The sequence below is a fragment of the Paraburkholderia sp. SECH2 genome (assembly GCF_030464795.1).
GTDB lineage: Bacteria > Pseudomonadota > Gammaproteobacteria > Burkholderiales > Burkholderiaceae > Paraburkholderia > Paraburkholderia aspalathi.
Genome location: NZ_JALPRH010000021.1, coordinates 54,581 through 108,954, shown reverse-complemented (window position 1 = coordinate 108,954; position 54,374 = coordinate 54,581). Strand labels below are relative to the sequence as shown.

Genomic DNA, 54,374 nt, shown 5'->3' with positions numbered 1-54,374 from the left:
GTCGGTTTCCATGGCGGCAGCCGCCGTGCGGCTCGCACAGCGGATTTTCGACAAGATTTCAAACCAGCGCGTGCTGTTCATCGGCGCGGGCGAAATGATCGAGTTGTGCGCTACGCACTTCGCGGCGCAGCAACCACGCGAGCTCGTCGTAGCCAATCGCACGGCCGAGCGCGGCAGCCGCCTCGCTGAGCGCTTCAACGGCCGGGCCATTCCGCTCTCGGAACTGCCCACCCGCATGCATGAGTTCGACATCATCGTGTCGTGCACCGCGTCCACCCTGCCGATCATCGGTCTGGGCGCCGTCGAGCGGGCCGTGAAAGCACGCCGTCACCGGCCGATTTTCATGGTCGATCTGGCCGTGCCGCGCGATATCGAACCCGAAGTCGGCAAGCTTGAAGACGTTTTCCTGTACACCGTCGACGATCTCGGCGCGATCGTGCGCGAAGGCAATGCGTCGCGGCAAGCCGCGGTCGCGCAGGCCGAAGCGATCATCGAAACGCGTGTGCAGAACTTCATGCAGTGGCTCGACGCACGCAGCATCGTGCCGGTGATCCGCCACATGCATACACAGGCCGACGTGCTGCGTCGCGCCGAAGTCGAACGCGCGCAGAAAATGCTCGCACGCGGCGAGGACCCGGCAGCGGTGCTCGAAGCGTTGTCGCAATCGCTCACCAACAAACTGATCCACGGCCCCACGCACGCGCTCAATCGCGCGAGCAGCGAGAACCGTGACACGCTTATCGAATTGATGAGCGGTTTCTACAAACACTCCGGTTCTACGGAGCGTTAGCGGCGCAGCCACCGCCGCACCGTCCGCGCCACACTGAGTGGCCCGCGACATGCTTCTGACCAGGGCATCTGCCCACTCCCCTAGTCGTCGTCTTTGCCGGAGTCCGCTCCGATACCCGTCCGATGAAAACGAGCATGCAACGCAAGCTCGACCAGCTCACTACCCGGCTGGCCGAACTGAACGACCTGTTGAGCCGCGAGGACATCACCTCGAATCTCGACCAATACCGCAAGCTCACGCGTGAACACGCCGAGCTCGGGCCGGTTGTGGAGCATTACGCGCTGTGGCGCCTGGCGATGAACGACGCGGCGACCGCGCAAGAACTGCTGGCGGACGCGTCGATGCGCGACTTTGCGGAAGAAGAAATTCGCGCGGCGCGCGAGCGGATGGAAAAACTCGGCGCGGAATTGCAGAAAATGCTGTTGCCGAAAGACCCGAACGACGACCGCAATATCTTCCTCGAAATCCGGGCCGGTACCGGCGGCGACGAATCCGCGCTGTTCGCGGGCGATTTGCTGCGCATGTACCTGCGCTTTGCCGAGCGTAATCGCTGGCAAGTGGAGATGATGTCGGCGAGCGAATCGGACCTCGGCGGCTATAAGGAAGTGATCGTGCGTATCGCCGGCGAAGCGGCCTATTCCAAGCTCAAGTTCGAGTCGGGCGGCCACCGCGTGCAACGCGTGCCGGCCACCGAAACGCAGGGCCGCATCCACACTTCGGCGTGCACGGTCGCGGTGATGCCGGAAGCGGACGAAATCGGCGAAGTCGAAATCAATCCGGCCGATCTGCGCATCGACACGTTCCGCGCGTCCGGCGCGGGCGGTCAGCACATCAACAAGACAGACTCGGCCGTGCGGGTGACGCACTTGCCAACGGGCATCGTCGTCGAATGTCAGGACGACCGGTCGCAGCACAAGAACAAGGATCGCGCACTGAAGGTGTTGGCCGCGCGCATCAAGGACAAGCAGTCGCATGAGCAGCAGCAGAAGGAAGCTGCAACCCGCAAGAGCCTGATCGGTTCAGGCGATCGCTCGGAGCGGATTCGCACCTACAACTTCCCGCAAGGGCGTCTGACGGATCACCGGATCAATCTGACGCTGTACCGCCTCGACGCGATCATGGACGGCGATCTCGACGAACTGATCGCGGCGCTCGTTAGCGAGCATCAGGCCGAGTTGCTGGCGTCGCTGGGCGACGCGGACTAAGCGCGAATGGATCCGGTCACGCCCGCCGCGCTGTTGCGCGCCTCGCCGCTGCCGTCACTCGAAGCGCGGATTCTGCTCACGCACGTGCTCGGCTGGCGGCATACGCAATTGATTACGCGCAGCGATGAGGCGCTCGACGGCCCGGTAATCGAACGATATCGAGCTCTGGAAGCGCGGCGTGTCGCGGGTGAGCCGGTAGCGCAACTGGTCGGCGCGCGTGAATTTTTCGGGCTTGATTTCGAGGTGACACCGGACGTGCTGATCCCACGTCCCGAAACCGAATTGCTGGTCGAAACTGCGTTGGCGGCGATGGAAAACATCTCGCGGCCGCGCGTACTCGATCTGGGCACCGGCACTGGCGCAATCGCCGTGGCCATTGCGTCGATGCGGCCCGACGCGCAAGTCTGGGCGCTGGACCGTTCCGCCGAAGCACTGGCGGTGGCCACACGTAACGCCACGCGTCTGCTGGATGCCAAACGCCCCGGCGGCGCCGTGGGCCTGCAGCAAAGCGACTGGTACAACTCGCTCGACTCAGCATTGCGCTTTGACGTGATCGTCAGCAATCCACCGTATATCGCGAACGGCGATCCGCATCTGTCGGAAGGCGATCTGCGCTTCGAACCGCGCAGCGCGCTCACCGATGAAGCCGACGGCCTCAGCGCGATCCGCAAGATTGTCGCGGGCGCGCCCACACGCTTGGCCGCCAACGGCGTATTGTGGATCGAACACGGGTACGATCAGGCGGAAGCCGTGCGCGCTCTGCTGACGGCGCAAGGTTTTATGCAAGTGCGCTCGGAGCAGGATCTCGCCGGCATCGAGCGAATCAGCGGCGGACGCTGGCCCGGCTAACGTCGACGGATGGCCCTAATCGCCGAGGTGGCAAAGCGGTCCTCGGCCGGTCTTACCGAAATCCGCTATCATTTCAGCCTATTCCCTACACATAACGGAACCGCAAGGTCAGTCATGGATACGCAACAACGCATCAAGCAAATCGTCGACGAAAACAACGTCGTGCTCTTCATGAAGGGCACCGCCCAGTTCCCGATGTGCGGCTTTTCCGGCCGCGCCATCCAGATCCTGAAGGCATGCGGCGTCGGCGAAATCAAGACCGTCAACGTGCTCGAAGACGACGAAGTCCGCCAGGGCATCAAGCAGTTCTCGAACTGGCCGACCATTCCGCAGCTCTACGTGAAGGGCGAATTCGTCGGCGGCTCGGACATCATGATGGAAATGTACGAATCGGGCGAACTGCAGCAACTGTTCGCCGCGGCCTAAGCAGCCGCTGTCCGAACCTTCGTTGTCCTCCGATAAGGCGCCGCGAGCCATGGAAACACGTGCTGCGGCGCCACGCCGGCTAATCGTCGCGATTACCGGCGCGACCGGTGCCATCTACGGCATCCGGTTGCTCGAGACGTTGCGCAGGCTGGGCGGCGTCGAGAGCCATCTGCTGATTTCGAGCGCTGGGTGGCTCAACATCCAGCACGAACTCCAGTTAAGCAAAGAAGACGTGCATCCGCTCGCAGATGTCGTCCATTCGGTGCGCGACGTCGGCGCGAGTATCGCGTCCGGCTCGTTTGCGACCGATGGCATGGTGGTCGCGCCGTGCTCCATGAAGACGCTGGCAAGCGTCGCACACGGTTTATCCGACAACCTGATCACCCGCGCCGCCGATGTCACGCTCAAAGAACGCCGCCGGCTCGTGCTGCTCGTGCGGGAAACGCCGTTAAACCTCGCGCATCTGCGCAATATGACGGCCGTCACGGAAATGGGCGGCGTGATCTTTCCGCCCTTGCCCGCTTTCTATAACCAACCGACGACGATCGACGAAATGGTCGATCACACGGTGGCGCGCGTGTTGGACCTATTCGCGTTGGGACCGGCCATGTCGCCGGCGTGGCAAGGTTTGCGCAGCACGCAGGAATAATTCGAAGGACGCGGCGCACCGCCACCTCGCTTGGCGCGGAGGCAAGCACCATGCATTGCCACGGCCTAATGAGCGCCGCGCCACAATCGCACAAACGCCATTAACAACACCGGCGACACAATCAATTCCGTTTTCGCCCGTTTATAAAACGCGGGTACGGACCTATATTGATAGCAACCCTACTTCCGCGCCGCGTTCCCGCGGCGGCGTTGCTGCCATGAATCGCTTACCGTCGCTCTACCTCTCCCACGGCGCACCTACCCTGCCGATCGACCCTTCCCTGCCGTCCGCCGAATTCGGCGCGCTGTCGGCGCAATTGCCGCGCCCTGAGAGCGTGCTGATGCTGTCGGCCCATTGGGGCACGGCGCAACCGGTGGTGAGCACGTCCACGGCGCCTGAGACCATCCACGATTTCTACGGCTTCCCGCGTCAGTTGTATGAAATTCAGTACCCGGCTCCCGGCGCGCCCGATGTGGCGCGCCGTGCCGCAGTGCTGCTCGGCGAACACGGCATCCTCACCGACGCCCAGCCGCACGGGCTCGATCACGGCGCGTGGATACCGATGCTGCTGATGTTCCCGGAAGCCGACATACCGGTCGCGCAACTGTCGATCCAGCCGCACATGGATGCCGCCCATCACTTCCGGGTAGGTCGGGCGCTGCGCTCGCTGAAAGATGACGGCGTAATGGTGATCGGCTCGGGCCAGATCACGCACAACCTGCGCGCTGCGGATTTTTCCGCGTGCCCGGGCGATGCCGATCCGCGTGTGGCCGAATTCACCGACTGGTTCGAGGCAAAGCTTGCCGCGCACGACATCGACGCGTTGCTCGACTACCGCCGCCAAGCGCCGCACGCGGTACTGATGCATCCAACCGACGAGCACTTGCTGCCCGTCTTCGCGGCACTAGGTGCGGCGGACGACGATTATTCGCTGGCGATTCAGTCGCTCGGAACCTATCAGCGCTCGCTCGCCATGACGAATTACGTGTTCGGCACCGCCTGATTCGACGTCAGCGCAACGCCAAACCAAGGCCAAAGCGCCGCCAACAAAAAAGCCCGCCTGAGCAACTCAGGCGGGCTTTTTCGTACTGTGCCGGATCATGACAATCCGGCGATCCGGCGATCCGGCGATCCGGCGAAAGGACTCAGCGCAGCAACTTAGTGTGCGCCCATGCCCTCAAGCACTTCGTCGTGCGTCTGACGTTCTTCGAGGTATTCCGAACGGTAGCCGCTATGCACGCCCCAGTAGTAGAACACCAGCGAGAACACAGCCACCACCAGCATGTCCCAACCGTACGGCAGGAGGCCGTGGCCGCCAAATTCCTTGCTACCAATCAACGACAGAATTGCCATCACCGGCAGGTAGGCCACGAGCCACCATGCAGCTTTCAGGTCACGCCCCCAGCCGCCAAAACCCGACTTCGCCTGGAAGTAGAAGTAGACCGGCAGCGCAACGACCATCAGCAGAATGATTTCGCCGGTCAGCGGCCACTTCGCCCAGTACAGGATCAGCGACGCGCAAACGAAAGCGAACGGCGCGATGAATTTCATGCCCGGAATGTGCAGCGGGCGCTCCAGATCCGTTGCCGCGCGTCGCAGCGCCATCAGGCTGATCGGGCCAGTCAGGTACGAGATCACGGTCGCAACCGAGATCACCGCCGCCAACGAGCTCCAGCCGCGGAAGAAGAACAGGAAAATGAACGACACCAGCAGGTTGAACCACATCGCCTGACGCGGCACGCCGTAGAACGGGTGCACGTTGCCGAACATTTTCGGCATCGTGTTGTTGCGCTCCATCGCGTAGATCATGCGGGTGGTGGTCGCCATGTAAGTCGTGCCGGTACCGCTCGGGCTGACGAACGCGTCGACGTACAGCAGGATAGCCAGCCAGTTCAGGTTCAGCGCGATGGCCAGTTCGGCAAACGGCGAAGCGAAGTTGAAGTGGCTCCAGCCCTTCATCACATCGGCCGGGTTCACCGCGCCGATGTACGCAACCTGCAGCAGCACGTAGATCACCAGCGCCAGCAGGATCGAGCCGATCACCGCGAATGGCACGCTCCGCGCCGGATTGCGCGCTTCACCCGCGAGGTTGATCGGGCTCTGGAAGCCGTTGAAGGCGAACACGATGCCGCTCGTCGACACTGCGGTCAGCACAGCCGACCAGCCGTGCGGCGCAAAGGTGCTCACTTCGCCGAAGTTTTCCTTGTGGAAGCCCGACAGCATCAGACCAGCGATCGTCGCGCCCGGAATCAGGAACTTGAAGACCGTGATCGCCGAATTGGCGCGCGCGAAGAGCTTCACACCCCAGTAATTCAGCAGGAAGTAAATGATCACGAGGACCGCGGACAGCAATAGCCCATTAGTCGTTAATGACCCATCCACGAATAGCGCATGCGCCCATGGATACGGCCAGGTACTCATATATTGAATGGATGCTTCAGCCTCGATTGGAATCACCGAGACAATGGCGATCCAGTTGGCCCATGCACTGATAAACCCAACCAATGCGCCGTGCGAATAGCGGGCGTAACGCACCATGCCGCCGGACTCCGGGAACATCGCGCCGAGTTCTGCGTAGGTCAAGGCAATCGCGAGAATCACCACCGCGCCGATGACCCATGCACAAATGGCAGCCGGCCCGGCAATTTTTGCAGCCTTCCACGCGCCGAACAACCAGCCCGACCCGATGATCGAACCCAAGCCGGTCAGCAGTAGCGCGACCGGTCCGATGTTCCGTTGTATAGAACTTTTCACATCTTCTCCTGTGTCGACCAGAGTTAGCGCTTTAGCTGTCGGCCGGAGTTAGCGCTTTAACGCTTACTCTGGCCGCATGCAAAGCACTGGCGCCGGTCCCATGCAGATTGCGTCAGAACCATGTCGGCACCGCGTCACATCGCTTATGGCGTTGCGGACGGGGTGACGCGCATGCGTGCGCGGCGATCCCCAAACAGGTGCAACCGACGCGCGGCGCGTAGTTTAACGGTTGCACCCCGCCGTTGCAGCGAAACTAAGGGTTGTCCCTAGCAAAATTCTCAGATGAATAGCAAGCTTTGTAAGCAATTTCTACGCCAATCCATCAAAAACTTGTAAAATTGGGACAAGAGTGTTGACCTTCGCCCGAAATCGCCGTATAACGTTCGGGCAGGATTTCAAGCGGCGAGTGAATTGGTCTTTCGTAGTTCGCCCATCAACGGTACTCCGGTTGGTCCCATTACCCCCTTCCTTGATTTTCATGCGCACCCATTGGGCTTCGGCCTTATTTACCATCTTTAGGAACAAGTAATATGGAAACCGGTACCGTCAAGTGGTTCAATGACGCAAAGGGCTTTGGCTTCATCACGCCGGACGGCGGCGGCGAAGATCTGTTCGCGCATTTCTCGGAAATCCGCACGGAAGGCTTCAAGACGCTGCAAGAAAACCAAAAGGTTACGTTTGAAGTGAAGACGGGCCCGAAGGGCAAGCAAGCCGCTAACATCAAGCCGGTGTAAGCAAGCACGCTTCCTTCTGGACGCAAAAAAACCCCGCCTTGGCGGGGTTTTTTTATATTCGTCGTAACTACTCATAACTACATTCGGTGATTATCTTCGTAGTATGAGTTTGATCAATTCGGTTATCCGAACAAACGCCGTGCGTGAATACCGAGACCTGTCGCGACGCTGGCGAGACGGTCGCCGAATACCGCTTTGGCATCCGGAAATGCCGCGGCCAATGCGCCCGATAGAAACGCCAATCCGGTCGAGCCACCCGTGAAGTAAATCGCGTTGACGTCGCGCGGAGCCACACCGGCCGCCTGCACCGTATCGCGTGCCGCCTGCACGATGCGCTGCGTCTCGTCCTGACCGGCCTTGATGAGCTGCGCTTCGTCAAATGCGAGGCGCAGGTCGTCTTCTACCTCGTCGAGGTCGATCACGGTCTCGCCACCCGCCGCCACGCCGATCTTCGCTTCTTCCGCGTGAGCCGCCAACGCGTGCCCCAGGCGGCGGTCCACAACGCGCATCAGGCGGTCGTGATGTTTGGTCTGGAGGAACAGATGCCGCATGAGCGCGAGTTCGCTGACACGCTTCGGGGCGTAGACCGTGTTGATCAGGTGCCAGGTGGCCAGATCGAAATAGATGCGGTTCGGAATCTCACGGCCTTCGGGATCGAGCGTCTGATAGCCGAGTTCGCGCAGGATCGTCACCAGTTCGACACGTCGGTCGAAATCCGTGCCCGCAACGTGCACGCCGTGGTGGGCCAGCACGTCGTCTTTGCGCTCCACGCGCTTTACCCGCTCCGGCCCCACCCGCACCAGCGAAAAGTCCGACGTACCGCCGCCGATGTCGGCCACCAGCACAAGCCCTTCTTCCGTCAGATGCGATTCGTAGTCGAACGCAGCCGCGATCGGCTCATACTGAAAGTGAATCTCCCGCAAACCGACTGAACGCGCCGCGGCTTCGAGTTGCTGCTGCGCCATCTGGTCGGCGCGCGGATCGTCGTCGACGAAGAACACCGGGCGGCCCAGCACAGCGCGGCTGATCGGGCCGCCGACGCTCTTCTCGGCTGAGCGCTTCAGATGGTCGACGAAAATCGCGATGATGTCCGTGTACTTGATCGCCGAACCGTCGCCGAGATCGGTCGAATTCTCGGCGAGCGGCGAGCCGAGAATACTTTTCATCGAACGCATCAAACGGCCGTCGAAACCGTCGATGTAGGCCGCCAACGCCGCACGCCCGAATTCGCGGGTGTCTTCGTCGGTGTTGAAAAAGACAGAGGTCGGCAGCGTCGTATAGGCGCCCTCGACCGGCGCAAGCCTAAGCGCAGCGCCGTCTGGGACGGCCACGGCCGAATTGGAAGTACCGAAGTCAATCGCGCAATAGTTCATGGCAGGAATCGCCGCTCACGGCTGGCGCGGACAGAAAGGGGAGCGGCTTTGTATCACGAAAGCCCAATCAGCATCAACTGACGCTTTCCGGGATGCCCGCAATACCGACCAAGGTCCGCTCGACGGAACAAAAATTGCTGAATTCGACAGGATACGCCGCCAATTTTCGGTAAACAGGAGACTTGTAGCAATGAGCGCGCCGCCCACCGCCGCTGTCCACGAGAAAAACGCCGCCGTCATTGAAACCGATCTGCCCTCGCGGCTCGACCGCTTGCCGTGGGGACGCTTTCACTCGCTGATCGTCGTCGCGCTGGGCGTGACGTGGCTGCTCGACGGTCTCGAAGTGACGCTAGCAGGCGCTGTCGCGAGTGCGTTGAAGTCTAGCCCATCGTTGCGCTTTACCAACGCCGACGTGGGCCTCGCCGGCAGCGCCTACATTGCCGGCGCCGTGCTCGGCGCGCTCGGCTTCGGCTGGCTGACCGACCGGCTCGGCCGTCGCAGGCTGTTTTTCATCACGCTCGCGTTGTATCTGGCCGCTACCGCGGCGACTGCTTTTTCGTGGAATCTCGCCAGTTTTCTGCTGTTTCGCTTTCTCACCGGCGCAGGCATCGGCGGTGAATATACGGCGATCAATTCGACAATCCAGGAATTCACGCCCGCGCGGGTGCGCGGCTGGACCGATCTCGGCATCAACGGCACCTTCTGGGTGGGCGCGGGGCTCGGCGCGGCGGGATCGCTGGTCCTGCTCGATCCGAATCTGCTGCCGGGCGACTGGGGCTGGCGCGCCTGTTTCTTCATCGGCGCGGTGCTGGCGCTGGGGATTCTGCCGATGCGCATCTGGGTGCCTGAAAGTCCGCGCTGGCTGCTGACGCACGGCGGCGAACGTGACGCGCGTTCGATCGTCGACGGCATCGAAACGCGCTTTCGCAGCGAAGGCCATGCACTCGCCGATGAGGACCTCACGCGGCTAAGACTGCGGGCACGCGCACATACGCCGCTGCGCGAGGTGTTTCACACGCTATTCAACGCGCACCGACGGCGCGCCCTGGTCGGCTTATCGTTGATGACCGCGCAGGCGTTCTTCTACAACGCGATCTTTTTCACCTATGCGCTGGTGCTGACCGAGTTCTATCAAGTGCCGGGCGACCATATAGGCTGGTATCTGTTGCCGTTCGCGCTCGGCAACTTTCTTGGACCGCTGGTGCTCGGCCGGCTCTTCGACGTCATCGGGCGACGCAAGATGATCGCCACGACTTACGCGCTGTCCGGCATCCTGCTGACGCTGAGCGGCTATCTGTTCGAGCAGCACATGCTCACCGTCGTGACGCAGACGATCGCGTGGATGGTCGTTTTCTTCTTCGCTTCAGCGGCGGCGAGTTCGGCGTATCTGACCGTCAGTGAATCATTTCCGCTGGAAATCCGCGCCTTGGCGATCGCGGTGTTCTACGCATTCGGCACGGCGCTGGGCGGCATCATCGGGCCGGCGTTTTTCGGTCGGCTGATCGATACGCATCAGCGCAGCGAAGTGTTTGTGGGCTATCTGGTCGGCTCGGGGTTGATGCTCGCCGCCGCGGTGATTGCCGCGATATGGGGCGTGGATGCAGAGCGCAAGTCGCTCGAGAATGTCGCCACGCCGCTTTCGAGCGTCGCGGACGGCGAGGAATGAGCCACGCGCCTTAAAGCCTCACGAACAATGCAAAATAAAAAACGCGCGGTCAGCGCCGCGCGTTTTTGTCGCCACCAAAGCCGCAAGGGACTCAGAACGCCTTCTTCCACCCGCCGCCATAAGCGATTTCAGCAAGCGGCAAACGCTGACGCACCGACTTCTCACGCTCACGCAGCACCGGATCGAGTTTATCGACATCACCGTAGTGGCCGAGCGAAATGATCGCGATCACGTCGACGTCGGTCGGCAGCTTGAACGCCGTGCGGAACGCGTTTGGATCGAAGCCGCTCATCTGATGCGCGGCGAGGCCGAGCGCATGCGCCTGCAGCACCAGCGCCATTGCCGCGGCACCCGCATCGTACGGCGCACAGCGGTTCACTTCGCCCTTGTTGGTGAGCGTGTGCGTGGTCACAGCGATCAGCACCGGCGCCGGCGCATTCCAGCCCTGGTTGAACGGCACCAGCGTAGCGAAAGCCTGCTTGAACGAGACTTCATCGACGCTACGGTCGAATACGAGGAAACGCCACGGTTGCGCGTTATACGAAGACGGCGCCCAGCGTGCCGCTTCGAGCACCGAATGCAGATCCTCGCGGCTCACCGGCTCGCTCGAATAGGCGCGCGGGCTCCAGCGACCTGCAATCAGCTCGTGAATGGCAACTGCGGTAGGGGCGGGTTTGTTGGTCATGCGCTTCTCTCGGTCGAAATTCATGAACGACGGGCGGCTGCCCGGGGCTTCATAGCATAACCGGGCTGAGCCACTCGCGCTCCAACAAGTACACACTTAGTTTTCAGCTCAGCTGCAATGGCAAACGGCCTCGTATGAGGCCGTTTGCTCAAGTGCGCCTTGTTCACCACGCGCTGGGCCGCAGCTTTACGCCGCTTGCGGCTCCGGCACCTTGGCCGGCCGGTTGATCCGCAGCACGATCACGGCAGCAATCAGGCACAGTCCGCCGGAAATCATCGACGCCACAGTGTACGTACCGAGGCTCGCGCGCAGCATGCCCGCGCCGAGCGCCGCGAAGGCCGCACCGAGCTGATGGCCGGCGACCACCCAGCCGAACACGACCGGCGCCGCTTCCTTGCCGTAGACATCGGTCGCGAGACGCACGGTAGGCGGTACGGTGGCGATCCAGTCGAGTCCGTAGAACACCGCGAACAACGGCAAGCCGAAGAAATCGATGCCGAAGGCGTGCGGCAGATACATCAGCGACAAACCACGCAGACCGTAATACCAGAACAGCAGCACGCGGCTATTGAAGCGATCCGACAGCCAGCCCGACAGCGTCGTACCGAACAGATCGAAGATACCCATGGCGGCGAGCAGGGAGGCGCCCTGCACTTCGCTCATGCCGTAGTCGCCGCACATTGCGATCAGGTGCGTGCCGACGTAACCGTTGGTGCTCGCGCCACAAATGAAAAAGCTGAAGAACAGCAGCCAGAAATCACGCGTCTTGCTTGCCATCGCGAGCGTGCCGAAGGCGATGGCCAATGGATTCTGCTTGGTCACGGAATTGGAAATCGGCGAGTCGGCCGGTTCGCCGAACGGGCGCAACTTCATATCCGCGGGCCGCTCCGGCAACAGGAACGCAACCAGCGGCAAGACAACCGCCGCCGCGCCCGCGACGACCCACACCACCTGGCGCCAGCCGTAATGCTCGGCGATGGCCGCGAGCATCGGCAGGAACACGAGTTGGCCAGTCGCTGAACTGGCCGTGAGAATCCCCATCACGAGACCGCGATGGGTAGTGAACCAGCGCGTCACCACCGTCGCAGACAATGACAGCGCCGCCACCCCGGTCGAGCCGCCGACCATCACGCCCCAGATCAGAACCATCTGCCACGGATGCGTCATCAGCGACGACAACGCCACCCCCGCCGCCATCGTCCCGAGCGCGATCAGCAAAGTAGGACGCACGCCAAAGCGCTGCATCGCCGCGGCCGCGAACGGCCCCATCAGGCCGTAGAGCGCGATGTTCACGGAGATGGCGAGCGAAATCGTCGCACGGCTCCAGCCGAATTGATGCTCCAGCGGCATCATCATCACGCTCGGCGTGGCGCGCGTGCCGGCCGCCGCCAGCAGCACCAGAAACACCACTGCCACGGTCAACCAGCCGTAGTGGAAACGTCCGCCAATCAGTCTCGCTGCCCAGTTCATTAATTCTCCAATCGACGCCTGCCCCGCAGGCCGCGCCGCTCGCATTGTTACGACTTCGGTAAAGGACTTGTGACAGATCTGTCACAATGGTGTTGCGATGTTAGTTACTGGTCGGTAACATGTCAAGGCATCAATTCAATTCAGGTGGTACCCATGTCCGATAGTGAAACCCTCAAGCCAACCGCCGCACGGCGAGCACGCGGCACGCAGACAGCCGGCCCGGAGGCGCAGCAGCATCTGCTGCGCGCCGCAGACGAACTGTTCTATCGCGAGGGTGTGCGGACGGTCGGCGTCGACGCGGTGGTCGAGCGAGCGGGTGTGAACAAGATGAGCTTGTACCGCCAGTTCTCGTCGAAGGACGAATTGGTGATGGCGTATCTGGAGCGCAAGGACGAGCAGTTTTTCGGCTACGTCGAGAAAAGCTTTGCCAAGCATCCAGGCGAACCGGCCAGGCAGCTTCAGCAGTATTTCGACGACCTGGCGGTGCGCGCATCGGTCGACGATTACCGCGGCTGTCCTTTCGTGAATGTGGCCGTGGAGTTTTCCGACACAACGCATCCGGCGCGACAATTCGTGTTTCACAACAAGGAACGGTTGATGGCGCGGCTTCTGGAACTGACAACCGCGGCAGGCGCCGACGATCCGGTGGCGTTGGCCAACGGTCTCGGTTTGATGATCGAAGGCGTGTACGCGGCCAGCCAGACCTACGGACCGGGCTGCGGACCGATTCTTGCCGCACCGAAGGTAGCGGCGCAGTTGATCGCCGCGGCATGTAGCGGGACGCAAGCGGGTTGAGGTTTGGGCTGTCCTGTTGAGGCCGGGTGCGGATCGGTGCCGTTGCGCACCGTTAGAATGGCACTTTCCTCTTTCGCTGCTTGCCATGTCGTCGCCCGCCGAATCTCATGATGCCGTTATCGCCGCCACCCGTCATTGGCTGACGGAGGCCGTGATCGGGCTCAATTTGTGCCCCTTTGCCAAAGCCGTACATGTGAAAGGGCAGATTCGCTACGCCGTGAGCGACGCCGTGGATATGGAAGGGGTGTTAGCCGATCTCGAAACCGAGACTCAGGCGCTCGTCGCGGCGAATCCTGACACTGTGGATACCACGCTTCTGGTTATACCGGCCGCGCTCAGCGATTTTCTCGACTATAACGATTGCCTGTTTTTTGCCGAGAGAATGATTAAACAACTTCGGCTGGAAGGCATTATTCAGATTGCCAGTTTTCACCCGCATTATCAGTTTGAAGACAGCGGACCCGACGATATCGAGAACTATACGAATCGCGCGCCCTACCCGATTTTGCATCTGCTTCGTGAAGAGAGTATTGAACGGGCAGTTCAGGCTTTTCCCGATGCGGAAGCTATTTATGAACGGAATCAGGAAACGCTTCGGCGAATTGGTCTTAAAGGCTGGAATGAATTGATGAAAAAATAATGCGCGCGGTGGCTATCAAAAAGCCACCGCCGCAGGACGGATCAGGCCGAGACAAAGAACCGTTCTTTCAGCTCCTCGATCCCGAGCGTCTCCATCACTTCATTCAGCCGCTCGGTTGGCCGCCGTCTCGGCAGGTCCTTGAACTGGGCAATAATCAGTTCATTCTTCATGGAATGCTCCCATCCGACCAGCTCGGTCACACTCACCTGATATCCATGCGCTTCGAGCTGCAGGCAGCGCAGCACATTGGTAATCTGGCTGCCAAATTCCCGGGTGTGCAACGGATGCCGCCAGATCTCGGTCAATGCATTCCCGAGCGATTTACCCTTGTTCTGCCGTAAAACCCCCGCCACCTCGGCCTGGCAACACGGCACCACCACGATGTACTTCGCACGCTTTTCCAGCGCAAACCGAAGCGCGTCGTCAGTCGCCGTATTGCACGCATGCAACGCCGTCACGATATCGATCTGCGCCGGCAATCGGTCTGACGTAATCGACTCCGCCACCGACAAATTCAGAAACGACATCCCCGTGAAGCCCAGCCGCCCGGCCAACTCCTCGGATTTCGTCACGAGATCCTCGCGCGTTTCGATGCCGTAAATGTGCGATGCCCCACCAGCGGCGTCCTGAAACTCCTTGAAGAAAAGGTCATACAGGATAAAACCTAGGTATGACTTGCCCGCGCCATGGTCGACGAGCGTCACCGCGCCCTGCTGCTCCTTGAGGTCTTTCAGCAGCGGCTCGATGAACTGGAACAGGTGGTAGACCTGCTTCAGCTTGCGGCGGCTGTCCTGGTTCATCTTGCCGTCGCGCGTGAGGATATGAAGCTCCTTCAACAACTCGACGGACTGGTTCGGACGGATTTCGTGGGTTTTGCTGGACATCGTGGGAGACCGCCATCGATTGCAACGCGAACGTGCGACAGATGACGGAAAAAAGGAAAAGTTGCTGCCAGTTTACCCAAAGCGCAGGCCGCTCACCTAAGGAGCCGCGTCGACCATGCGAGAAATGCCATAAACCTGGAACACTTCCTGCTCAAAACGCAATATGCGGGACGTATTCCGACGTGGCTTGAAACATCTTGCGGGCCGGCTCATCCGATGGCGTAAGCCGTGCCGCGCATAACAACAGGCTGCCGGCCGTGGCTTCGATCACGCGAACCGAATGCATGTGGGGAGGACGGTCCCGGAACACGGGCCGAACGTTACGTAACCAGCAGCGCGCCGCGATCTCAAACGGACGCGCGCCTGGAAAATAGAAGAGGCAGCGATGGACACGGTACCCAACGGAAACGTCGAACAGAAGTTTCAGGAAATGCTGGCGAAGCTCACCGCCGCCCCTGCGTGGTCGGAAAAGCAGCAGCTCGAACTGGAAATGGCACGCGACATCTCCACCGAAATGCTGCGGCTGGCCGAAGTCATGCGCGATGGCAGCGTCGACATGGAGACGTGCCTGACGATGCTGAAGTACGCGAAGGTGCTCGACTTCGTGATGACGACACTCGCTTCGCGTCGCGACATCAAACCGCAAACGCTGCGGGTCATTTTCAAGCTGGCCGGATTGAAGGTGGATGAGGCATATCCTGGCTAGGACGCTAGGACAACGCCGCGACCAGCACGAACGGCGCGCCGCCGTTCGTGCTGGTTAGCCGGCCTTCATCTTCAAGGAAAAGGACAACGAATCACCCGCGCGGCGCCTCAACCGGCGGCGTGCCGTCATGAAAGAGCGTCTTGAGCTGCGAACGCAGTTCCGGCGAGTCCGTGTGTTTGTGCACCGTGACGGCATGCTGCACGGCCGCGTCGAGCAATTCGCTCTCGCTGTCAGCGGACAGGGCAACGGTACACTTCGTTTCGCTCGGGAACTCGCGGCAGTCGATGTATTTGCGAGTCATGGCAATCTCCTAAATCAAACGTCGGAACATCCAGACAAACAGCGGGCGCGCAGACCACGTCGCCAGCCTCGACGCGGCTGCATTGGCCGTGTCGGGCGAAATGAGAGCGGTGGGGTAGTGTGACGCGGGGAAGAAGCGGACTGCGTCCGGTGGAAGGTGTTTGAAAAGTATAGTTCGCGTGAGTGAATAGCAAAGACGCGAACGCGAGCGCAGGGGCTTGCGACACGCCCGAACCCAGCTTTTTTCGGCCGCTGGCTCGCGCTGGCCCGTCAGCTCGTTGGACGATCGCCTCGCGCAGTTTGCCCTGCGTTGCCGGCGGTGTGAAAATAGCGCCCTTCGCGCCACCCGATCGTCAGATCAGGCCAACGCGCCGCCCCCGCTCATCCGCAGGACCGCATGTCATCCTCCTTCGATTCCGCCCGCGTCGCCGTGATCGGTGGCGGCCCCGCCGGTTTGATGGCCGCCGAGGCGCTCGCCCAGCACGGCGTGCAAGTCGACGTCTACGACGCGATGCCATCCGTTGGCCGCAAATTCCTGATGGCCGGCAAAGGCGGCATGAACATCACGCATTCGGAACCGATCGAGCCATTTCTTGGCCGCTATGGCGCGCGCCGCGAACAGATCGCGCCGCTACTCGGCCTGTTCGGTCCCGACGCCTTGCGGGCCTGGCTGCACGGACTTGGCGTCGAAACCTTCGTCGGCAGTTCGGGGCGCGTTTTTCCGACCGATATGAAAGCGGCGCCGATGCTGCGGGCGTGGTTGCATCGGTTGAGAGAAGCTGGCGTGCGCTTTCACATGCGCCACAAGTGGATCGGTTGGGACGACGATGACGGCGATGACGGCGACACCGCGGCGCACACGTTGCGCTTCGAAACACCCGACGGCGAGCAACGCGTGAACTGTGAAGCCGTGGTGTTCGCACTCGGTGGCGCAAGCTGGCCACGGCTCGGATCGGACGCCGCCTGGGTGCCGCTCCTAAGCGCACGCGAGGTGCCGGTGACGCCGTTGCGGCCCGCGAACTGCGGCTTCGACGCGGACTGGAGTCCTTATCTGCGCGAGCGTTTCGCCGGTCAGCCAGTGAAATCCGTGGCCATCACGATCACCGATGTAGACAATAAAGTCCACAATCGACAAGGTGAAATACTTCTGACCGAAACCGGCCTCGAAGGGAGTCTGATTTATGCGTTGTCGGCAGCCATCCGCGAGCGGATTCTCGCCGACGGCGACGTCACGATCGCGCTGGACCTGGCGCCAGGCTTGACGTTGGAGCGTGTCGTGGCCGAGGTCACGCGACCGCGCGGCTCGCGTTCCATGTCGACTCACCTGCATGGCAGGGTCGGCATTGGGGGTGTAAAACTGGCTTTATTGCATGAGATTCTGTCGAAGGAAGCCTTCGCCGATGCGAATGGCCTGGCGCACGCGATCAAAGCGCTGCCGGTGCGACTCACGCGCGCGCGGCCCATCGCGGAAGCGATCAGCACCGCGGGCGGCATCCCCTTCGAAGCGCTCGATCAACATTTGATGATCGAGCGTCTGCCCGGCGCGTTCTGCGCAGGTGAAATGCTCGACTGGGAAGCACCGACCGGCGGTTATCTGCTCACCGCCTGCTTCGCCAGCGGGCTGGCCGCCGGACGTGGCGCATTAGCGTATCTCAAGGCGCGCGACGTGCTGGTTTGACACGCCGTTCTTTAACTGCACCTCATCGCGCGCCTCTCGAGCGCCTCCGTTTAGCGCGCCTTCAGACGCCAGAGCGACGTCACTTCAGCCTTGCGCGCCGTATGTAGCGCATCGGTTTCATCGGTCGACTTCGGGTGCCGCGGACGAATATCCTCGCGACTCACCACGGTCAGCCCCGCCTTTTCAATGGCGGCAAGCAACCACTCGCGCGTACGCAATCCGAGATGCTCGGCGAAGTCCGACATGATCAGCCAGCCTTCCCCGCCCGGCGACAAATGCTCCGCCAGCCCGTCCAGAAAACCGAGCAGCATGCGGCTTTCCGAATCGTAGATCGCGTATTCAATCGGTGATGCGGGCCGCGCCGGCACCCACGGCGGATTGCAGATCACCAGCGGCGCACGGCCTTCCGGAAACAGATCAGCCTGCACAACGTCGACTTGCTGATCGTAGCCAAGACGCGTGAGGTTTTCGCGTGCACAAGCAAGCGCTCGCGGGTCCTGATCGGTCGCGACGATTTTCTTCACACCGCGTTTGGCGAGCAACGCAGCCAGCACGCCTGTACCGGTGCCGATATCGAACGCCTTGTTCAACGACGGCAATGGCGTGCGCGCGACCAGATCCACATATTCACCGCGCACCGGCGAAAACACGCCGTAGTGCGGATGGACGCGCTCACCCAGCGCGGGAATGTCCACGCCCTTCTTGCGCCACTCGTGCGCGCCGATCAGACCGAGCAATTCGCGCAGCGACACGACCGAGGGCTCGTCGGCAGACGGCCCGTAGGTTTCGATGCAGGCCTGCTGCACTTCAGGCGCGCGACGCAGCGGAATCGCGTACGCAGCGTCGAGCGGGATCAGAATCATCCCAAGCGTGCGGGCGCGTTGCGACTGCGCCTGGCGATGCAGGTTGAACGCGTCGATCGGCGTTTCGCCCTGCTTGCGCGGCTTGCGCTCCAGCCGGCGCGTGACCGCCTGCAGCAATTGGCGAGCGTTCTGAAAGTCGCCGTTCCAGAGCAGCGCGGTGCCTTCGCACGCGAGACGGTAGGCGGAATCAGCGGTGGTGCGGTCATCGGCGACGACGACACGCTTGGGCGGCGGGACCGCGGCTTCGGAGCGCCAACGCGCAGTGCGGGGGCCGTCGGCTTCGGGCCAGGTGATGGTTGCGGGGCTGGTCATGATGAAGGTGGGGTCTGTGTTGCAGGAGTGACGCGGTGAAAACGCGCGTCTCGGGGGGCGTTGCCCGCCGGAGTGACTGATCGTGATGCCGACTGACGCCCGAATAGTACCTCTCCCAGTCGGGTTCGCGGGGCGGTATCTGAGGGCGGCCGTCGGAAGAAGGCTGATGCCACCGCCCTTTGCAGCGGCCTGCGGACAGCTCGCAGACTAAAATGTCCACAATCGACAAGGTGAATGAGATCTGGCAAAAATGAGCCGTTTCCGCCTCTCGTCCAACCCGCGAAATCCCCGCCGCAAATAAAAAAGCGGGTTTCTGAAGTCATTCAGAAACCCGCTTTCGCACTACTGGTGCCGGCTGCAGGACTCGAACCCGCCACCTCATGATTACAAGTCAAGCGCTCTACCTGATGAGCTAAGCCGGCATGAGGCCGTGATTCTACTTCATTTCACGATCTTGAGGCGAGCCCTTCCGCCACCTTTCGATCCATCATCGTCAGGCTGCGGGCCGTCCGTCGCGCTTTCCGCTTTGGCGGCATCCGCGGCGGACGATGTTTCGACCGCACGCGGCGCCACGCTGACGGGCGCGGCCGGTGCTTCGGTCTCGTCCGCCAGTTCCGCATCGGCGCCAGAATCCTGCGCCTCGCCGCCTGCCGACTCGACCGGGAACGCCATGCCCTGCCCGTTTTCCCGCGCGTAGATCGCGAGAATATTGGCGATCGGCACTTCGATCTTGTGCGACTTGCCGGAGAAACGCGCGCTGAACTCGATCCATTCATTGCCCATCTGCAACTGGCTGGTCGCCTCGAAGCTGATGTTCAATACGATCTCGTTATCGCGCACGAACTGCCGCGGCACGCGCGTCTGATTGTCGACCCGGACGGCGATATGCGGCGTGTAGCCGTTATCCGTGCACCATTCGTACAGCGCGCGCAGCAGATAAGGCTTGGTGGAAATTTCTTGCATCAACAGTCCTCTTACCGGGTTTGGGCGCGCACGGAAAACAATCGAGACGCGGCGCCCTCACCCCAAAGCCAAACTCAACGACGCATCACCTTTTCCGAAGGTGTCAGCGCTTCGATATAAGCCGGGCGGCTGAAAATGCGCTCGGCGTACTTCATCAGCGGTGCAGCATTCTTCGACAGCTCGATGCCGTAGTGGTCCAGACGCCACAGCAACGGTGCGATCGCAACGTCCAGCATCGAGAACTCTTCGCCGAGCATGTACTTGTTCTTCAGGAAGATCGGTGCGAGCTGCGTGAGGCGGTCGCGGATCGCGAGACGTGCCTTCTCGTGATTCTTCTCAGCGGCCTTGCCCTTTTCGTTTTCGAGCGTGCCGACGTGAACGAACAGTTCTTTTTCGAAGTTCAGCAGGAACAGACGGGCGCGGGCGCGTTGAACCGGATCGGCCGGCATCAGTTGCGGGTGCGGGAAGCGCTCGTCGATGTACTCGTTGATGATGTTCGATTCATACAGAATCAGGTCCCGTTCGACGAGAATCGGCACCTGACCATACGGATTCATCACAGCGATGTCTTCCGGCTTGTTAAACAGGTCGACGTCGCGGATCTCGAAGTCCATGCCCTTTTCGAACAACACCAGCCGGCAGCGCTGGGAGAACGGGCAAGTTGTGCCGGAATACAGAACCATCATGTTTACATTTCCTCAAAAAGCTGAAAGGCCAGCGCGCGGAAAAACCGTTCAACAGGTTTTTCCTGGCGCCGGCCCCACGCCGGGTGACGGCGTGATTATTTGATATGTTTCCAGTACGCGGCGTTCAGTCGCCAGGCGAAAAAGCTCAGAATGCCGAGGAACAGCAGCACCCACACGCCAAGCTGTTTGCGGGTTTTCTGCGTCGGTTCGGACATCCATGACAGGTACGACACGAGGTCGGCCACAGCAGAATCATAATCTACCGGCGACATCGTCCCCGGCGTGACCTGTTGATAGCCGACGAATTTGTGCACCGTTTCGCCTGTTTTTTCGTCGACTTCGTCACCGAACTTCGCGGTACGTTGCCCCTGAAGCTGCCACAGCACGTGAGGCATGCTCACGTTCTCATACACCAGATTATTCCAGCCAGTTGGCCGCGTATTGTCGCGATAGAAGCTGCGCAGATACGTGTACAGCCAGTCCTTGCCGCGCGCCCGCGCTTCCACCGACAAATCCGGCGGACTCGCGCCGAACCACGCTTTCGCGTCGTCCGGGCGCATTGCCACAGTCATGGTGTTGCCGACTTTATCCGTGGTGAACAACAGGTTTGACTGGATTTCGCTCGGCGTAATGCCGAGGTCGGTCAGCCGGCTGTAGCGCATCAGATTCGCGCTATGGCAATTCAGGCAGTAGTTTACAAACAATTGGGCGCCGTGCTGCAACGAAGCAAAATTCTCCGCGTTATCGGGCGCGCGGTCGAGAGGGAAATTCTCGTCCGCGTGCGCCGGTCCGGCCAGCACCGCGAGCAGTGTCACGCCGATCAGCGCGCACGTCGAAAGCAGTTTTTTCATTTCGTGTTCTCCGGGCTCGCGATTAGTGGGGCTTGAACCGCACCCGCTCGGGCGGCTGCTTGAACGCGCCAAGCCGCGTCCAGACGGGCATACCGAGGAAAAACGCGAAGTAGATCAGCGCGCAGATCTGGGCAATCAACGTCGAGGCAGGCGACGGCGGTTTGGTGCCGAGGAAGCCCAACGTCAGGAAAGCGAGCACGAAGATCCCGTAGAACACCTTGTGAAAAAACGGCCGGTAACGAATCGACTTCACCGGCGAGCGATCGAGCCACGGCAGGAAGAACAGCGAGATTACCGCGCCGCCCATCACCACCACGCCCCAGAACTTCGATTCGGTGAACGCCATTGCCAGAACCACCAGCACCGCGAGCACCGGCAAGCCGAGCTTCCATTTGCCGCGTGCGCGCACCAGCGCGAACAGGCCGAGCAGCGCGACGATGATCATCAACACGATCTTGAATGGATCGGTGGTGGCGCGCAACATCGCATAGAACGCCGTGAAGTACCACACCGGCGCAATTTCCTGCGGCGTTTGCAACGGATTAGCAGGAATGAAGTTGTTCGCTTCAAGGAAGTACCCACCCATCTCCGGCGCGAAAAAGATGATCGCCGCGAAGATGATCAGGAATACCGTCACGCCCATGAAGTCGTGCACCGAGTAGTACGGGTGGAACGGGATGCCGTCGAGCGGAATGCCGTCCGGGTCCTTCTTTGCCTTGATCTCGATGCCGTCCGGGTTGTTCGAACCCACTTCGTGCAGCGCCACCAGGTGCGCGACCACCAACCCGATCAGCACCAGCGGAATCGCGATCACGTGAAACGCGAAGAAGCGGTTCAGCGTGACGTCCGAGACGACGTAATCGCCGCGAATCCACAGCGACAGGTCCGGTCCGATGAACGGAATCGCCGAGAACAGGTTCACGATCACCTGCGCGCCCCAGAACGACATCTGGCCCCACGGCAGCAGGTAGCCGAAGAACGCCTCGGCCATCAGGCACAGAAAGATCGCGCAGCCGAACACCCACACCAGTTCGCGCGGCTTGCGGTACGAGCCGTACAGCAGCCCGCGGAACATATGCAGATACACGACGACGAAGAACATCGACGCGCCCGTGGAGTGCATATAGCGGATCAGCCAGCCCCAAGGCACCTCGCGCATGATGTACTCGACCGACGAGAACGCGAGCGTCGCGTCGGGCTTGTAGTTCATCGTGAGAAAGATGCCGGTGACGATCTGATTGACCAGCACCAGCAACGCGAGCGAACCGAAGAAGTACCAGAAGTTGAAGTTCTTCGGCGCGTAGTACTCGGAAACGTGCTTCTTCCAGGTAGACGTCAGGGGAAAGCGCCGGTCGATCCAGCCGACCAGCCCGGTCGTCTCCACTTCATGTTCGATCGCCATTACGCTTCTCCTTTCTCGTCCTTGCCGATCACGAGGCCGGTGGCCGACGTGAACATGTAAGGCGGGATGTCGAGGTTCTGCGGCGCAGGTTTGTTCTTGAAGACGCGGCCGGCCATGTCATAGGTCGAGCCGTGGCACGGGCACAGGAAGCCGCCTGGCCAGTCGTCGGGAAGATTGGGCTGCGCGCCCTCCTGGAAGCGCGGGGTCGGCGTGCAGCCCAGATGGGTGCACACAGCGACGGCGACGAAAAGATTCTTGTGATCGGTGCGCGAACGGAATTCGTTATTGCAGTACTCCGGCAACGGCATCGAAAAAGGATTCTTGGTGTGGGGATCCGCTACTTCGTTATCGGCTTTCTGGACATCGGCCAGCATTCTGTCGGTGCGGTTGATGATCCACACGGGCTTACCGCGCCAGGCGACCGTCTTCATGTCGCCGGGTTTGAGATCACTGATATCGACTTCGACCGGGGCGCCTGCCGCCTTGGCCTTTTCAGATGGTGCAAACGAACTAACAAAGGGTACGACAGTGGCAACGCCTCCTATGCCACCTGCTACGGTCGTCGCTATCAGCCAGGTACGGCGGCCGCCGTCGACGCGTTCATCTTCCTTGTCTCGCATTACACGCCCCACTTCTGAGTTGGATTTTTCCTTCACGTCGCTTCTACCGCCGCTAGTTTGCGCGAATGGAGTCGGCATTTACAAGGCCCCATTGCCAAAAACCGTGCGAAGCCCTTGATAAGTCAGGGTTTCTCCGTACGGATCGCAAACTTTTTTGCACCTCCTTTTAAGCGCCCTCTACGTTATTCGTGCCTTTTTCTTATCTAATGCCGATTTTCAATTCAGACGGGATTCGGGATATCGATAAACACGTGTTCGATATCGAACTGCTCCGACAGATGCTTGCCCACCGCCTGGACGCCGAAACGCTCGGTGGCGTGATGGCCGGCCGCGAGGAACGCCACGCCGCTTTCCGCCGAGGTGTGCATCACCGACTCCGACACTTCGCCGGTCAGGTAGACATCCGCGCCGGCATTGATGGCGGCGTCGAACATGCCTTGCGCGGCGCCCGTGCACCAGCCCACGCGGCGCAGTTCGCGATCCGGGTCGCCGAACACGAGCGGCGCGCGGCCGAGCGTCTGCTCGACTTGCGCGGTGAAATGCGCGAGCGTGATCGGCATCGGAAACGTGGCGAGCCAGCCGAGATCGTTCTCGCCGAAGCGCGCGTCGCTGATCCAGCCCATCTTCGCGCCGATCTGCGCGTTGTTGCCGAACTCGGGATGGTCGTCGAGCGGCAGGTGATAGGCGAACAGGTTCAGGTCGTTGGCGATCAGGAGCTTAAGCCGCGCGTGTTTGCGGCCGGTGATCTGCGGCGCCTCGTTGCGCCAGAAGTAGCCGTGATGGACCAGCACCGCGTCCGCGCCCCAATCGAGCGCGGCCTCCAGAAACGCCACTGAAGCCGTCACGCCGGTCGCGAGCTTATTGATCCTGCGCCGGCCTTCCACCTGCAATCCATTGGGGCAATAGTCCTTGAAGCGCGCGGTTTCAAGGAGATTGTTCAAGTACAATTCAAGTTCGATCCGATCCATATAAACCTCTAGTCTTCAGATGCTTAGACGCTTTTGGCTGTTCTTTGCCCAAGCGGTGACTGTGCTGTTGGCGCTGATGTTCATCATTGCGACCCTCAAACCGCAGTGGCTCCAGCGTCAAGGGCAATTCGGCAAGCAACTCGCCGAACCGATCGTCGCCCTTCGGGAAGTGGCGCCAGGCATCGGCACGGGTCCTGCACAGGCGTCCTATGCAGACGCCGCGCAAAAGGCCATGCCCGCGGTCGTCAATGTGTTCTCCAGCAAGGATGGCTCGCTGCCACCCGACCCACGCGCGAAAGATCCGCTATTCCGCTACTTCTTCGGCGACAAGAACAAAGGCAAGCAGCAGGAACAACCCGCGTCGAATCTCGGCTCTGGGGTGATAGTGAGTTCGGAAGGTTACATTCTAACGAACCAGCACGTTGTGGACGGCGCCGATCAGATCGAAATCGCGCTCGCCGACGGCCGCACCACCAATGCCAAGGTGATCGGCGTCGATCCTGAGACCGATCTGGCCGTGCTGAAGGTCAACATGACCAACCTGCCCACCATCACGCTCGGCCGCATGGACCAGACGCGCGTGGGCGACGTGGTGTTGGCGATCGGCAATCCGTTCGGCGTCGGCCAGACGGTGACCATGGGCATTGTCAGCGCGCTGGGGCGCAATCACCTCGGCATCAATACGTTCGAAAACTTCATTCAGACCGACGCGGCTATCAACCCGGGCAACTCGGGCGGTGCGCTGGTCGACGTGAACGGCAATCTGCTCGGCATCAATACCGCCATCTATTCGCGCTCGGGCGGCTCGCTCGGCATCGGCTTTGCGATCCCTGTCTCGACCGCGCGCAGCGTGCTGGAGAGCATCATCACGACGGGCTCGGTCACGCGCGGCTGGATCGGCGTGGAGCCGCAGGACGTGACGCCGGAAATCGCCGAATCGTTCGGGCTCGAGCAGAAGTCGGGCGCGATTGTCGCGGGCGTGTTGAAGAACGGTCCGGCCGACCGTGCGGGTATCAAGCCGGGCGACATCCTGGTGAGCGTGAACGGCCAGGAGATCACCGACACCACGCGCCTGTTGAACGTCATTGCGCAGATCAAGCCGGGCACGGCTGCGAAGGTTCATCTGGTGCGCAAGAGCCACGAGATGGATCTGGAAGTGACGATCGGCAAGCGCCCGCCTCCGCCGAAGCAACCGGCCGAGGACAACGGCGGCGGCGATCAGCAGGACGACGACGGCGGTTGATAGCGCGAGAGACATCGCGGCTATTGATGCGTGCAACGCCGTCGGCAAACAAAAAGGGCAGTCCGTGATGGACTGCCCTTTTTGTTTGTCTCTCTGTGCTGCCGTTCAACCTGGCGGACTATCTTCCGCAATCACAGGTTTTTGCTTGCCGACAATCAACCGCGCCGCGATGATGCCCGCCTCGTACAGCACGATCAGCGGAATCGCCAGAATCAGCTGCGAGAACACGTCCGGCGGCGTCACCACCGCCGAAATCACAAACGCGCCCACGATCACATACGGACGGATTTCCTTGAGCTTCTTGATGGTCAGCACGTTCATGCGGACCAGCAGCACCACGACAATCGGCACCTCGAACGTCACGCCGAACGCAAGGAACATGGTGAGCACGAAGCTCAGGTAGTTGTCGATATCGGTGGTCATCTCCGCGCCGAGCGGCGCGTTGTAGTGCGCCATCACGCGAAAGATGGTCGGAAACACTACGAAGTACGCGAACGCCATGCCGCACAGGAACAGCGTGTAGCTGCTGCCCACCAGCGGCCCGACCAGCTTCTTCTCGTGCTGATACAGACCCGGCGCAACGAACGCCCAGATCTGGTACAGCACGATCGGCAGCGCGATCACGAAGGCGACGAGCATGGTCACCTTCATCGGCACGAAGAACGAACCGGTGACGTCGGTGACGATCATCTTGCCGTCCTTCGGCAGATTCTGCATCAAGGGCCGCGCCAGCAGCCGGAAGATATCCGGCGCCCAATACACGAGCCCGACAAACACCACGATGACGGCAAGGCCGGCGCGGATGATACGGTCGCGCAGTTCAACGAGGTGGGAAATGAAGGTCTCTTCAGTGCCTTCGTCCTGGGTTTGCTGGGGGTCGCTCACACCGGCCCTCGGTTAGAGATTGTCGTTCTGATCATCAGAAGAACCGCGTCGGACGACGCATGGTGGCCGGCGTATGCCGCGCCACGCGCGCCGCGCCCGACTGCACACGCGTGCGGCGCGTGGTGGCGCGCTTGTACCAGGTGGGCATGGCGGTCTGCTTGACGCGCCAGTTCTTGCGCTTGGGGCCTGACGGTGGCGTGCTGGTCTGCCACGGCGAATTGCTGACATCTTCCAGCGCGCCGCCGGCAATGCTCGGCGACACCGACGTGCCGCTATTCCAAGCGTCGTTCAGTTCCGTTTCGTGCTTGCGCAGATTGTCCTGAACGTTGGTTTCGACGTTGCTCGCCGCCGCTTCGAACTCGGTTTTCATGCGACGCAATTCGTCGAGTTCGATTTCGCGGGTGACTTCGGCCTTCACGTCGTTGATATACCGCTGCGCGCGGCCGAACAGCGCGCCGGCCGTGCGGGCAACGCGAGGCAGGCGCTCAGGCCCGAGTACGACCAGCGCGACGACGCCGATCAGCGCCATCTTGGTTAGACCGAGGTCCAGCATGAAGTGAAGTGTCCGTCAGTAACGCGGTTGGGCCGCGGCTTAGCGGTAATCGCCGGAACGCGGCGTCTTTTCCTTCGCATCCACATCTACCGCGCCATTGCGCGGCAGTTCGCGCTGCTGCGCTTCGCCTGCGGGCGTTTCGGCTTCCTTCATGCCTTCCTTGAAGCCCTTCACCGCGCCACCCAGATCGGTGCCGATATTGCGCAGCTTCTTCGTGCCGAACACGAGCGCCACGATCAGCAACACGATCAGCCAATGCCAAATGCTCAACGAACCCATGACTACTCTCCTTAACCCCGACACCGCACGTGATGCGGCAAAACTCGTGCGCCTTGCGGCGTGAATCGAAGCGCGTACGCTCCATCTATACGTTGCCGCGAGCTGTTTCGATTCAACCCACGACACGGTGTGCCATTGTGACCTGACGATCGCGTCGGCGTCGTTACAGTGCAGCAAAAAAACGGCCCTGCTATTCTCAACGGCCAAAACTCGCTGCGCGCCTCGCAGCTCGCGGTTATTTACGAGTCTGCTCAGTCAGCCCGCTCTATCAGCCCATGCGCTGCCACGGACGCGGCCCGGCGAGGATGTGCGCATGCAGGTGATACACCTCTTGGCCGCCGCCCGGCCCCGTATTGATGACCGTACGAAAACCGGTTTCGCCGCCGGTGTACGCTACGCTCAGCTGGTCGGCCAGACGCGCCACCAGAACAAGCATTCTACCAAGCAGCGGTGCGTCGCTTTCGGTGCAATTCGACAGCGTGGCGATGTGTTTGCGGGGAATCACCAGCACGTGCGTTTCAGCGGCCGGACGAATATCGCGGAAGGCAACGAATTCGTCGTCTTCATGGACTTTGGTCGACGGAATCTCGCCGGCGGCGATCTTGCAGAAAAGGCAGTTCGGGTCGTGGCTCATCGTATTCCTGACACAGTATGGCTAGAGCGCGAAGCGTGATGCGGCACGGCTCATATCCGGCCCGGCCGCAGCCGGACTCAACTCAGAACCAGCCACGCGGGTTCGCGAGCGGCTTGTTATCGTACAGATACAGCCAGCCTTTGATAATACGGTACAACATCCAGATGCTGACGGCCCACAGGACCGGAATGCCGATCACCACGAACAGCAGCACACCGCCGATCGCATAACCCAGCAAGGCCATCCAGAACGAGCGGATCTGCCACTCGAAATGCGCTTCGTAAGGCGTGCCCACCACATCGGGCCGCTTCACGTAGTTGATGATGATCGCGATCAGAATCGTCAGACCACCCGTCAGCCAATGAACCGCATACAGCGCGTACAGCACATGCGTGAGCGTGCGCAGACTGCGTTCGCGCTCTGGCTCGATCGCGTTGCGGTAGACCGGCGGCGGATAATTTCCTTGCGACTGTTCCATGCTTGCGTCCTCCCGAGGATGCGATCCTGTTCGTTCAGTGCAATGTGGGTGCCGACGTTCGCCACTTCAAGACGCGGCGGCAAGGTAACGACAAGGTGGCGGCAATCAGTCGCCGTTCTCTTCGCGCTCGCGGCTCTTGCGCAGCGCCTTTTCCTCAATGCCCGACAGGCCTTCGCGGCGCTCGAGTTCGGCAAGCACGTCCGCCGGACTCAGGTCGAAATGCGACAGCATCACGAGGCAGTGGAACCAGAGGTCCGCCACTTCGCCGACCAGCGCTTTCGGCGCGCCGCCGTGGCGGGTGTCTTTGGCGGCCAGCACGACTTCGGTGGCCTCTTCGCCGATCTTCTTGAGAATCGCATCGTCGCCTTTGTGGAACAGGCGCGACACGTACGAGACGTCCGGATCGCCGCCCTTGCGGCTGTCGATGATGGCCGCGAGGCGCAGCAGCGTGTCCTTGGTGGACGAAGCCGAGTCGGTGGATTGCGTGGATTGCGTCATTTGTAGATGTGTTCGGGGTCTTTCAGCACGGGATCGACGGCGACCCAGTCGCCATCTTCAACCGTGCCTTCGAATTTCTGGAAAAAGCACGAGTGGCGGCCGGTGTGGCACGCAATGCCCGACACCTGCTCGACCTTCAGCAGCACGACGTCTTCGTCGCAATCGAGCCGCACTTCATGCACATGCTGCACGTGACCGGACTCTTCGCCCTTGAACCACAAGCGTTGGCGCGAGCGCGAGAAATACACCGCGCGGCCGGTTTCGACGGTTTTCGCCAGGGCTTCGCGGTTCATCCACGCGAACATCAGCACGTCGTTGGTCGACGCTTCCTGCGCGATCACCGGCACGAGGCCGTTCGCGTCCCACCGGACCTTGTCGAGCCACTCTACTGCCGAGGAATTCACCACGTCACAACCTCACCGAAATGCCTTGATCGGCCATGAAGCGCTTGGCCTCGCCCACGGTGTGTTCGCCGTAGTGGAAGATGCTGGCGGCGAGCACTGCGTCCGCGTGACCACTCTTGATGCCGTCGGCCAGATGCTGCAGCGAGCCGACACCACCCGAGGCGATCACCGGAATCGACACCGCGTCGGACACTGCCCGCGTGAGCGCGAGATCGAAGCCGCTCTTGGTGCCGTCGCGGTCCATGCTGGTCAGCAGGATTTCGCCCGCGCCCAGTTCGGCCATCTTGCGCGCCCATTCGACAGCTTCGAGGCCGGTGGCCTTGCGCCCGCCGTGCGTGAAGACTTCCCAGCGCGGCGGTTCGCCGTCCGCGGAGACGCGCTTCGCGTCGATGGCGACGACGATGCATTGCGAGCCGTATTTGTCCGTCGCATCGCGTACGAGTTGCGGATTCGCGACCGCCGACGAGTTCATGCTGATCTTGTCCGCGCCCGCGTTCAACAGCCGCCGCACGTCTTCGACAGCACGCACGCCGCCGCCGACCGTCAGCGGAATGAACACCTGGGAGGCGACCGCTTCGATGATCGGTAGAATCAGATCACGCTGGTCGGAGGTGGCGGTGATGTCGAGGAAGGTCAGTTCGTCGGCGCCCTGATCGTCGTAGCGGCGCGCGATTTCGACCGGGTCGCCCGCATCGCGCAGTTCGACGAAGTTGACGCCCTTGACCACGCGGCCAGCCGTGACGTCGAGACAGGGGATGATGCGTTTAGCTAGAGCCATAATCGTGCAATTCTGCCAATACCGCTGATGAGGCCGCTCGCCTGAATCTTTACGAGCGGCACTGTGCCGGCGCTGCTCGCCGCGTCAGGCCGCAAGCCGGAAATGTGCCGAAGACACCAGCTGGCGGCTTGACGCGCTTTCGGGACACGCCGTTGCGTCCGCTTTTAAAGTCCGAAGCCCGCTGCTGCGTCGATTCTGGGCCGATCGCGACGCTTCGAACCTAGAGCCTTAAGCGTCGTCCGATTCGCGCAACCGGTCGGCGAGGGTTTGCGCCGCTGCGAAGTCCAGATCGCCCGAGTAGATTGCCCGGCCGCAGATCACGCCTTCGATGCCTTCGTCCTCGACTTCGCACAGCGACTCGATGTCCGCGAGGTTCGACAAACCGCCGCTCGCGATCACCGGAATCTTCACCGCGCGAGCGAGACGCACCGTGGCTTCGATGTTGATGCCCTGGAGCATGCCGTCGCGGCCGATGTCGGTGTAGATGATCGACTCGCAGCCGTAATCCTCGAACTTGCGCGCCAGATCGGCCACTTCATGGCCGGTCAGCTTGCTCCAGCCATCGGTCGCGACCTTGCCGTCTTTCGCGTCCAGACCGACGATGATATGGCCGCCGAAAGCCGTGCACGCATCCTGCAGGAAGCCGGGATTCTTCACCGCCGCCGTGCCGATGATGACGTACGACAAACCGTCGTCCAGATAGCGCTCGATCGTGTTCAGATCGCGGATGCCGCCGCCCAGCTGGACGGGAATCTCACCACCCACTTCCTCGATGATCGCGCGAATCGCGTCTTCATTTTTCGGCTTGCCGGCGAACGCGCCATTCAGGTCGACGAGGTGCAGACGGCGGGCGCCGCGATCGACCCAATGCCGGGCCATCGCCGCCGGTTCCTCGGAAAATATCGTCGCCTGGTCCATATCGCCCTGTTTGAGGCGTACACAGTGACCATCTTTCAGGTCGATGGCGGGAATCAGCAGCATAGCAATCGGGTGTTGTCTGGGAGGTGGTTGAAGGTCGGCGGCAGCGGCTGACAAGCCAGCTCGCCATAACGCCGTTTCGCTAGTTTAGTACAACTCTTTCGACGCCCTTGCGGAGCGCCGTAGTGAAGCGAAATCGTCTTGCTGCGGCTGTGGCGCACGGCCGACGCTCCGCGTGTGGCGGAACGGCGTTGGGCAACAGGATGAAGAAAGGCGCTCACGGGTTCCAGTGCACGAAGTTGCGATACACGCGCAGCCCCGCTTCGGCGCTCTTTTCCGGGTGGAATTGGGTCGCGAAGATGTTATCCCGCGCCACCGCCGAGGTAAAGGGCACACCGTACACCGTTTCGCCCGAGGTATGGGCGGCGTTGTCCGGCACGACGTAGTAGCTGTGCACGAAGTAGAAGAACGCGTTATCCGCGACGCCGTCCCACAACGGATGCGGCTGCGCCTGGCGCACGCGGTTCCAGCCCATTTGCGGGACCTTGAAGCGCGAACCGTCGTCCTGCACCTGGCCTTCCAGATCGAAGCGCAGCACCTTGCCGGGCAACAGACCCAGACCGGGCGTATCACCCTCGGCGCTCCAGTCGAACAGCATCTGCTCGCCGACGCACACGCCCATCAGCGGCTTGCTGCGCGAGGCTTCGATGACCGCCTCCTGCAGGCCGGATTCGGCCAGACTGCGCATGCAGTCGGGCATGGCGCCCTGGCCGGGCAGCACCACACGGTCGGCCGAGCGGATCGCTTCGGGCTGATCGACGATCGCTACGTCCGCTTCCGGCGCGGCTTTGCGCAATGCCTGAGCAACCGAGCGCAGGTTGCCCATTCCGTAATCCACAATCGCTATCGAAGTTTTCATTTCAAGTTAGGCAGCAATGCCTTCAATCCATCGACGATGAATTCCACCGCCAGCGCCGATAACATCAAACCCATGAGCCGCGTACCGATGTTGATACCCGTGCGACCGACCCAGCGGGCAATCGGTTCAGCGAGGCGCAGCGAAAAAAAGCAGATCGCCGCCAGCACCGCACCGATCGCGACAAGGCTCAGCCGGTCGTACCAGTGCGCCGAGCCGGCCGCGTAAATGATCGTGGTGCTGATCGCGCCCGGGCCGGTCAACAGCGGAATCGCCAGCGGTACAACCGCGATGTTGTTTTTCTGCTCGGCCTCGTCGCGCTCTTCCGCCGTCGAACGGCTGTTGCCGATCTGCGCGTTCAGCATGTTGATGGCCATCAGCAGCATGATGATCCCGCCGCCCACTTCGAGCGAGCCGACCGAAATGCCGAAGAAGCTGATGATCTGCTGCCCGAGCAGCGTGGTCACCGCAATCACGCAGAACACCGAAATTGCCGCGATGCGGATTGTTCTACGCCGCTCGGCGTCGCTCTGAAGCGCCGTCAGGCTCATAAAGAACGGGATGGCGCCGACCGGGTTGATCAACGCCAGCAGCGAAATAAACGACTTCAGAATATCCATCGCACACCGGGTGCGGGCAAGCGCAGCCGGTCCTGGTCACAAGGCTGGTAAATGAGCGCTTAAAGGCTGCCCTTGGTCGACGGAATCTGTCCCGCCGCGCGTTCGTCCATCTCGACGGCCATGCGCAATGCACGTCCGAACGCCTTGAACACCGTTTCCATCTGGTGATGGGCGTTCAGGCCGCGCAGGTTGTCGATATGCAGCGTGACGCCGGCGTGATTGACGAAGCCGCGGAAAAATTCGATGGAGAGATCGACGTCGAACGTGCCGATGCGCGCTCGCGTGAACGGCACATGGAATTCGAGACCCGGGCGTCCGGAAAAATCGATCACGACGCGCGACAGCGCTTCGTCGAGCGGCACGTAAGAATGACCGTAGCGGCGGATGCCCTTGCGGTCGCCAATTGCCTTCGCGACAGCCTGGCCAAGCGTGATGCCGACGTCTTCGACCGTGTGGTGGTCGTCGATTTCGAGGTCGCCATGCGCTTCGATGTCGAGATCGAACAAGCCGTGTCGTGCGATCTGGTCGAGCATGTGATCAAGAAACGGCACACCGGTGGCCAGCTTCTGCTGACCGGTGCCGTCCAGATTGATCTTCACACGGATCTGCGTTTCGCTTGTGTTGCGAACGACTTCCGCAAGGCGCATGGTAATTCCTCGAATCTAGCTAGAAAGCGATAGTAGTGTGGGATGGGAAGGCGGGCCGCGCGCACTTTTCGCAGTACGGAAAAGCGCTCACGCGGCCATTCAGCTCGCCGTTCAGTGCAACACGAGTTTCAGTCCAGCGACCAATTGGGCGTTTTCTTCGGGCGAACCGACGGTTAAACGCACGCAATTGACCAGCAATGGATGCATTTTACTCACGTTTTTGATCAAAACCCGTGCTGCCAGCAGCGTTTCGAACATAACGGACGCGTCAGGCACCCGCACCAGCAGGAAGTTGCCGGCGCTCGGGAACACTTCGGCGCCCGGCAATTGGGCCACGGCCTGCGCGAGTTTCGTGCGTTCTTCGCGCAGTTGCTCGGCCTGGGCGTCGAGCACGTCGACATGGTCGAGCAGGAAATCGGCGGCGGCTTGCGTCAGCACGTTGGTGTTGTAGGGCGGGCGCACCTTGTCGAATTCGGTGAGCCAGGCGGGCTTGCCGACCAGATAACCCAGGCGGATGCCGGCCAGACCGAGCTTGGACACCGTACGCATGACGACGACGTTGTCGAACGCATCGGCGCGCGGCAGCCAGCTTTGCTGCGCAAACGGCTGGTAGGCCTCGTCGATCACCACCAGGCTTTTGTTCGCCGCGGCGATGATGCGCTCCATATCCGCGTCGTCGTACAGCGTGCCGGTCGGGTTGTTCGGATAGGCCAGATAGATGACCGCCGGTTCATGCTCGGCGATCGCCGCCAGCATCGCTTCGGTGTCGAGCGTGAAATCGGGCTTCAGCGGTACGCCGATGAATTCCAGATTCGCCAGCTTCGCCGACATCTGATACATGACGAAGCCCGGCATCGGCGCGAGCACCTTGGCGCCCGGCTTCGCGCACGCCACCGACACCATGCTGATGATTTCATCCGAGCCGTTGCCGAGCAGCACGTCGCAACCCGCGGGCACGCCCATCACGCGCTTGATTTTTTCGATCAGCGCTTCCGGGCGCGGCGCCGGGTAGCGGTTCAGCGCGACACCGGCCAGATGCTCGCCCAGATGCGCGGCGAGCACCGGTGGCAGCGAAAACGGATTCTCCATCGCATCGAGCTTGATGTAGCCCGTGGCGTCCGGAACCGGGTAGCTCGTCATCGCGAGCACGTCGCGGCGGATGATGTCTTGAGGTGTCGTCATAAGTCAGTGGACCGGGCCGCACGGGAGACGCCGGCCGGGAATCGGCGGCTTGCGGACTGCCCCAGGTTGGTCTGTATTGTCGTTATTTAACGGGAAACCGCGCGTAATCCGTCGCCAGAGTTTGCGGACACCGGTTCGATGCCCGCCCGCTCCGTACTCCGGCTTGTTGCGGTCAGCCGCGCTTAGCCGTTCTGCCGCATCCGGTATTCAGCGCTGCGGGCATGCGCCTGCAGGCCTTCGCCGTACGCGAGTTCGGCGGCGATCTCGCCAAGCGTCTGCGCGCCTTCCGCACTGACCTCGATCACGCTCGAACGCTTGAAGAAATCGTAAACGCCGAGCGGTGACGAGAACCGTGCGGTACGCGACGTAGGCAGCACATGATTCGGCCCCGCGCAGTAGTCGCCGAGGCTTTCACTGGTGTAGCGGCCGAGGAAGATCGCGCCGGCATGGCGGATCAGCTGGCCCCATTGATGCGGTTCCAGCGCAGAGATTTCGAGGTGTTCCGGGGCGATGTCGTTGGCGATCGCGCAGGCTTCGGCCATATCGCGCACCTTGATCAACGCACCGCGGCCTTCGAGCGATGCGCGGATCACGTCCTGCCGCGGCATGGTCGGCAGCAGTTCGTTGATCGCGTCACGTACGCGGGCGATGAACGCATCGTCCGGGCACAGCAGGATGGATTGCGCGAGCTCGTCGTGCTCGGCTTGCGAGAACAGGTCCATCGCGATCCAGCGCGGGTCCGTCGTACCGTCGCACAGCACAAGAATCTCCGACGGTCCGGCGATCATGTCGATGCCGACCGTGCCGAACACCCGGCGCTTGGCCGACGCGACATACGCGTTGCCCGGGCCGCAGATCTTGTCGACCGCGGGCACCGTTTCCGTGCCGTACGCCAACGCGCCCACCGCCTGCGCGCCGCCGATCGTGAACACGCGATCCACGCCACCCAGCAACGCGGCCGCCAGCACCAACGGATTCTTCACGCCGTCCGGCGTGGGCACGACCATGACGATTTCGCGCACACCGGCCACCCGCGCCGGAATCGCGTTCATCAGCACCGACGACGGATACGCCGCCTTGCCGCCCGGCACGTAGATACCCGCGCGATCCAGCGGCGTGACCTTCTGGCCGAGCACGGTGCCGTCGGCTTCCGTGTACTGCCAGCTATGACTGCCGCACTCGATCTTCTGCTTCTCGTGGTAACCGCGCACACGCGCCGCCGCCGCTTCGAGCGCCGCGCGGCGCTTTGGCTCCAGGCCTTCGAGCGCCGCTTCCAGTTCGGACATCGGCAGCTCGAGCGCCGCGACGCTCTTCGCATCGACGCGGTCGAAGCGGTTCGTGTACTCGAGCACCGCAGCATCGCCGCGTGCCTTCACGTCGTTGAGAATCTGCGCGACCGAGCGCTCGATTGCTTCGTCTTCGCTCGCCTCGAACGCGAGCACCGCGTGCAGCGACTTCTGGAAGTCGGGAGCGCTGGAATCGAGTTTGCGAATCTTGATAGACATACGGGTATCCGTTTCGGTAAGGCGCGCTAAAGCGTGGTCAAACGAGCGTGGTCAAACTTTTCAGGCCGCGGCGCCGGCCTTCGACGCGCGTTCGAACGCATCGAGGATCGGCCGCAGCGCCGCGCGCTTGAGCTTCAGCGCGGCCTGGTTCACAACGAGGCGCGACGAGATCTGCATGATCTCCTCCACCTCGACAAGATTGTTGGCGCGCAAGGTATTGCCCGAGCTCACCAGGTCGACGATCGCGTCGGCGAGGCCGACCAGCGGCGCCAGTTCCATCGAACCATAAAGCTTGATCAGGTCGACGTGCACGCCCTTGGCGGCAAAATGCTCACGTGCCGTTTCAACATACTTGGTCGCCACGCGCAGACGCGCGCCCTGGCGCACCGCGTTCGCGTAATCGAAACCGGCCGCCACCGCGACCGACATCCGGCAACGCGCGATATCCAGATCGACCGGCTGATACAGCCCGCTGCCGCCGTGCTCGAGCAACACGTCTTTGCCGGCCACGCCGAAGTCGGCTGCGCCGTATTCGACGTAGGTCGGCACGTCGGTCGCGCGCACGATGATCACGCGCACGTTCGCGTCGGTAGTCGGCAGAATCAGCTTGCGCGAGGTTTCCGGATCTTCGGCGACTTCAATGCCCGCTGCGGCGAGCAGCGGCAGCGTTTCTTCGAAGATACGCCCTTTCGACAAAGCCAGCGTGAGCGGTGCGCTCACGGCCGGCGACGACGACGTTTGCGGCATCGAACTCATGCCTGGCTCCCCGAGATACGGCGCACCTTGGCGCCGATGGCGTTGAGCTTGGTTTCCATCCGGTCGTAACCGCGATCGAGGTGATAGATACGGTCGATCAGCGTTTCACCTTCGGCACGCAGCGCGGCGATTACGAGGCTCGCCGACGCACGCAGGTCGGTCGCCATCACCTTCGCGCCGGACAGCTTCTCGACGCCGGTCACAAGCGCGGTGTTGCCGTCGATCGTGATGTTCGCGCCGAGGCGGTTCAACTCCTGCACGTGCATGTAGCGGTTCTCGAAGATCGTCTCGACGACTTGCGAGGTGCCGTCCGCGAGCGTGTTGAGCGCCATGAACTGCGCCTGCATGTCGGTCGGGAACGCCGGGTATTCGGACGTGCGGAAGCTCACCGCGCTCGGGCGCTTGTCCATGCGCACGCGCATCCAGTCTTCGCCCTCTTCGATCGTAACACCGGCTTCGCGCAGCTTTTCGGTTACCGCTTCCAGAATCAGCGGACGTACCTTACGCAATGTGACATCGCCGCCGGCAGCCGCGACCGCGCACAGGAACGTGCCGGCTTCGATACGATCCGGAATCACCGTGTGCTTTGCGCCATGCAGCTTGTCGACGCCCTGGATCACCAGGCGGTCGGTGCCGATGCCTTCGATCTTTGCGCCCATCTCGACCAGCAGATGCGCGAGGTCGCCCACTTCCGGCTCACGCGCGGCGTTCTCGATGACCGTTTCGCCCTCAGCCAGCACCGCTGCCATCAGCAGGTTTTCGGTGCCCGTCACCGTGATCATGTCGGTCACGATGCGCGCGCCCTTCAGACGCTTCGCGCGCGCTTCGATGAAGCCGTGCTCGATCGTGATCTCGGCGCCCATGGCCTGCAGACCCTTGATGTGCTGATCCACCGGACGCGCGCCGATTGCGCAGCCGCCCGGCAGCGACACGCGAGCGTGACCGAAGCGCGCGACCAGCGGCCCGAGCACGAGGATCGACGCACGCATGGTCTTCACCATTTCGTACGGCGCGACGAGGTTATCGACCTTCGATGCATCCAGCGACACGCGGCCCTCGCCGCTCTCGATCTGCACGCCCATCTGGCCGAGCAGCTTGAGCATCGTGCGCACGTCCTGCAGGTCAGGCACGTTCTCCAGATGCACCGGCTCCGCGCTAAGCAGACTCGCGCACAGAATCGGCAACGCCGCGTTCTTGGCACCTGAGACGACGACTTCACCCGACAGCGGGTAGCCACCTTCAATGACGAGTTTATCCATGCCTGTCAGTTCCTGATTGACCCGGACTTCAGCCGGGCCCGCTTTGACTGTGTTCGACGCGCCGCTACCGGCGTCGCGCCCTTCTTGAGTAATTCGCACTAAATTTCCAGATTACGCGTTCTGCCATTCGGCGGGCGTCAGCGTCTTCATGCTGAGCGCGTGGATTTCTTCGCGCATGCGGTCGCCGAGCGCCGCATACACGAGTTGATGGCGCTGGATCAGACGCTTGCCTTCGAAGCTCTCGGCAACGATGGTCGCAAAGAAATGCTGACCGTCGCCTTCGACTTCGAGATGCTGGCAGGCGAGCCCAGCCGCGATGTATTGCTTGACCTGTTCGGGAGTCGGCAACATGAGAGATGCTCCTGATCAGTGGCGCAGTTTATAGCCGGAGGCGAGCATGCGCATCGCCACCACAGCCAGCACCACAAAGAAACCGGCAACGATCGCAAGGCTCACGAGCGGATTGATATCCGACATCCCGAAGAAACCGTAGCGAAAGCCGTCGATCATGTAGAAAAAGGGATTGAGCCGCGACACTTCGCGCCACACCGGTGGCAGCGTATGCGTCGAGTAGAACACGCCCGAGAGGAACGTGAGCGGCATAATCAGAAAGTTTTGAAATGCAGCAAGCTGATCGAACTTTTCGGCCCAGATACCGGCGATCAAACCGAGCGTGCCGAGGATCGCCGCGCCGAAAATCGCGAACGCGATGATGTAAAGCGGCGCGCTGAAGCTGACCGGCACGAACCAGATCGTCACGATGAACACGCCAAAGCCGACCGCAAGACCCCGCGCCACGGCAGCGAGCACATACGCGCCGAACATCTCGTAGTGCGACAACGGCGGCAGCAACACGAACACCAGGTTGCCCGTGATCTTCGACTGGATCAACGAGGACGAGCTATTCGCAAAGGCGTTCTGCAGCACGCTCATCATCACGAGACCGGGAATCAGAAAGCTCGTGTACTCGACGCCCGGATAGACCTGAACGTGACCGCGCAACGCGTGGCCGAAAATCGTCAGATACAGCAGCGCGGTGATGACCGGCGCCAGCACGGTCTGGAACGACACCTTCCAGAAACGCAGGATTTCCTTGTAAAACAGCGTGCGAAAGCCGCTCATGCCAGCCCCTCGATCACTTCCGGACCGTTCATCACCTGAACGAACACATCTTCGAGGTCGGCTTTGCGGACCTCGATTTCTTCGAATGCGCAGCCTGCTGCGCGGCACTGCGCGAGAATGCGCTCGACGTCGTCATAGCTCGCGAGCCGCAGCAGATGCTGCCGGCCATTGCCATTGCCCGTGCCGCTTTCCACTTCGAGCGGACGCAACTCGGCCGGCAACGCGCCTTGCGTAAAGCGCAGGAACAGCTGCATGCCGGCAAAGCGCTGCAGCAGCGTGCTGGTGCGCTCGAGCGCGACGACCTCGCCCCGCCGCAACATCGCGATGCGGTCGCACAGCGATTCGGCTTCTTCCAGATAGTGCGTGGTCAGCACGATCGTGTGGCCTTCGCGATTCAGGCGCGAGATGAATTTCCACAAGGTTTGACGCAGCTCGACGTCGACGCCCGCGGTCGGCTCATCCAGCACGATCACCGGCGGCCGGTGCACCAGCGCCTGCGCCACGAGCACGCGACGCTTCATGCCGCCCGACAGCGCGCGCATGTTGGCGTCGGCTTTCTCGGTGAGGTCGAGATTGGCCATGATCTCGTCGATCCACGCGTCGTTATTGCGCAGCCCGTAGTAGCCGGACTGGATGCGCAAGGTTTCGCGTACCGTGAAGAAGGGATCGAACACGAGTTCCTGCGGCACGACGCCGAGCGCGCGGCGCGCGTCGCGGAAATCGCTGACTACGTCATGGCCACGTACCGCGATGCTGCCTTCATCGGCGCGCGCGAGACCGGCGAGTATGCTGATGAGCGTTGTCTTGCCCGCGCCGTTCGGACCGAGCAGTCCGAAGAACTCGCCTTCTTCCACCGTGAGGCTGACGCCCTTGAGCGCCTGCAAATCCTTGTAGCGCTTCTTGACGTTACGAATTTCTATGGCTGACATGACTGTGGGCCGCGTGCGTCGCGGCGCCTAAAGGAGCCCCGAGGGGGCGCAAAAGTGCTGGAAGGGACGAAATTGGGGCCGGTTATATGCCCCGAAAAACGTTTGATTATAGGGCAAAAATCGGCAGCCCCAGCTCGGCCGGGGCGATTGGAAGTGACGCTAGGGGAGCGTCAATGTCGCGTCGAGATGAGTGTGTCGACGCCGTAGGCTTGTGCAAGGCTGGCGAGACCAGCCGGCAGGTTGACGATCTCGAACGCGGTGCCGCGCGCCTGGGCGGCACGCTCCCACGCGAGCAGGACGGCCAGCGCGGACGAGTCGAATTGCGCGAGCGGCGCGCAATCCACGCCGGTCGCGCCCGCAGCGATGCGCTGCAAACCCGCCTCGAACGCGGCTTTCGCGCTCTCGTGGGTCAGCGTCGCGCCGCTTTCGAAGCGGCTGGCGACGGCGTTCAACACTTCGCTCACGACTGCTTGCCCGAGGCGAGTTGCTGGTTACGCTGCGTGAGGAACTGGATCAGTCCGTCCACGCCCTTCTGCTGGATCTGCTCGTTGAACTGTTGCTGATACGCCTGGATCAGCCACGCGCCGAGTACGTTGATGTCATACACACGCCAGCCGTTCGGCGTCTTGTACAGACGATAGTCGAGTTCGATCGGCGAGCCGTTGTTCATCACCACCGAGCGCACCACCGTGTCGGTGTCGTCCGGGTTCATCCGGAACGGCTTGTACTGGATCTGCTGGTCGCGCACTTGTGCCAACGCGCCCGAATACGTGCGGATCAGCAACATCTTGAACTGCTCGACCACGGCGTTTTGCTGCTCCGGCGTCGCGGTGCGCCAGTTGCGGCCCATCGCCAGTTGCGTGGTGCGGCGGAAATCCGTGTACGGCAGGATCTTTTCGTTGACGAGCTGGGTGATATGCGAGATGTCACCTTGCTGGATCGACTTGTCGCTGCGCACCGCATCGATCACCTGCTGCGTGACGGTCTTGATCAGCCCGTCCGGCGAATTGGAGTCCACCGCTTGCGCCGATGCACCGGCACTGGCGAACGAGAACAGCGCTGCGAACAACGGAATCAGGAATAGTTTTTTCATATCGAACCTTGCTTGCCTTAGAAATAGTGCAACCGTTTGAGCCGACATTAACACGCGAGTTCAGCAGCAATCCATGCGCAAACTGCGAGAGTCGTATCGAGGTGTTACGGCCACACGATCAACGCAATTTGAATGACGGGAAGCTGAAACGCGTCGGCGGAACCAGTTGGCCGGCCGGGATCTGCGTCGTTTCTGGACCGCCGTTCAGGTCGAGCGGCGGCGTTTCGGAGCTGCCCGAGGCGGCTTCAGGTGCAGCCGCCGTGCCGGTTGCACCTGAAGCAGCTTGCGGCGGCGTTGCGGCGGTCGCACCGGAGGCCGCCGATGCTTTCGCGGCAGCGCCCTGCGTGCCTGCAGGCGCAGCAGCCGCGCCGCTGTCGACGTCGTCGTACTTCGGCAGCGGTGCTTCGTCGCCGTAGTTCGGCAGCGACTGCGACTGCTTGCCATCCGACAGCAAATACTGGCGGCGCTGCAGGTACGCATTACGCACGAACGAATACTTATCCAGCGCTGCGCCTTCCAGCACGTCGCCCGCGTTCAGCAGATTCGCGCGCGTGTTGACCACGTTCAGGCCGTACAGAGCCCAGCTCAGGCCATCCGGATGAATGTAGCTGAGCGGATTCACATAGTAATTGCCGATCGAACCAACCGCGTCGCGCAGCGTGCTCGGCCCGAACAGCGGCAGCACGAGGTACGGACCCGCCGGCACGCCGTAGTGACCGAGCGTCAGGCCGAGGTCGTTGTCGTGCTTGGGCAGCTTGGCAAGCGTCGCCACGTCGAACAGACCGCCGACGCCGAACACCGTATTGATCACGATCCGCATGATGTCTTCGACGCCGTCGGCGATCTTCAACTGCAGCAGATTGTTTGCCGCGATGTAGACGTCGCCGATATTCGAGAAGAAGTTGGTGACGCTGTCGCGCACCGGCTGCGGCGTGATGAAGACGTAGCCCTTGGCGACCGGCTTCAGCGCGTACTGGTCGAGCTTGTCGTTGACGGTGAAGATGGTACGGTTCAAGCCCTCGAGCGGATCGCCCTTGGTCGGCGTCTGCACGGTCGAGCAGCCGACGAGCGTAGCGGTCGCGAGCGCGAACGTCGCCATCTGGACGGCGCGCACGCCTCGTTTGCGTAGGGTCTGCATTTTTATTCTCCTTATTGACCGGCCGCACCAGAGGCGGGCGGAGTCGGCGCCGCCGACGCGGGCGCCGTGGCAGGGGCGGCCCCAGATGTGGCCGAACCCGCGCCCGACTTGGATGCGCCCGAGTCCGCAGCCTTGCTATACAGGAATTGTCCGATCAGGTTTTCCAGCACGATCGCCGATTGTGTCATTGAGATCGTGTCACCCGCTTTAAGCATCTCGCTATCGCCACCGGGTTCGAGCCCGATGTATTGCTCGCCCAACAGACCCGAGGTCAGGATCTTGGCCGACGTGTCTTTCGGAAACGGGTATTGCTTGTCGATATCGATCGTGACGACAGCCTGATACGCATTGCTGTCAAAGCCGATCGAGGCGACCCGGCCGACCGTCACGCCCGCGCTCTTCACCGGTGCGCGCGCCTTCAGTCCGCCAATATTGTCGAACTTGAGCTTGACCGGGTACGTTGCCTGAAACGACAACGAGCTCATGTTGCCGGCCTTCAGCGCGAGAAACAGCAACGCCACGAAACCCAACACCACGAACAGGCCGACCCAGAAGTCGAGAGCAGTCTTTTTCATCGTCATCCCAAAGTGAATCCGCCACGCTGCTCCCGCTTCCGTCGCGCGCAAACCAAGGCGCGCCCGCCGAGCGAAAACGTGCAGCGCAGTTTTAGCTGAACATCAGTGCGGTCAACAGAAAATCGAGGCCGAGCACCGCAAGCGACGCGTACACAACCGTCTTGGTCGTGGCGCGCGACACGCCTTCCGGCGTCGGCTTGGCTTCGTAGCCCTGAAACAGCGCCACAAAGGTCACCGCGAGGCCGAACACCACACTCTTGATGACCCCGGCGCCCACGTCACGCCAGACATCGACGCCGCCTTGCATCTGCGACCAGAACGCGCCGGCATCGACGCCGATCAGCAGCACACCCACCACATAACCGCCGAACACGCCGACCGCGCTGAAAATCGCGGCGAGGATCGGCATGGAAATAATGCCCGCCCACAGGCGCGGCGCGACAACGACCTTGACCGGGTCCACCGCCATCATTTCCATCGCGGTCAATTGCTCGCCCGCCTTCATCAAGCCGATTTCAGCCGTGAGCGACGTGCCGGCGCGGCCCGCAAACAGGAGCGCCGTCACCACCGGCCCGAGTTCGCGCACCAGCGAAAGCGCGACCAGCAGACCCAACGCCTGTTCGGAACCGTAACGGTTCAGCGTGTAATAGCCCTGCAAGCCGAGCACAAAGCCGACGAACAGCCCCGACACGGCGATGATCACCAGCGAATAATTACCCACGAAGTGGATCTGCTTCGTGACAAGGCGCGGCCGGCGCAGCAACGGGAAAAACTCGAGCAGCAGCCGGAAGAAGAACCGCGTGGCGTAGCCGGCCGTGCCCAGCCCGTCGAGTACCGAGCGACCAAGCGCGCTGATCATGACTGACCTCCGCCGATACCGAAATCCGCCGCGAGCGGCGTCTTGCTGGGATAGTGGAATTTGAACGGGCCGTCCGGCGCGCCGTCGATGAACTGGCGCACCGTAGGATCGGTCGACGCGCGCAGCTCAGCCGGCGTGCCTTCGGCATGCACCCCGCCATTGGCGAGAAAATAGACGTAGTCGGCAATTGCGAACGATTCCGGCACGTCGTGCGTGACCAGGATCGACGTCGCGCCAAGTGCCTGATTCAGCGCGCGAATCAGGTTCGCCGTAATGCCGAGCGAGATCGGATCGAGGCCGGCGAACGGCTCGTCGTACATCATCAGCTCGGGGTCGAGCGCAATCGCCCGGGCGAGCGCCACCCGCCGCGCCATACCGCCCGAAATCTCCGACGGCGCGAGGTCGCGCGCACCGCGCAAGCCGACCGCGTTGAGCTTCATCAACACGAGGTCGCGGATCAGTTCTTCGGGGAGGTCGGTGTGCTCACGCAGCGCAAAAGCGACGTTTTCGAACACCGACATGTCGGTAAACAGCGCGCCGAACTGGAACAGCATGCCCATCTTGCGACGCAGCGCGTAGAGGCCGTCGCGCGTTTGTGCGCCGATGTCCTGGCCCTGGAACAGGATCTGGCCACGTTGTGCGCGCACCAGACCGCCGATCAGGCGCAGCACTGTGGTTTTGCCGCAACCCGAGCCGCCCATAACCGCGACGACCTGGCCGCGCTTGAAACGCAGATTCAGGTTCGACAGGACGAGCCGGTCGCCATAACCGAAGTCGACGTCGCGCAGCTCGAGTAAGGTCTCGGGGGAGGAAGACACGAAACTGACAGTCCTTTTACACGGAAGGCCGAATTATAGGGCCATCATGGAAATGCTGCCGTGAGGTGCCCTGTCCCTTTACTGAACTTGACGATTATTGCGTAAACGCATGTTGCAGCGCAGAAACAGCGACAGCCGGGTCGGCGGCTTCGGTCACGGCGCGCACCACGGCCGCGCAGCCCACGCCCGTCGCCAGCACGTCCGGCAGCACCTGCAGATCGATCCCACCGATCGCCACCAGCGGCACGACGCCGTCGAGCAGGCGGACATACCGCGCCAGACGCTTGAGGCCTTGCGGGGCGGTCGGCATGACTTTGGTGGTAGTCGGGAACACCGCGCCCAATGCAATGTAGCTTGGCCGGAAATGCAGTGCTTTCAGAATCTCGTAGAAACCGTGCGTCGACAGGCCGAGGCGGATGCCGGCGGCGGCAAGTGCCGACAGATCGGCCGTATGCACGTCTTCCTGGCCAAGGTGGACGCCGTAAGCGCCCGCTTCCAGCGCGGCTTGCCAGTGATCGTTGATGAAAACCTGGGCATCGTGCTCACGGCCCGCGGCGACACAGCGGGCGATTTCGCGCTTCAGTTCGTCGGCGGGTTCGGCCGATTTGCGGCGCAACTGGACCGTTTTCACGCCAAAGCCCACCACCCGTTCGACCCACCCCGCAGTCGGCAGCACCGGGTACAGGCCGAGCCGGTCAGGGCAACGCGCGAACGCTTGCGCCGGCGCGGCCGGCAGACCGGCGAGGCGTGGGAAGTGCGCGATATCGGCCGGAAAGGCGTCATCCGCTTTCGTTTCGTCGCCGTCGCGCCACGCCAGCGCCAGGACCAGCGCGTCGTGCGGATCGAAGCCGCAGTCCAGAAACGCCGCCAGCGCGGAAATCCAGTCTTCGGCCAGATGACCTTCCAGACTGTATTTCTCGCCGCCCAAGTGCAGCGTCGCCGCGTTCTCAGCGGCGACGATCACGCCTGCGCCCTGCACCTGCCAGCGCGCCACCTGCTCGCCATGCTGCTGCGCGTCGGCGACGATGATCAGGTCGCCGCCGTTCGGCTCGTCCGGCGCGGTCAGACAGATGCGCCACGGCGCGTGGGTTGGCGGCCACTCGCCCAGGCGGGCGCGGATCCGCTCGGCGGCTTCGGTGAGTTCATCGGCAGGCGGCCAGAAGAGGTCGCGGCCAGTCAAAGGCAAAGTTTGCGTCATGCGGTGCTCCCGTCTTGATGCCAGAACGGCATGCCGACCACCGGCGTGCTCGCGTGCGCGCTTTCGCGCTCGGCCATCGGCCCCGCCAGAAAAGCCTGGCGGCCCGCTTCGACGCCCAGCGCAAAGGCGCGCGCCATCGCGTCGGGGTGCGTCGCCTGCGAAACGGCGGTGTTCAGCAGCACGCCATCGAAGCCCCACTCCATCACTTGCGCCGCATGCGACGGCACGCCGAGGCCGGCGTCGACGATCAGCGGCACGTCGGGCAAGCGTTCACGCAAGACCCGCAGGCCGTACGGATTGATCACACCCTTGCCGGTGCCGATCGGCGCGCCCCACGGCATCAGCGCCTCGCAGCCCGCATCGAGCAGGCGGCGGCCGATCACCAGATCTTCGGTGCAATACGGGAGCACCTTGAAGCCGTCCTTGATCAGCTGCGTGGCCGCTTCGATCAGGCCGACCGGATCAGGCTGCAGCGTGTAGTCGTCGCCGATCAGTTCGAGCTTGATCCACTCGGTTTCGAAAATCTCGCGCGCCATATGCGCGGTCGTCACCGCCTCGCCGACGGTCAGGCAGCCGGCGGTATTGGGCAACAGCGGTACGCCGTGGCGCTTGAGCAGATCGAAGAAACCGGCTTCGGCGCCGCCTTCGTTCATCTGCCGGCGCAGCGCGACGGTCACCATGCCGGGCTGCGCCGCGTCGATCGAATCGGACAGCGATTGCAGCGACGGATAGCGCGAGGTGCCGAGCAGCACGCGGCTCGCGAAAGTCTGGCCGTAGAGCGTGAGCGCGTCGGCGGTTTGGGGGGCAGTCATTTGCATAATCCTGGTCTCCGGCAAGGCGTGGCGCGGGGCTTAACCGCCGGCCACGGGTTGCACGACATCGAGCTTGTCGCCCGGCTGCAGCGCGCGCGCCGCATGCTGGGTGCGTGCGACGAAATCGCCGTTCAGCGCGACCGCGAACGGCGGACGCGCGCCGAACGCGGCGAGCGCATCGGCGACAGTCGCGCCTTCGGGCAACGACAACGGCTTCTGATTGATATGAATGTCCATGGTGTTCGAATACGGTTCAATCGATTGGGGGAGCGACGTCCGCCTGTTTTGCCTGCGGTTATTTCGCCGGCAGACGCGCAACGCTCATGCCGGCTCCCGCGTGGCGTCCAGTTGAAACAGCTCGCTCCAGCGCGCGGCATTTTGCCAGTCGGCGAAAGCATCGGCGTCGCCGATGCGGCCGTCGAGCAGCGCGGCGGCGAAGCGCACGGCTTCGTCGGCGACTTCGGGCACGATCATGTAGCCGTGCCGGTACAGGCCGTTCACGCGCAATGTCTGCGCGCCATCCCACAGCAAGGCCGGACGGTGGTCCGGCAAAGTCGGGCGGCACTGCGAATTCAGTTCGAGGATGCGGGCCTCGCCGAAGCCGGGATGCACGGAAAACGCCGCGCTCAGCAACTCGAGCGCCGAGCGCACGCTGACCGGCGACATGTCCTCGCCTTCCACTTCGGTCGCGCCGATCACGTAGAGATCGTCCTGCTTCGGCGCGATATACAGCGGGTAGCGCGGATGCAGCAGACGCACCGGCCGCGTCAGCTTGATACCCGGCGCATGCACGCGGGCGACTTCACCGCGGATCCCCCGCAACGTCGGCAGCACCGGCTTCGCGCCCAAACCCCGGCAGTCGATCGTGATGCGTGCGGCCGGCAGCGCATGATCGTCGACTGGCGTGTTCCAGTGCGTTTCGACACCGCGCTGGGCGAGGCCTGCCGCGAGCGCGGTCAACACCTGACGGTTATCCAGTTGGCCTTCGCGCGGCAGCAGCCAGCCCTGGTTGAAGCGGCCCGCCAACGCGGGCTCGGCAGCGCCGACCTGAGCGCCCGCCAGCGTCACGAAGCCGCCGTCGAGCAACTCAGCAGGCGCGTTCGAGCGCACCCGGCGTTCGAACAATGGCGCTTCGGTGCGATCGGCGTGATGCCATACGACCAGCGTGCCATTGCGCTGGAAGAACACCGGTTCGGGCAATTCGGCCAGCACGCGCGGCCAGGTGTCGAGCGAACTTGCGCCCAGACGGGTGATCAGCAGTTCGGCACTGGCGGCTTCGGCGAGCGGCGCCAGCATGGCGGCGGCGACCCAGGCCGCGGATTGCGTACCTGCGGCGTCGCCGCGCTCATAGAGCGCCACGCGATGCCCTTCACCGGCGAGGCGCCACGCGACGAGACGCCCGCACAGCCCACCGCCGAGCACGGCGAAATCGGGTCGAGCTAAACGATTCATCGCGTGCGCTCCGGGTCACAACGGCAAGCAACGCTAAAACAGCCCGGCGCGCCGGCACAACCGACGAAAACGCGGTGACGAGCAAAACACATGTCTGAAGAATAGGCGGTCATCGAGTCCTTTCCGTACGGCAAAAAAACGCACGTACCCAGGACGAAACCGGCGGGTGAGGCCGGCCGGGCAATAAGCACGTCCAATGACGGACGCCGCCCGGCGGGGAATGGAAGACTGGCTGCTTCCGGAAACTTCCCGCGCCGGTATTACCCGGATCGGGTGCAAAGGGTCTCTCTCAGCCTCGCCGCCGCTGCGTGAAATCACGCTGCCTGTGGGCAAAGCACCCCTGTTTCGTCGAAGGTCATTAGACCATAAAAGGCGCGGCGCCCGCAAACCAACGGCCTCTGCCGTCACACGCCATTGATCCGTCACTATCTTTCGATTCATCAATACGGCCGAATGCAGCGCTCTGGCACAATGCCAGGACCGGATACCGCTGGCGCGCGGGCGACATGCTTCGCCGCCCGCGCGCCAGCGGCATCGAGGCGGGACCTCTGAGCGGAAATTAATTTTCACTTAAGGGCTTCGCGCCAGAATCGGTCGCTCACCCGGACGTGCGTTCGTCGAGCACGACGCCCGGGGCACGCACCGCAAACCCGCCGTGGGGCCGGCCCGACTTGGGGGCCGCCCGACGCGGGCCAGCACTTCACCAGGATGCTCATGACACCGAATACCGCTTCCAGCCCCGTGCTGCCGCCGGACGAAAAAGTCTCCGCATGGAGCCTGATCAAACCTTACTGGGTTTCCGAAGAACGAAAAACGGCGTGGGCGCTGCTCATCGCGATCATCGTGATGAATCTGCTCATCGTGTGGATCAACGTGCGCCTGAACCGCTGGAGCGCCGACTTCTACAACGCGCTGCAAACCAAGAACGTGCACGATTTCCCGCACCTGCTGATGGTGTTCTCGGGGCTCGCGTTCGGCTTCATCATCCTTGCCGTGTACGGCCGCTATCTACGCCAGATGCTCGGCTTCCGCTGGCGCCAGTGGCTGACCACACGTTATCTCAACGAATGGCTGCACGACAGCGCCTTCTACCGGATCGAACGCGACCGGCTCGCCGACAACCCCGACCAGCGGATCAGCGACGACCTGCAATCACTCGCCACTAGCACGCTCTCGCTGACCCTCGACCTGCTGTCCACGATCGTCACACTGGTCTCGTTCATGACGATCCTGTGGTCGCTGGCCGGTGCGCTGACCGTTTCGCTTGGCGGCATGCCGGTGCAGATTCCGGGCTATATGGTGTGGGCCGCAGCGCTGTACGCGGTAGTCGGCTCAGTGATCATCCAGAAGGTCGGCCATCCGCTCGTGTCGATCAACTACCAGGCACAGAAAGTCGAGGCGGATTTCCGTTTCGGCCTGATCCGTCTGCGTGAAAACGCCGAGCAGATCGCCTTCTACAACGGCATGGAGACCGAGAAGAAGAACACGCACTCGCTGTTCGGCCGCATCCGCGACAACTGGTGGCAGGTGATGAAGTACACCAAGCGGCTCACCTTCGTGACGGCTTTCTACGGCCAGATTGCAATCATCTTTCCGCTGGTGGTCGCCGCGCCCCGCTACTTTGCGGGTGCTTTCACGTTCGGCGTACTGATGCAGATCTCGAGCGCATTCGGTACCGTCAGCGATTCGTTTTCGTGGTTCATCAACAGTTACGGCAGCCTCGTTGAATGGCGCGCTACCGTGAACCGGTTGCGTGAATTCAAGCGCATCGTGCATGCGCCGCGTCTGAAGGAATCGGTCTCGCCCGCTACTGCGCATGGCGGCATCAATCTGCATTTCGTCGACGAAGACAAGCTCACAACCGAAGGTCTCCAGCTCGCGTTGCCGAACGGCAATCCGTTGTCACGCATCCGCGATATCGCGATCAAGCCGGGCTCGCGCTGGCTGGTGCGGGGCCCGTCCGGCTCCGGCAAGAGCACGCTGATGCGCGCGCTCGCCGGCTTGTGGCCGTTCGGCGACGGCTCGATCGACGCACCGGTCAACGCGCGCATGATGTTCATCCCGCAGGTCAGCTACATGCCGATCGGCACGCTGAAAGCCGCGCTCACCTATCCGTCTTCTGCAGATACCTACACTGACGACGAATGCCGCGAAGCGCTCATCACTTGCCGCCTGTCGGAGTACGCCGACCGCCTGCAGGAATCGGGGCACTGGACGCGCATTCTCTCGCCGGGTGAACAACAGCGCCTCGCCGGCGCCCGCGTGCTGCTGCACAAACCGGACTATCTGTTCCTCGACGAAGCAACCAGTGCGCTCGATTCGGAAAACGAAGCACGCCTCTATCACCTGTTCACCGAGCGGCTGCCGCAGGCGGCAATCGTCAGCGTCGCGCATCGCGAATCGCTGGCGGCATTCCATGACGAAACGCTCGACGTCGAACGCTCGGGCGAACCGATTGCTGCATGAACAGCATGAACAACGCGAGCGACATGAGCAGCACCGGTGACGCGAGCAGCACGACTGGCATGAGCGGCGCCGGGCTCGAGCGGGTCGTCCTGATCACCGGCGCGGGCTCCGGCATCGGCGCCGCACTGGCCCGACGCATCGCCGCGCCGCGCACCGCCTTGATGCTGCACGCCCGCGGCGCCGACGACGAAGCGCGCCGGCGTCTTGCACAGGTCGCCGCCGATTGCAGCGCGAACGGCGCGCGCTGCGCGACGGTGTTCGGCGATCTCGCCGAGCGCGGCGCCGCGGAACACGTGATTCATCAAACGCTCGCGAGCTTCGGCGCGCTTGATCAGTTGGTAGCGAACGCCGGCCACGCGCAACGGCAAACGCTCAACGCACTCGACGCGGATGTGTTCAGCGCCGCCTTCGCCGCCATGCCGGCCGCATTCGCCGCGCTCGTCAAGCGTGCGACGCCTGCCCTGGAAACCTCGAAGCGAGGTCGCGTGGTCGCGCTCAGTTCGTTCGTCGCGCATCGCTATCGCGTGGAAGCGCCGTTCGCCGCAACGGCGGCGGCGAAAGCGGCGATCGAGTCACTGGCTAAAACCGCAGCCGCCGAACTTGCGCCGCATGGCGTGACCGTCAATTGCGTAGCGCCCGGCTATACCCGTAAAGATCGCGGCCCAAGTGCCGATAATGCATCGGTGTGGACCCGCGCCGCCGAAGCGACGCCGCTCGGTCACGTCGCCGAGCCTGCGGATATCGCCGCGCTGATCGCTTTCCTGCTCTCCGACGAAGCGCGTCACATCACCGGCCAGGTGATTCATATCGACGGTGGCCTGACGCTCGGTTAGGCAGCACGCCGCAACATCCGGAAACACGCGAGAACAGTTCGAAAGCATTTGCGAAGCGGGCAAGTTGTTCCGCGCTTTGAAAATCCCCTGTAGCAGCGACGATAGTCGTGCGGGCCGTACCATGCGCCGCCCGCCCCGCCCCTCACTGCTACTGGACTCTCCGCACATGTCACTCGATCGCCGCTTCTATCCTTTGACCCAGCGCGCAGCGCTTGCGCTTGGCGCAGCCCTGCTGCTCACGAGCGCCGCGTACGCTGCGCAAGCCACCCAGCCCACTGAGCCGGCGGATGTTTGCCCCGCGCTCAAACACATCGTCGACGCACCCGACTTCAAGCAGTTGCACGCGCAACCTGCCGCGCAACTGCCGGGCGTATCGGCCGTGGACGACTGCCGCGCCAACACGCACGCCTACGATTGCCACTGGCGCGCGCACTGGCAAGCCGACGGTGTCGTCAATGATCCCCTCGAAGAATTCGGCGCCGATATCGCCGCCTGCTTTCCGAACGTCGTGCACGACGTCAACACGCCGACGCGTCAGCATTTCATCGTGACCACTGAAGATCGGCGCGTAAACGTGACGGCCAGCGTGCAAGGGCAAAACGAACTGCGCCTGCGCATCACGCGTTGAGCGTGGGCCGTTTTTGCCACGCTCCACTGCTTTTCTGCTGGGACCCGTTGTCATTTGCCGTACTTCCTCACCGCCACCAGGCACCGCATCATGACCTCTATGCCAAGCTTGCGCGCTTACGCTTTCACGCGGGCCCCAATGGCCGCGTGGGTCATGTTGCGGCGGCCGTGTGCGTGGTTCGCCGCCTCGGCCACCCTCGCCTTCGGCCTGAACGGCTGCGCGTGGACGCTGATCTCGGCGGCCGACGCCACCGGCTCCGTGATTCAGGCTGGCTACGCGATCGCGGCAAACTACTCATCGCCGACCTTCGTCAATGGCCGGCCGGCAGACGTGCATAACGTCTGCATCGAAGTGAATCAGACTGTGACGGTCGGCGATTTCGTGCCGGCGCTGCAGCTTGCGCTCGACCGGCACGGCATTCGTTCGGACGTCTACAATCCGGGCACCTCGCCCGCCGGATGCGAGGCGCGTCTCGTCTACAACGCCGCGGTCGATTACGGACGCCGTTCATTCAGCGACGAAACGATCCAGTATCTGTCGATCATCGATCTGACGCTGATTCAGCATGGCCGCATTCTCGTCACCGCGCGTTACCAGACCGGCGGCCTCAACACAGACCGCTTCTCGACCGCCTCGACCAAACTCAATGGTCTGATCGACAAGATGGTGGTCGATCAGACCCAACTGGTCCGGCAGCCGATGCAGACCATCCAGACGTCGCTGGCAAACTAGGCGCCCAGCCTGCTTGCTTTCTCTTACGCGAGAAAGAATTCGAAAGCGTTTCGCGCTTTGCGCCGCTCGCGTGGATCACTAAGATGACCTGGATGAACCAATCCATTCTGGTCGTCGACGACGACCCCGTCGTACGTGAGCTCGTCAGCGAATATCTGGTGGGGCGTGGCTTCAAGGTCTCCACGCTCGAACACGGCATGGCGCTGCAGCGTAGCTTGCAGGACGAACGTCCCGCGCTGGTCGTGCTCGACATCATGATGCCGGAGCTCGACGGCATTAGCGCGCTGCGCGCATTGCGCGTCGCCGGCGACGATATTCCCGTGATCCTGCTGACCGCGCGTGCCGATCCGATCGACCGCGTGATCGGCCTCGAACTCGGCGCCGACGACTATCTCGGCAAGCCATTCGAACCAAGCGAGCTGGTCGCGCGGATTCGCACGGTCCTGCGCCGCCGCGGCACGATTGCGCCGAGCGCGCCGGAGCAACGCGCGCCCTATCGTTTCGGTCGTTTCGAGGTGAACTTTCCGGCGCGCGAATTGCGCCGCGACGGTGAGCGGATTCCGCTACGTTCGAGCGAATTCGCCATGCTCAAGGTGTTCGTCACGCACTCAATGACCGTACTCACGCGCGCGCAGTTGCTGGAGAAACTGCACGGCAATAGCGAGGTGCATCGCAATCGAAGTCTTGACGTCTCGATCTGGCGTTTGCGGCGGCTGATCGAAGTGGATCCGTCCGAGCCCCGCTATGTGCAGACCGTCTGGGGACGTGGCTACGTGTTCGTACCGGACGGTGAAATCGGCGCTGCGGAACGCGACGCGCCGGCGCCGCTTGCGTGATGCTTGCCCGGCGGGCGCCCGGCGCCAGGCCTCGGACTTAAGAGAATGAATGCGGCGTGTCGCGCATCTCGCGCACACGCCGCATCGACGCTAGAACGTCAGCACGCTCAGAAACATTCTCTGCAGCCAGCCCATCGTGGTGGAGTCGGACACCATCCCCGCGCCGGCCTGCTCGATGCGCGCATTCGCGACCTTGCTCGACGCGACATAATTGCCTGATTCGATATCCTTCGGATTGACGATGCCCGACAAGCGCAGACGGTCGCGGTTGCCGCTCATCGAGATCACCTTCTCGCCCGACACCACCAGATTGCCGGTTGACATCGTCCCGATCACGGTCACGGCCAATGTGCCGGTCATGCCGCTGACGTCGGTGAGACTGCCCTGCCCCTTGTATTCCGTACTGGCCGAGCCGATGTTGAACAGCCTCGCTAGCCGCGCAGCGGCGTTGGTCGACTGATCGGCGGCGGTCGCGGTGATGCTGCTCGAACGGCTCGCGGCGGCGGTCGCGCTATTGTTGCCGCTGTATGACTCCGACAGACGGATCGTCAGCACATCGCCAATATGCTGCGCACGCGGCGTTTCGTAGAGCAGCAAGGGCGCGCCAGCCTGATAGATCGCGCCCTGCGTGTTGACGTTCAGCGGCGCCGACGCGAGCGGCGGCGACATCGGCGTTTCGACGATTGACGGCTGTTGGCCGCTCCCGCAAGCCGTGAGGCAGGCCGCCGCGCCTAGCGCGACAGTGAGACGTAGCGCAGTCATACATGCTCCTTGGCCGGATCGGCCGGGTAAAAAACGGACTTTGCAGTCGTGGTGCCGATGCTTTGTTCAACGATGCAATCTGAACCACGCATGCGCCCGCAACCAGCGTGACAGATGAGGCGTCACATCATCCCGCCTCGGCACCGCTCGCCTGCCATTGCCGTACGACCGATTTCACCCATGCGTCCGAGCCTTTCAGCAAATAGGTGAGCGTGCCGTTGCGGGTGCCCGGCAAAAAGCACAACGTGATCGAACTCACCGCGTTTTCCCACACGTAGACCGGCAGCGCGCCCGATG

62 protein-coding genes, 1 tRNA gene and 1 riboswitch (2 of these 64 running past the window's edge) are annotated in these 54,374 nt (G+C 62.4%); of the genes, 18 read left to right on the top strand and 45 right to left on the bottom strand.

The window, feature by feature from the left end:
- From hemA to M0D66_RS28185, 6 genes are all read left to right on the top strand, one after another.
- Positions 1–790: the 3' portion of a glutamyl-tRNA reductase gene (hemA, locus tag M0D66_RS28210; protein WP_093643506.1), read on the top strand. The gene continues 497 nt to the left of window position 1, outside the view; the window shows 790 of its 1,287 coding nt (coding positions 498–1,287); the start codon falls outside the window, past its left edge; it ends in the stop codon at positions 788–790.
- A gap of 122 nt (positions 791–912) precedes the next feature.
- Complete coding sequence (gene prfA / locus M0D66_RS28205; protein ID WP_093643504.1) at positions 913–1,995, top strand: peptide chain release factor 1; 1,083 nt, start codon at positions 913–915, stop codon at positions 1,993–1,995.
- 6 nt (positions 1,996–2,001) lie between these two features.
- Positions 2,002–2,844 carry a peptide chain release factor N(5)-glutamine methyltransferase gene (prmC, locus tag M0D66_RS28200; RefSeq protein ID WP_266212282.1) on the top strand — a complete coding sequence of 281 codons (843 nt, stop codon included), beginning with the start codon at positions 2,002–2,004 and terminating at the stop codon, positions 2,842–2,844.
- A 114-nt stretch (positions 2,845–2,958) separates the two neighbouring features.
- A complete protein-coding gene (grxD, locus tag M0D66_RS28195; protein ID WP_012434475.1) occupies positions 2,959–3,270 on the top strand; it encodes a Grx4 family monothiol glutaredoxin in 312 nt (103 codons plus the stop codon).
- Positions 3,271–3,319: 49 nt separating this feature from the next.
- Positions 3,320–3,919, top strand: coding sequence for a UbiX family flavin prenyltransferase (locus M0D66_RS28190; RefSeq protein WP_211706476.1), 600 nt, complete (start codon positions 3,320–3,322; stop codon positions 3,917–3,919).
- A gap of 217 nt (positions 3,920–4,136) precedes the next feature.
- Entirely contained in the window at positions 4,137–4,922 is a 786-nt protein-coding gene (locus M0D66_RS28185) for a class III extradiol ring-cleavage dioxygenase (RefSeq protein ID WP_266212281.1), read from the top strand.
- A gap of 155 nt (positions 4,923–5,077) precedes the next feature.
- On the opposite strand, the gene M0D66_RS28180 is transcribed toward M0D66_RS28185, so the two are convergent.
- Positions 5,078–6,673, bottom strand: a complete 1,596-nt coding sequence (locus M0D66_RS28180) for an APC family permease (RefSeq protein ID WP_266212280.1) — start codon at positions 6,671–6,673, stop codon at positions 5,078–5,080.
- A 530-nt stretch (positions 6,674–7,203) separates the two neighbouring features.
- On the opposite strand from M0D66_RS28180, the gene M0D66_RS28175 reads away from it, so the two are divergent.
- On the top strand, positions 7,204–7,407 hold the full coding sequence (locus tag M0D66_RS28175; protein WP_007180251.1) for a cold-shock protein: 204 nt from the start codon (positions 7,204–7,206) through the stop codon (positions 7,405–7,407).
- A gap of 122 nt (positions 7,408–7,529) precedes the next feature.
- Here M0D66_RS28175 and M0D66_RS28170 read toward each other — a convergent pair whose 3' ends face one another.
- The gene (locus M0D66_RS28170) at positions 7,530–8,780 is read right to left on the bottom strand and encodes an Hsp70 family protein (protein WP_093643493.1); all 1,251 of its coding nucleotides are present in this window, start codon (positions 8,778–8,780) and stop codon (positions 7,530–7,532) included.
- Positions 8,781–8,970: 190 nt separating this feature from the next.
- On the opposite strand from M0D66_RS28170, the gene M0D66_RS28165 reads away from it, so the two are divergent.
- Positions 8,971–10,446, top strand: coding sequence for an MFS transporter (locus M0D66_RS28165; protein WP_093643491.1), 1,476 nt, complete (start codon positions 8,971–8,973; stop codon positions 10,444–10,446).
- A gap of 91 nt (positions 10,447–10,537) precedes the next feature.
- Here the strand turns inward: M0D66_RS28165 and M0D66_RS28160 are convergent, their stop codons facing one another.
- Both M0D66_RS28160 and M0D66_RS28155 read right to left on the bottom strand, forming a co-directional pair.
- The gene (locus M0D66_RS28160) at positions 10,538–11,131 is read right to left on the bottom strand and encodes a nitroreductase family protein (RefSeq protein WP_200574028.1); all 594 of its coding nucleotides are present in this window, start codon (positions 11,129–11,131) and stop codon (positions 10,538–10,540) included.
- Positions 11,132–11,317: 186 nt separating this feature from the next.
- Positions 11,318–12,601 carry an MFS transporter gene (locus M0D66_RS28155; protein WP_266212279.1) on the bottom strand — a complete coding sequence of 428 codons (1,284 nt, stop codon included), beginning with the start codon at positions 12,599–12,601 and terminating at the stop codon, positions 11,318–11,320.
- Positions 12,602–12,754: 153 nt separating this feature from the next.
- On the opposite strand from M0D66_RS28155, the gene M0D66_RS28150 reads away from it, so the two are divergent.
- Positions 12,755–13,396: a TetR/AcrR family transcriptional regulator gene (locus M0D66_RS28150; RefSeq protein ID WP_211706474.1), complete on the top strand. Its 642-nt coding sequence runs from the start codon at positions 12,755–12,757 to the stop codon at positions 13,394–13,396.
- Between the two features lie 85 nt (positions 13,397–13,481).
- A complete protein-coding gene (locus M0D66_RS28145) occupies positions 13,482–14,036 on the top strand; it encodes a DUF1415 domain-containing protein (protein ID WP_211706473.1) in 555 nt (184 codons plus the stop codon).
- Positions 14,037–14,077: 41 nt separating this feature from the next.
- Here M0D66_RS28145 and M0D66_RS28140 read toward each other — a convergent pair whose 3' ends face one another.
- Positions 14,078–14,920, bottom strand: a complete 843-nt coding sequence (locus M0D66_RS28140; RefSeq protein WP_093643480.1) for an SAM-dependent methyltransferase — start codon at positions 14,918–14,920, stop codon at positions 14,078–14,080.
- Between the two features lie 385 nt (positions 14,921–15,305).
- Here M0D66_RS28140 and M0D66_RS28135 point away from each other — a divergent pair, with 385 nt between their 5' ends.
- Positions 15,306–15,626 (top strand): DNA-binding protein, encoded by a 321-nt coding sequence (locus M0D66_RS28135; protein WP_074282059.1) that lies wholly within the window; start codon positions 15,306–15,308, stop codon positions 15,624–15,626.
- Between the two features lie 91 nt (positions 15,627–15,717).
- Here M0D66_RS28135 and M0D66_RS28130 read toward each other — a convergent pair whose 3' ends face one another.
- Positions 15,718–15,927, bottom strand: coding sequence for a DUF1059 domain-containing protein (locus M0D66_RS28130; protein ID WP_256455962.1), 210 nt, complete (start codon positions 15,925–15,927; stop codon positions 15,718–15,720).
- 396 nt (positions 15,928–16,323) lie between these two features.
- Between M0D66_RS28130 and M0D66_RS28125 the strand changes: the two genes are divergently transcribed.
- Positions 16,324–17,604, top strand: coding sequence for a TIGR03862 family flavoprotein (locus M0D66_RS28125; RefSeq protein ID WP_266212278.1), 1,281 nt, complete (start codon positions 16,324–16,326; stop codon positions 17,602–17,604).
- Positions 17,605–17,654: 50 nt separating this feature from the next.
- On the opposite strand, the gene M0D66_RS28120 is transcribed toward M0D66_RS28125, so the two are convergent.
- The 8 genes from M0D66_RS28120 to M0D66_RS28085 all read right to left on the bottom strand — a co-directional run bounded on the left by M0D66_RS28120 (position 17,655) and on the right by M0D66_RS28085 (position 24,269).
- Positions 17,655–18,779 (bottom strand): class I SAM-dependent methyltransferase, encoded by a 1,125-nt coding sequence (locus tag M0D66_RS28120; protein ID WP_266212277.1) that lies wholly within the window; start codon positions 18,777–18,779, stop codon positions 17,655–17,657.
- A gap of 346 nt (positions 18,780–19,125) precedes the next feature.
- Positions 19,126–19,201 (bottom strand) — tRNA-Thr (locus tag M0D66_RS28115).
- A gap of 19 nt (positions 19,202–19,220) precedes the next feature.
- On the bottom strand, positions 19,221–19,742 hold the full coding sequence (locus M0D66_RS28110; protein WP_093643469.1) for a ClpXP protease specificity-enhancing factor: 522 nt from the start codon (positions 19,740–19,742) through the stop codon (positions 19,221–19,223).
- Between the two features lie 74 nt (positions 19,743–19,816).
- On the bottom strand, positions 19,817–20,428 hold the full coding sequence (locus M0D66_RS28105) for a glutathione S-transferase N-terminal domain-containing protein (protein ID WP_006052302.1): 612 nt from the start codon (positions 20,426–20,428) through the stop codon (positions 19,817–19,819).
- 95 nt (positions 20,429–20,523) lie between these two features.
- Positions 20,524–21,279, bottom strand: coding sequence for a cytochrome c1 (locus M0D66_RS28100; RefSeq protein ID WP_266212276.1), 756 nt, complete (start codon positions 21,277–21,279; stop codon positions 20,524–20,526).
- Positions 21,280–21,301: 22 nt separating this feature from the next.
- Complete coding sequence (locus M0D66_RS28095) at positions 21,302–22,681, bottom strand: cytochrome bc complex cytochrome b subunit (protein ID WP_266212275.1); 1,380 nt, start codon at positions 22,679–22,681, stop codon at positions 21,302–21,304.
- Positions 22,681–23,301, bottom strand: coding sequence for a ubiquinol-cytochrome c reductase iron-sulfur subunit (gene petA / locus M0D66_RS28090; RefSeq protein ID WP_120289276.1), 621 nt, complete (start codon positions 23,299–23,301; stop codon positions 22,681–22,683). The genes M0D66_RS28095 and petA overlap by 1 nt, the downstream gene beginning before the upstream one ends.
- 221 nt (positions 23,302–23,522) lie before the next feature.
- Complete coding sequence (locus M0D66_RS28085; protein WP_093643463.1) at positions 23,523–24,269, bottom strand: Nif3-like dinuclear metal center hexameric protein; 747 nt, start codon at positions 24,267–24,269, stop codon at positions 23,523–23,525.
- Between the two features lie 19 nt (positions 24,270–24,288).
- Here M0D66_RS28085 and M0D66_RS28080 point away from each other — a divergent pair, with 19 nt between their 5' ends.
- Positions 24,289–25,512: a Do family serine endopeptidase gene (locus tag M0D66_RS28080; RefSeq protein WP_054036636.1), complete on the top strand. Its 1,224-nt coding sequence runs from the start codon at positions 24,289–24,291 to the stop codon at positions 25,510–25,512.
- Positions 25,513–25,617: 105 nt separating this feature from the next.
- On the opposite strand, the gene tatC is transcribed toward M0D66_RS28080, so the two are convergent.
- The 29 genes from tatC to M0D66_RS27935 all read right to left on the bottom strand — a co-directional run bounded on the left by tatC (position 25,618) and on the right by M0D66_RS27935 (position 47,820).
- Positions 25,618–26,397: a twin-arginine translocase subunit TatC gene (gene tatC / locus M0D66_RS28075; RefSeq protein WP_054036635.1), complete on the bottom strand. Its 780-nt coding sequence runs from the start codon at positions 26,395–26,397 to the stop codon at positions 25,618–25,620.
- Positions 26,398–26,431: 34 nt separating this feature from the next.
- On the bottom strand, positions 26,432–26,950 hold the full coding sequence (gene tatB / locus M0D66_RS28070; RefSeq protein WP_093643461.1) for a Sec-independent protein translocase protein TatB: 519 nt from the start codon (positions 26,948–26,950) through the stop codon (positions 26,432–26,434).
- 39 nt (positions 26,951–26,989) lie between these two features.
- Positions 26,990–27,229 (bottom strand): Sec-independent protein translocase subunit TatA, encoded by a 240-nt coding sequence (gene tatA / locus M0D66_RS28065; protein WP_093643459.1) that lies wholly within the window; start codon positions 27,227–27,229, stop codon positions 26,990–26,992.
- 268 nt (positions 27,230–27,497) lie between these two features.
- On the bottom strand, positions 27,498–27,863 hold the full coding sequence (locus tag M0D66_RS28060) for a histidine triad nucleotide-binding protein (RefSeq protein WP_266212274.1): 366 nt from the start codon (positions 27,861–27,863) through the stop codon (positions 27,498–27,500).
- An 82-nt stretch (positions 27,864–27,945) separates the two neighbouring features.
- Positions 27,946–28,341: a hypothetical protein gene (locus M0D66_RS28055; protein ID WP_063497496.1), complete on the bottom strand. Its 396-nt coding sequence runs from the start codon at positions 28,339–28,341 to the stop codon at positions 27,946–27,948.
- 105 nt (positions 28,342–28,446) lie between these two features.
- Positions 28,447–28,839, bottom strand: a complete 393-nt coding sequence (locus M0D66_RS28050; protein WP_093643457.1) for a phosphoribosyl-ATP diphosphatase — start codon at positions 28,837–28,839, stop codon at positions 28,447–28,449.
- Positions 28,836–29,246 carry a phosphoribosyl-AMP cyclohydrolase gene (gene hisI / locus M0D66_RS28045; protein ID WP_200566042.1) on the bottom strand — a complete coding sequence of 137 codons (411 nt, stop codon included), beginning with the start codon at positions 29,244–29,246 and terminating at the stop codon, positions 28,836–28,838. Before hisI ends, M0D66_RS28050 begins: the two co-directional genes overlap by 4 nt.
- 1 nt (position 29,247) lies before the next feature.
- Positions 29,248–30,021 carry an imidazole glycerol phosphate synthase subunit HisF gene (hisF, locus tag M0D66_RS28040; protein WP_054036627.1) on the bottom strand — a complete coding sequence of 258 codons (774 nt, stop codon included), beginning with the start codon at positions 30,019–30,021 and terminating at the stop codon, positions 29,248–29,250.
- Between the two features lie 228 nt (positions 30,022–30,249).
- The gene (hisA, locus tag M0D66_RS28035; RefSeq protein ID WP_054036624.1) at positions 30,250–31,002 is read right to left on the bottom strand and encodes a 1-(5-phosphoribosyl)-5-[(5-phosphoribosylamino)methylideneamino]imidazole-4-carboxamide isomerase; all 753 of its coding nucleotides are present in this window, start codon (positions 31,000–31,002) and stop codon (positions 30,250–30,252) included.
- A gap of 214 nt (positions 31,003–31,216) precedes the next feature.
- Entirely contained in the window at positions 31,217–31,858 is a 642-nt protein-coding gene (gene hisH / locus M0D66_RS28030; protein WP_093643455.1) for an imidazole glycerol phosphate synthase subunit HisH, read from the bottom strand.
- Entirely contained in the window at positions 31,855–32,475 is a 621-nt protein-coding gene (locus M0D66_RS28025) for a MarC family protein (protein ID WP_054036621.1), read from the bottom strand. Before M0D66_RS28025 ends, hisH begins: the two co-directional genes overlap by 4 nt.
- A 59-nt stretch (positions 32,476–32,534) precedes the next feature.
- Positions 32,535–33,122 (bottom strand): imidazoleglycerol-phosphate dehydratase HisB, encoded by a 588-nt coding sequence (gene hisB, locus M0D66_RS28020; protein WP_054036619.1) that lies wholly within the window; start codon positions 33,120–33,122, stop codon positions 32,535–32,537.
- Positions 33,123–33,233: 111 nt separating this feature from the next.
- Positions 33,234–34,304 carry a histidinol-phosphate transaminase gene (gene hisC / locus M0D66_RS28015; RefSeq protein WP_054036617.1) on the bottom strand — a complete coding sequence of 357 codons (1,071 nt, stop codon included), beginning with the start codon at positions 34,302–34,304 and terminating at the stop codon, positions 33,234–33,236.
- A 182-nt stretch (positions 34,305–34,486) separates the two neighbouring features.
- On the bottom strand, positions 34,487–35,809 hold the full coding sequence (gene hisD / locus M0D66_RS28010; protein WP_093643447.1) for a histidinol dehydrogenase: 1,323 nt from the start codon (positions 35,807–35,809) through the stop codon (positions 34,487–34,489).
- Between the two features lie 60 nt (positions 35,810–35,869).
- Positions 35,870–36,565 (bottom strand): ATP phosphoribosyltransferase, encoded by a 696-nt coding sequence (hisG, locus tag M0D66_RS28005; protein ID WP_093643445.1) that lies wholly within the window; start codon positions 36,563–36,565, stop codon positions 35,870–35,872.
- On the bottom strand, positions 36,562–37,923 hold the full coding sequence (gene murA, locus M0D66_RS28000) for a UDP-N-acetylglucosamine 1-carboxyvinyltransferase (protein WP_244179514.1): 1,362 nt from the start codon (positions 37,921–37,923) through the stop codon (positions 36,562–36,564). Before murA ends, hisG begins: the two co-directional genes overlap by 4 nt.
- Positions 37,924–37,935: 12 nt before the next feature.
- Positions 37,936–38,175 (bottom strand): BolA family protein, encoded by a 240-nt coding sequence (locus tag M0D66_RS27995; RefSeq protein WP_054036615.1) that lies wholly within the window; start codon positions 38,173–38,175, stop codon positions 37,936–37,938.
- A 15-nt stretch (positions 38,176–38,190) separates the two neighbouring features.
- On the bottom strand, positions 38,191–38,946 hold the full coding sequence (locus M0D66_RS27990; protein ID WP_093643443.1) for an ABC transporter permease: 756 nt from the start codon (positions 38,944–38,946) through the stop codon (positions 38,191–38,193).
- Entirely contained in the window at positions 38,943–39,875 is a 933-nt protein-coding gene (locus M0D66_RS27985) for an ABC transporter ATP-binding protein (RefSeq protein ID WP_200619825.1), read from the bottom strand. The genes M0D66_RS27990 and M0D66_RS27985 overlap by 4 nt, the downstream gene beginning before the upstream one ends.
- A 170-nt stretch (positions 39,876–40,045) precedes the next feature.
- Positions 40,046–40,339 (bottom strand): lipid asymmetry maintenance protein MlaB, encoded by a 294-nt coding sequence (locus M0D66_RS27980; RefSeq protein ID WP_266212273.1) that lies wholly within the window; start codon positions 40,337–40,339, stop codon positions 40,046–40,048.
- A complete protein-coding gene (locus M0D66_RS27975) occupies positions 40,336–40,968 on the bottom strand; it encodes a phospholipid-binding protein MlaC (protein ID WP_200619826.1) in 633 nt (210 codons plus the stop codon). Before M0D66_RS27975 ends, M0D66_RS27980 begins: the two co-directional genes overlap by 4 nt.
- 118 nt (positions 40,969–41,086) lie before the next feature.
- Positions 41,087–42,106, bottom strand: coding sequence for a VacJ family lipoprotein (locus tag M0D66_RS27970; RefSeq protein WP_200650948.1), 1,020 nt, complete (start codon positions 42,104–42,106; stop codon positions 41,087–41,089).
- An 11-nt stretch (positions 42,107–42,117) separates the two neighbouring features.
- Positions 42,118–42,681 (bottom strand): outer membrane lipid asymmetry maintenance protein MlaD, encoded by a 564-nt coding sequence (mlaD, locus tag M0D66_RS27965; protein WP_200619828.1) that lies wholly within the window; start codon positions 42,679–42,681, stop codon positions 42,118–42,120.
- A gap of 91 nt (positions 42,682–42,772) precedes the next feature.
- Positions 42,773–43,540 (bottom strand): lipid asymmetry maintenance ABC transporter permease subunit MlaE, encoded by a 768-nt coding sequence (gene mlaE / locus M0D66_RS27960; RefSeq protein ID WP_054036607.1) that lies wholly within the window; start codon positions 43,538–43,540, stop codon positions 42,773–42,775.
- Positions 43,537–44,358 carry an ABC transporter ATP-binding protein gene (locus M0D66_RS27955; protein ID WP_200566038.1) on the bottom strand — a complete coding sequence of 274 codons (822 nt, stop codon included), beginning with the start codon at positions 44,356–44,358 and terminating at the stop codon, positions 43,537–43,539. The genes mlaE and M0D66_RS27955 overlap by 4 nt, the downstream gene beginning before the upstream one ends.
- Before the next feature lie 94 nt (positions 44,359–44,452).
- Positions 44,453–45,556 carry a thiamine phosphate synthase gene (gene thiE, locus M0D66_RS27950; protein WP_256455953.1) on the bottom strand — a complete coding sequence of 368 codons (1,104 nt, stop codon included), beginning with the start codon at positions 45,554–45,556 and terminating at the stop codon, positions 44,453–44,455.
- Positions 45,553–46,368, bottom strand: coding sequence for a thiazole synthase (locus M0D66_RS27945; RefSeq protein WP_256455952.1), 816 nt, complete (start codon positions 46,366–46,368; stop codon positions 45,553–45,555). The genes thiE and M0D66_RS27945 overlap by 4 nt, the downstream gene beginning before the upstream one ends.
- Positions 46,369–46,407: 39 nt before the next feature.
- A complete protein-coding gene (gene thiS / locus M0D66_RS27940) occupies positions 46,408–46,605 on the bottom strand; it encodes a sulfur carrier protein ThiS (RefSeq protein ID WP_028199627.1) in 198 nt (65 codons plus the stop codon).
- 84 nt (positions 46,606–46,689) lie between these two features.
- Complete coding sequence (locus tag M0D66_RS27935; RefSeq protein ID WP_266212272.1) at positions 46,690–47,820, bottom strand: FAD-dependent oxidoreductase; 1,131 nt, start codon at positions 47,818–47,820, stop codon at positions 46,690–46,692.
- 229 nt (positions 47,821–48,049) lie between these two features.
- Positions 48,050–48,172: riboswitch (TPP riboswitch) on the bottom strand.
- Positions 48,173–48,534: 362 nt separating this feature from the next.
- Here M0D66_RS27935 and M0D66_RS27930 point away from each other — a divergent pair.
- From M0D66_RS27930 to M0D66_RS27910, 5 genes are all read left to right on the top strand, one after another.
- On the top strand, positions 48,535–50,286 hold the full coding sequence (locus M0D66_RS27930) for an ABC transporter ATP-binding protein/permease (protein ID WP_093643427.1): 1,752 nt from the start codon (positions 48,535–48,537) through the stop codon (positions 50,284–50,286).
- 59 nt (positions 50,287–50,345) lie between these two features.
- Entirely contained in the window at positions 50,346–51,119 is a 774-nt protein-coding gene (locus M0D66_RS27925) for an SDR family NAD(P)-dependent oxidoreductase (protein ID WP_266212293.1), read from the top strand.
- 166 nt (positions 51,120–51,285) lie between these two features.
- The gene (locus M0D66_RS27920) at positions 51,286–51,747 is read left to right on the top strand and encodes a hypothetical protein (RefSeq protein WP_093643425.1); all 462 of its coding nucleotides are present in this window, start codon (positions 51,286–51,288) and stop codon (positions 51,745–51,747) included.
- A 90-nt stretch (positions 51,748–51,837) separates the two neighbouring features.
- Positions 51,838–52,479, top strand: coding sequence for a hypothetical protein (locus M0D66_RS27915; RefSeq protein WP_211703568.1), 642 nt, complete (start codon positions 51,838–51,840; stop codon positions 52,477–52,479).
- Positions 52,480–52,571: 92 nt separating this feature from the next.
- Positions 52,572–53,315, top strand: a complete 744-nt coding sequence (locus M0D66_RS27910) for a response regulator (RefSeq protein WP_093643571.1) — start codon at positions 52,572–52,574, stop codon at positions 53,313–53,315.
- Positions 53,316–53,405: 90 nt separating this feature from the next.
- Here the strand turns inward: M0D66_RS27910 and M0D66_RS27905 are convergent, their stop codons facing one another.
- Both M0D66_RS27905 and M0D66_RS27900 read right to left on the bottom strand, forming a co-directional pair.
- On the bottom strand, positions 53,406–54,077 hold the full coding sequence (locus tag M0D66_RS27905) for a flagellar basal body L-ring protein FlgH (RefSeq protein WP_093643420.1): 672 nt from the start codon (positions 54,075–54,077) through the stop codon (positions 53,406–53,408).
- A 127-nt stretch (positions 54,078–54,204) separates the two neighbouring features.
- On the bottom strand, positions 54,205–54,374 hold the final stretch of the coding sequence (locus M0D66_RS27900; protein ID WP_093643418.1) for a hypothetical protein. Its footprint extends 544 nt past the window's final position; 170 of the gene's 714 nt are visible here — the last part of the coding sequence; the start codon falls outside the window, past its right edge; its stop codon occupies positions 54,205–54,207.

What these genes read in the sequence shown, in the direction of transcription:
- M0D66_RS28145 (WP_211706473.1), top strand. Translation starts at nt 13,482, where the DNA reads ATGTCGTCGCCCGCCGAATCTCATGATGCCGTTATCGCCGCCACCCGT.
- hisA (WP_054036624.1), bottom strand. Translation starts at nt 31,002, where the DNA reads ATGCTGCTGATTCCCGCCATCGACCTGAAAGATGGTCACTGTGTACGC.
- M0D66_RS28105 (WP_006052302.1), bottom strand. Translation starts at nt 20,428, where the DNA reads ATGATGGTTCTGTATTCCGGCACAACTTGCCCGTTCTCCCAGCGCTGC.
- M0D66_RS27985 (WP_200619825.1), bottom strand. Translation starts at nt 39,875, where the DNA reads ATGTCAGCCATAGAAATTCGTAACGTCAAGAAGCGCTACAAGGATTTG.
- M0D66_RS27995 (WP_054036615.1), bottom strand. Translation starts at nt 38,175, where the DNA reads ATGTTGCCGACTCCCGAACAGGTCAAGCAATACATCGCGGCTGGGCTC.
- prmC (WP_266212282.1), top strand. Translation starts at nt 2,002, where the DNA reads ATGGATCCGGTCACGCCCGCCGCGCTGTTGCGCGCCTCGCCGCTGCCG.
- M0D66_RS27945 (WP_256455952.1), bottom strand. Translation starts at nt 46,368, where the DNA reads ATGACTGCCCCCCAAACCGCCGACGCGCTCACGCTCTACGGCCAGACT.
- mlaE (WP_054036607.1), bottom strand. Translation starts at nt 43,540, where the DNA reads ATGATCAGCGCGCTTGGTCGCTCGGTACTCGACGGGCTGGGCACGGCC.
- M0D66_RS28060 (WP_266212274.1), bottom strand. Translation starts at nt 27,863, where the DNA reads ATGAGCCACGACCCGAACTGCCTTTTCTGCAAGATCGCCGCCGGCGAG.
- hisC (WP_054036617.1), bottom strand. Translation starts at nt 34,304, where the DNA reads ATGACGACACCTCAAGACATCATCCGCCGCGACGTGCTCGCGATGACG.
- M0D66_RS27915 (WP_211703568.1), top strand. Translation starts at nt 51,838, where the DNA reads ATGACCTCTATGCCAAGCTTGCGCGCTTACGCTTTCACGCGGGCCCCA.
- tatA (WP_093643459.1), bottom strand. Translation starts at nt 27,229, where the DNA reads ATGGGTTCGTTGAGCATTTGGCATTGGCTGATCGTGTTGCTGATCGTG.
- M0D66_RS27930 (WP_093643427.1), top strand. Translation starts at nt 48,535, where the DNA reads ATGACACCGAATACCGCTTCCAGCCCCGTGCTGCCGCCGGACGAAAAA.
- M0D66_RS28025 (WP_054036621.1), bottom strand. Translation starts at nt 32,475, where the DNA reads ATGGATATTCTGAAGTCGTTTATTTCGCTGCTGGCGTTGATCAACCCG.
- M0D66_RS28175 (WP_007180251.1), top strand. Translation starts at nt 7,204, where the DNA reads ATGGAAACCGGTACCGTCAAGTGGTTCAATGACGCAAAGGGCTTTGGC.
- M0D66_RS28190 (WP_211706476.1), top strand. Translation starts at nt 3,320, where the DNA reads ATGGAAACACGTGCTGCGGCGCCACGCCGGCTAATCGTCGCGATTACC.
- M0D66_RS27910 (WP_093643571.1), top strand. Translation starts at nt 52,572, where the DNA reads ATGAACCAATCCATTCTGGTCGTCGACGACGACCCCGTCGTACGTGAG.
- mlaD (WP_200619828.1), bottom strand. Translation starts at nt 42,681, where the DNA reads ATGAAAAAGACTGCTCTCGACTTCTGGGTCGGCCTGTTCGTGGTGTTG.
- hisG (WP_093643445.1), bottom strand. Translation starts at nt 36,565, where the DNA reads ATGAGTTCGATGCCGCAAACGTCGTCGTCGCCGGCCGTGAGCGCACCG.
- M0D66_RS27935 (WP_266212272.1), bottom strand. Translation starts at nt 47,820, where the DNA reads ATGAATCGTTTAGCTCGACCCGATTTCGCCGTGCTCGGCGGTGGGCTG.
- M0D66_RS28125 (WP_266212278.1), top strand. Translation starts at nt 16,324, where the DNA reads ATGTCATCCTCCTTCGATTCCGCCCGCGTCGCCGTGATCGGTGGCGGC.
- M0D66_RS27970 (WP_200650948.1), bottom strand. Translation starts at nt 42,106, where the DNA reads ATGCAGACCCTACGCAAACGAGGCGTGCGCGCCGTCCAGATGGCGACG.
- thiE (WP_256455953.1), bottom strand. Translation starts at nt 45,556, where the DNA reads ATGACGCAAACTTTGCCTTTGACTGGCCGCGACCTCTTCTGGCCGCCT.
- M0D66_RS28095 (WP_266212275.1), bottom strand. Translation starts at nt 22,681, where the DNA reads ATGGCGATCGAACATGAAGTGGAGACGACCGGGCTGGTCGGCTGGATC.
- prfA (WP_093643504.1), top strand. Translation starts at nt 913, where the DNA reads ATGAAAACGAGCATGCAACGCAAGCTCGACCAGCTCACTACCCGGCTG.
- M0D66_RS28110 (WP_093643469.1), bottom strand. Translation starts at nt 19,742, where the DNA reads ATGCAAGAAATTTCCACCAAGCCTTATCTGCTGCGCGCGCTGTACGAA.
- M0D66_RS28155 (WP_266212279.1), bottom strand. Translation starts at nt 12,601, where the DNA reads ATGAACTGGGCAGCGAGACTGATTGGCGGACGTTTCCACTACGGCTGG.
- M0D66_RS27975 (WP_200619826.1), bottom strand. Translation starts at nt 40,968, where the DNA reads ATGAAAAAACTATTCCTGATTCCGTTGTTCGCAGCGCTGTTCTCGTTC.
- hisB (WP_054036619.1), bottom strand. Translation starts at nt 33,122, where the DNA reads ATGCGCCTTGCGGAAGTCGTTCGCAACACAAGCGAAACGCAGATCCGT.
- M0D66_RS28120 (WP_266212277.1), bottom strand. Translation starts at nt 18,779, where the DNA reads ATGACCAGCCCCGCAACCATCACCTGGCCCGAAGCCGACGGCCCCCGC.
- M0D66_RS28160 (WP_200574028.1), bottom strand. Translation starts at nt 11,131, where the DNA reads ATGACCAACAAACCCGCCCCTACCGCAGTTGCCATTCACGAGCTGATT.
- M0D66_RS27925 (WP_266212293.1), top strand. Translation starts at nt 50,346, where the DNA reads ATGAGCGGCGCCGGGCTCGAGCGGGTCGTCCTGATCACCGGCGCGGGC.
- hisH (WP_093643455.1), bottom strand. Translation starts at nt 31,858, where the DNA reads ATGAAAACTTCGATAGCGATTGTGGATTACGGAATGGGCAACCTGCGC.
- M0D66_RS28100 (WP_266212276.1), bottom strand. Translation starts at nt 21,279, where the DNA reads ATGAAAAAACTGCTTTCGACGTGCGCGCTGATCGGCGTGACACTGCTC.
- M0D66_RS28055 (WP_063497496.1), bottom strand. Translation starts at nt 28,341, where the DNA reads ATGGAACAGTCGCAAGGAAATTATCCGCCGCCGGTCTACCGCAACGCG.
- M0D66_RS28135 (WP_074282059.1), top strand. Translation starts at nt 15,306, where the DNA reads ATGGACACGGTACCCAACGGAAACGTCGAACAGAAGTTTCAGGAAATG.
- thiS (WP_028199627.1), bottom strand. Translation starts at nt 46,605, where the DNA reads ATGGACATTCATATCAATCAGAAGCCGTTGTCGTTGCCCGAAGGCGCG.
- M0D66_RS27920 (WP_093643425.1), top strand. Translation starts at nt 51,286, where the DNA reads ATGTCACTCGATCGCCGCTTCTATCCTTTGACCCAGCGCGCAGCGCTT.
- hisD (WP_093643447.1), bottom strand. Translation starts at nt 35,809, where the DNA reads ATGTCTATCAAGATTCGCAAACTCGATTCCAGCGCTCCCGACTTCCAG.
- M0D66_RS28050 (WP_093643457.1), bottom strand. Translation starts at nt 28,839, where the DNA reads ATGACGCAATCCACGCAATCCACCGACTCGGCTTCGTCCACCAAGGAC.
- M0D66_RS28140 (WP_093643480.1), bottom strand. Translation starts at nt 14,920, where the DNA reads ATGTCCAGCAAAACCCACGAAATCCGTCCGAACCAGTCCGTCGAGTTG.
- M0D66_RS28150 (WP_211706474.1), top strand. Translation starts at nt 12,755, where the DNA reads ATGTCCGATAGTGAAACCCTCAAGCCAACCGCCGCACGGCGAGCACGC.
- M0D66_RS27990 (WP_093643443.1), bottom strand. Translation starts at nt 38,946, where the DNA reads ATGAGCGGCTTTCGCACGCTGTTTTACAAGGAAATCCTGCGTTTCTGG.
- M0D66_RS28170 (WP_093643493.1), bottom strand. Translation starts at nt 8,780, where the DNA reads ATGAACTATTGCGCGATTGACTTCGGTACTTCCAATTCGGCCGTGGCC.
- M0D66_RS28165 (WP_093643491.1), top strand. Translation starts at nt 8,971, where the DNA reads ATGAGCGCGCCGCCCACCGCCGCTGTCCACGAGAAAAACGCCGCCGTC.
- M0D66_RS28080 (WP_054036636.1), top strand. Translation starts at nt 24,289, where the DNA reads ATGCTTAGACGCTTTTGGCTGTTCTTTGCCCAAGCGGTGACTGTGCTG.
- tatB (WP_093643461.1), bottom strand. Translation starts at nt 26,950, where the DNA reads ATGCTGGACCTCGGTCTAACCAAGATGGCGCTGATCGGCGTCGTCGCG.
- hisF (WP_054036627.1), bottom strand. Translation starts at nt 30,021, where the DNA reads ATGGCTCTAGCTAAACGCATCATCCCCTGTCTCGACGTCACGGCTGGC.
- M0D66_RS28085 (WP_093643463.1), bottom strand. Translation starts at nt 24,269, where the DNA reads ATGGATCGGATCGAACTTGAATTGTACTTGAACAATCTCCTTGAAACC.
- M0D66_RS27905 (WP_093643420.1), bottom strand. Translation starts at nt 54,077, where the DNA reads ATGACTGCGCTACGTCTCACTGTCGCGCTAGGCGCGGCGGCCTGCCTC.
- petA (WP_120289276.1), bottom strand. Translation starts at nt 23,301, where the DNA reads ATGCGAGACAAGGAAGATGAACGCGTCGACGGCGGCCGCCGTACCTGG.
- M0D66_RS28130 (WP_256455962.1), bottom strand. Translation starts at nt 15,927, where the DNA reads ATGACTCGCAAATACATCGACTGCCGCGAGTTCCCGAGCGAAACGAAG.
- grxD (WP_012434475.1), top strand. Translation starts at nt 2,959, where the DNA reads ATGGATACGCAACAACGCATCAAGCAAATCGTCGACGAAAACAACGTC.
- M0D66_RS28185 (WP_266212281.1), top strand. Translation starts at nt 4,137, where the DNA reads ATGAATCGCTTACCGTCGCTCTACCTCTCCCACGGCGCACCTACCCTG.